The 57671-nt window shown below is 72.5% G+C and carries 55 protein-coding genes (1 of these 55 running past the window's edge); 46 read left to right on the top strand and 9 right to left on the bottom strand.

Translation table 11 applies throughout. The features are described 5' to 3' along the window. Positions 1-149, top strand: partial view of an aspartate aminotransferase family protein gene (locus tag DDP54_RS01365; protein WP_109130244.1) — the final stretch only. Its footprint begins 1174 nt before the window's first position; only the last 149 of its 1323 coding nucleotides appear in the window; the start codon falls outside the window, past its left edge; the stop codon is at positions 147-149. After that, on the top strand, positions 146-916 hold the full coding sequence (locus tag DDP54_RS01360) for an SDR family oxidoreductase (protein WP_109130243.1): 771 nt from the start codon (positions 146-148) through the stop codon (positions 914-916). The genes DDP54_RS01365 and DDP54_RS01360 overlap by 4 nt, the downstream gene beginning before the upstream one ends. A gap of 28 nt (positions 917-944) precedes the next feature. Here DDP54_RS01360 and DDP54_RS01355 read toward each other — a convergent pair whose 3' ends face one another. Then, entirely contained in the window at positions 945-2585 is a 1641-nt protein-coding gene (locus DDP54_RS01355) for a tetratricopeptide repeat-containing diguanylate cyclase (RefSeq protein ID WP_109130242.1), read from the bottom strand. Between the two features lie 147 nt (positions 2586-2732). On the opposite strand from DDP54_RS01355, the gene DDP54_RS01350 reads away from it, so the two are divergent. Further along, positions 2733-3524, top strand: a complete 792-nt coding sequence (locus tag DDP54_RS01350) for an SDR family oxidoreductase (protein WP_109130241.1) — start codon at positions 2733-2735, stop codon at positions 3522-3524. Between the two features lie 32 nt (positions 3525-3556). On the opposite strand, the gene DDP54_RS01345 is transcribed toward DDP54_RS01350, so the two are convergent. Both DDP54_RS01345 and DDP54_RS01340 read right to left on the bottom strand, forming a co-directional pair. After that, entirely contained in the window at positions 3557-4210 is a 654-nt protein-coding gene (locus DDP54_RS01345) for a hypothetical protein (RefSeq protein WP_109130240.1), read from the bottom strand. 34 nt (positions 4211-4244) lie between these two features. Next, entirely contained in the window at positions 4245-4928 is a 684-nt protein-coding gene (locus tag DDP54_RS01340; RefSeq protein WP_109130239.1) for an HAD hydrolase-like protein, read from the bottom strand. Between the two features lie 101 nt (positions 4929-5029). On the opposite strand from DDP54_RS01340, the gene DDP54_RS01335 reads away from it, so the two are divergent. From DDP54_RS01335 to whiG, 30 genes are all read left to right on the top strand, one after another. Next, entirely contained in the window at positions 5030-5632 is a 603-nt protein-coding gene (locus tag DDP54_RS01335; RefSeq protein WP_109130238.1) for a phosphoribosyltransferase, read from the top strand. Between the two features lie 181 nt (positions 5633-5813). Beyond that, positions 5814-9047: an isoleucine--tRNA ligase gene (ileS, locus tag DDP54_RS01330; RefSeq protein ID WP_109130237.1), complete on the top strand. Its 3234-nt coding sequence runs from the start codon at positions 5814-5816 to the stop codon at positions 9045-9047. Next, on the top strand, positions 9044-10435 hold the full coding sequence (locus tag DDP54_RS01325) for a folylpolyglutamate synthase/dihydrofolate synthase family protein (protein ID WP_109130236.1): 1392 nt from the start codon (positions 9044-9046) through the stop codon (positions 10433-10435). Before ileS ends, DDP54_RS01325 begins: the two co-directional genes overlap by 4 nt. A gap of 176 nt (positions 10436-10611) precedes the next feature. Beyond that, on the top strand, positions 10612-11607 hold the full coding sequence (gene dhaK, locus DDP54_RS01320) for a dihydroxyacetone kinase subunit DhaK (RefSeq protein WP_109130235.1): 996 nt from the start codon (positions 10612-10614) through the stop codon (positions 11605-11607). A gap of 37 nt (positions 11608-11644) precedes the next feature. Then, on the top strand, positions 11645-12289 hold the full coding sequence (gene dhaL / locus DDP54_RS01315; RefSeq protein ID WP_109132247.1) for a dihydroxyacetone kinase subunit DhaL: 645 nt from the start codon (positions 11645-11647) through the stop codon (positions 12287-12289). Further along, positions 12286-13017, top strand: coding sequence for a dihydroxyacetone kinase phosphoryl donor subunit DhaM (gene dhaM, locus DDP54_RS01310; protein WP_242448152.1), 732 nt, complete (start codon positions 12286-12288; stop codon positions 13015-13017). The genes dhaL and dhaM overlap by 4 nt, the downstream gene beginning before the upstream one ends. A gap of 57 nt (positions 13018-13074) precedes the next feature. Then, complete coding sequence (locus DDP54_RS01305; protein ID WP_109130234.1) at positions 13075-13704, top strand: TetR/AcrR family transcriptional regulator; 630 nt, start codon at positions 13075-13077, stop codon at positions 13702-13704. Positions 13705-13764: 60 nt separating this feature from the next. Beyond that, positions 13765-15468, top strand: a complete 1704-nt coding sequence (locus DDP54_RS01300; RefSeq protein ID WP_109130233.1) for an MDR family MFS transporter — start codon at positions 13765-13767, stop codon at positions 15466-15468. Next, positions 15465-15872, top strand: coding sequence for a DUF4233 domain-containing protein (locus tag DDP54_RS01295; RefSeq protein ID WP_109130232.1), 408 nt, complete (start codon positions 15465-15467; stop codon positions 15870-15872). The genes DDP54_RS01300 and DDP54_RS01295 overlap by 4 nt, the downstream gene beginning before the upstream one ends. Positions 15873-15905: 33 nt before the next feature. Then, positions 15906-16340, top strand: coding sequence for a nucleoside-diphosphate kinase (ndk, locus tag DDP54_RS01290; protein WP_109132245.1), 435 nt, complete (start codon positions 15906-15908; stop codon positions 16338-16340). Positions 16341-16465: 125 nt separating this feature from the next. After that, positions 16466-20041, top strand: a complete 3576-nt coding sequence (smc, locus tag DDP54_RS01285; protein ID WP_109130231.1) for a chromosome segregation protein SMC — start codon at positions 16466-16468, stop codon at positions 20039-20041. 125 nt (positions 20042-20166) lie between these two features. Further along, positions 20167-20505: a hypothetical protein gene (locus tag DDP54_RS01280; protein WP_109130230.1), complete on the top strand. Its 339-nt coding sequence runs from the start codon at positions 20167-20169 to the stop codon at positions 20503-20505. A gap of 80 nt (positions 20506-20585) precedes the next feature. After that, positions 20586-21824, top strand: coding sequence for a signal recognition particle-docking protein FtsY (ftsY, locus tag DDP54_RS01275; protein WP_109130229.1), 1239 nt, complete (start codon positions 20586-20588; stop codon positions 21822-21824). A gap of 185 nt (positions 21825-22009) precedes the next feature. Beyond that, the gene (locus tag DDP54_RS01270; RefSeq protein ID WP_109132244.1) at positions 22010-23314 is read left to right on the top strand and encodes an ammonium transporter; all 1305 of its coding nucleotides are present in this window, start codon (positions 22010-22012) and stop codon (positions 23312-23314) included. After that, positions 23314-23655 (top strand): P-II family nitrogen regulator, encoded by a 342-nt coding sequence (locus tag DDP54_RS01265; protein WP_109130228.1) that lies wholly within the window; start codon positions 23314-23316, stop codon positions 23653-23655. Before DDP54_RS01270 ends, DDP54_RS01265 begins: the two co-directional genes overlap by 1 nt. A gap of 22 nt (positions 23656-23677) precedes the next feature. Further along, positions 23678-25447, top strand: coding sequence for a [protein-PII] uridylyltransferase (locus tag DDP54_RS01260; protein ID WP_109132243.1), 1770 nt, complete (start codon positions 23678-23680; stop codon positions 25445-25447). 27 nt (positions 25448-25474) lie between these two features. Continuing rightward, the gene (gene ffh / locus DDP54_RS01255) at positions 25475-27082 is read left to right on the top strand and encodes a signal recognition particle protein (RefSeq protein ID WP_109130227.1); all 1608 of its coding nucleotides are present in this window, start codon (positions 25475-25477) and stop codon (positions 27080-27082) included. Between the two features lie 200 nt (positions 27083-27282). After that, on the top strand, positions 27283-27723 hold the full coding sequence (gene rpsP, locus DDP54_RS01250; RefSeq protein ID WP_109130226.1) for a 30S ribosomal protein S16: 441 nt from the start codon (positions 27283-27285) through the stop codon (positions 27721-27723). Then, positions 27723-27962, top strand: coding sequence for an RNA-binding protein (locus DDP54_RS01245; RefSeq protein WP_109130225.1), 240 nt, complete (start codon positions 27723-27725; stop codon positions 27960-27962). Before rpsP ends, DDP54_RS01245 begins: the two co-directional genes overlap by 1 nt. 165 nt (positions 27963-28127) lie before the next feature. Continuing rightward, positions 28128-28685, top strand: coding sequence for a ribosome maturation factor RimM (gene rimM / locus DDP54_RS01240; RefSeq protein WP_109130224.1), 558 nt, complete (start codon positions 28128-28130; stop codon positions 28683-28685). A gap of 1 nt (position 28686) precedes the next feature. Beyond that, on the top strand, positions 28687-29469 hold the full coding sequence (gene trmD / locus DDP54_RS01235; protein WP_109130223.1) for a tRNA (guanosine(37)-N1)-methyltransferase TrmD: 783 nt from the start codon (positions 28687-28689) through the stop codon (positions 29467-29469). A gap of 213 nt (positions 29470-29682) precedes the next feature. Beyond that, positions 29683-30042, top strand: a complete 360-nt coding sequence (gene rplS, locus DDP54_RS01230; RefSeq protein ID WP_109130222.1) for a 50S ribosomal protein L19 — start codon at positions 29683-29685, stop codon at positions 30040-30042. A gap of 159 nt (positions 30043-30201) precedes the next feature. After that, positions 30202-30951 (top strand): signal peptidase I, encoded by a 750-nt coding sequence (gene lepB / locus DDP54_RS01225; RefSeq protein ID WP_242448151.1) that lies wholly within the window; start codon positions 30202-30204, stop codon positions 30949-30951. Continuing rightward, positions 30948-31748, top strand: a complete 801-nt coding sequence (locus tag DDP54_RS01220) for a ribonuclease HII (protein WP_109130220.1) — start codon at positions 30948-30950, stop codon at positions 31746-31748. The genes lepB and DDP54_RS01220 overlap by 4 nt, the downstream gene beginning before the upstream one ends. Positions 31749-31832: 84 nt before the next feature. Further along, the gene (locus DDP54_RS01215; protein WP_109130219.1) at positions 31833-32156 is read left to right on the top strand and encodes a DUF2469 domain-containing protein; all 324 of its coding nucleotides are present in this window, start codon (positions 31833-31835) and stop codon (positions 32154-32156) included. A 124-nt stretch (positions 32157-32280) separates the two neighbouring features. Next, the gene (locus DDP54_RS01210; protein ID WP_109130218.1) at positions 32281-32637 is read left to right on the top strand and encodes a YraN family protein; all 357 of its coding nucleotides are present in this window, start codon (positions 32281-32283) and stop codon (positions 32635-32637) included. Next, positions 32638-34176, top strand: coding sequence for a YifB family Mg chelatase-like AAA ATPase (locus tag DDP54_RS01205; RefSeq protein WP_109130217.1), 1539 nt, complete (start codon positions 32638-32640; stop codon positions 34174-34176). Beyond that, complete coding sequence (gene dprA, locus DDP54_RS01200; RefSeq protein WP_109130216.1) at positions 34173-35387, top strand: DNA-processing protein DprA; 1215 nt, start codon at positions 34173-34175, stop codon at positions 35385-35387. Before DDP54_RS01205 ends, dprA begins: the two co-directional genes overlap by 4 nt. A gap of 158 nt (positions 35388-35545) precedes the next feature. Continuing rightward, a complete protein-coding gene (locus tag DDP54_RS01195; RefSeq protein WP_109130215.1) occupies positions 35546-36478 on the top strand; it encodes a tyrosine recombinase XerC in 933 nt (310 codons plus the stop codon). Positions 36479-36528: 50 nt separating this feature from the next. Next, positions 36529-37443: an RNA polymerase sigma factor WhiG gene (gene whiG / locus DDP54_RS01190; protein ID WP_242448150.1), complete on the top strand. Its 915-nt coding sequence runs from the start codon at positions 36529-36531 to the stop codon at positions 37441-37443. A 14-nt stretch (positions 37444-37457) separates the two neighbouring features. On the opposite strand, the gene DDP54_RS01185 is transcribed toward whiG, so the two are convergent. Next, on the bottom strand, positions 37458-38039 hold the full coding sequence (locus tag DDP54_RS01185; RefSeq protein ID WP_109130214.1) for a M23 family metallopeptidase: 582 nt from the start codon (positions 38037-38039) through the stop codon (positions 37458-37460). Positions 38040-38496: 457 nt separating this feature from the next. Between DDP54_RS01185 and rpsB the strand changes: the two genes are divergently transcribed. The 7 genes from rpsB to DDP54_RS01150 all read left to right on the top strand — a co-directional run bounded on the left by rpsB (position 38497) and on the right by DDP54_RS01150 (position 44441). Then, a complete protein-coding gene (gene rpsB / locus DDP54_RS01180) occupies positions 38497-39495 on the top strand; it encodes a 30S ribosomal protein S2 (protein ID WP_109130213.1) in 999 nt (332 codons plus the stop codon). Between the two features lie 49 nt (positions 39496-39544). Then, entirely contained in the window at positions 39545-40390 is an 846-nt protein-coding gene (gene tsf, locus DDP54_RS01175; protein ID WP_109130212.1) for a translation elongation factor Ts, read from the top strand. 92 nt (positions 40391-40482) lie between these two features. Beyond that, a complete protein-coding gene (gene pyrH, locus DDP54_RS01170) occupies positions 40483-41241 on the top strand; it encodes a UMP kinase (protein ID WP_109130211.1) in 759 nt (252 codons plus the stop codon). A 53-nt stretch (positions 41242-41294) separates the two neighbouring features. Beyond that, complete coding sequence (frr, locus tag DDP54_RS01165; RefSeq protein ID WP_109130210.1) at positions 41295-41852, top strand: ribosome recycling factor; 558 nt, start codon at positions 41295-41297, stop codon at positions 41850-41852. Beyond that, positions 41852-42712 carry a phosphatidate cytidylyltransferase gene (locus DDP54_RS01160; RefSeq protein ID WP_109130209.1) on the top strand — a complete coding sequence of 287 codons (861 nt, stop codon included), beginning with the start codon at positions 41852-41854 and terminating at the stop codon, positions 42710-42712. The genes frr and DDP54_RS01160 overlap by 1 nt, the downstream gene beginning before the upstream one ends. Positions 42713-42756: 44 nt before the next feature. Then, the gene (gene rlmN / locus DDP54_RS01155; RefSeq protein ID WP_109130208.1) at positions 42757-43890 is read left to right on the top strand and encodes a 23S rRNA (adenine(2503)-C(2))-methyltransferase RlmN; all 1134 of its coding nucleotides are present in this window, start codon (positions 42757-42759) and stop codon (positions 43888-43890) included. Beyond that, on the top strand, positions 43887-44441 hold the full coding sequence (locus DDP54_RS01150; RefSeq protein WP_109130207.1) for a DivIVA domain-containing protein: 555 nt from the start codon (positions 43887-43889) through the stop codon (positions 44439-44441). The genes rlmN and DDP54_RS01150 overlap by 4 nt, the downstream gene beginning before the upstream one ends. A gap of 26 nt (positions 44442-44467) precedes the next feature. Here the strand turns inward: DDP54_RS01150 and DDP54_RS01145 are convergent, their stop codons facing one another. Continuing rightward, positions 44468-45304 (bottom strand): ABC transporter permease, encoded by an 837-nt coding sequence (locus tag DDP54_RS01145; RefSeq protein ID WP_109130206.1) that lies wholly within the window; start codon positions 45302-45304, stop codon positions 44468-44470. After that, positions 45301-46287 carry an ATP-binding cassette domain-containing protein gene (locus tag DDP54_RS01140; protein WP_242448149.1) on the bottom strand — a complete coding sequence of 329 codons (987 nt, stop codon included), beginning with the start codon at positions 46285-46287 and terminating at the stop codon, positions 45301-45303. Before DDP54_RS01140 ends, DDP54_RS01145 begins: the two co-directional genes overlap by 4 nt. A gap of 125 nt (positions 46288-46412) precedes the next feature. Between DDP54_RS01140 and dxr the strand changes: the two genes are divergently transcribed. Continuing rightward, complete coding sequence (gene dxr, locus DDP54_RS01135) at positions 46413-47615, top strand: 1-deoxy-D-xylulose-5-phosphate reductoisomerase (protein ID WP_109130204.1); 1203 nt, start codon at positions 46413-46415, stop codon at positions 47613-47615. Between the two features lie 23 nt (positions 47616-47638). Here dxr and DDP54_RS01130 read toward each other — a convergent pair whose 3' ends face one another. Continuing rightward, entirely contained in the window at positions 47639-49024 is a 1386-nt protein-coding gene (locus DDP54_RS01130; protein ID WP_197711274.1) for an FAD-binding oxidoreductase, read from the bottom strand. Positions 49025-49193: 169 nt separating this feature from the next. On the opposite strand from DDP54_RS01130, the gene DDP54_RS01125 reads away from it, so the two are divergent. The 4 genes from DDP54_RS01125 to DDP54_RS01110 all read left to right on the top strand — a co-directional run bounded on the left by DDP54_RS01125 (position 49194) and on the right by DDP54_RS01110 (position 54044). Continuing rightward, on the top strand, positions 49194-50345 hold the full coding sequence (locus DDP54_RS01125) for a GGDEF domain-containing protein (RefSeq protein ID WP_146192330.1): 1152 nt from the start codon (positions 49194-49196) through the stop codon (positions 50343-50345). A gap of 98 nt (positions 50346-50443) precedes the next feature. Beyond that, positions 50444-51763, top strand: a complete 1320-nt coding sequence (locus DDP54_RS01120; protein WP_109132240.1) for a site-2 protease family protein — start codon at positions 50444-50446, stop codon at positions 51761-51763. A gap of 111 nt (positions 51764-51874) precedes the next feature. After that, positions 51875-53038, top strand: coding sequence for a flavodoxin-dependent (E)-4-hydroxy-3-methylbut-2-enyl-diphosphate synthase (ispG, locus tag DDP54_RS01115; protein ID WP_109130202.1), 1164 nt, complete (start codon positions 51875-51877; stop codon positions 53036-53038). A gap of 103 nt (positions 53039-53141) precedes the next feature. After that, positions 53142-54044, top strand: coding sequence for a DUF4081 domain-containing GNAT family N-acetyltransferase (locus tag DDP54_RS01110; RefSeq protein ID WP_109130201.1), 903 nt, complete (start codon positions 53142-53144; stop codon positions 54042-54044). A 35-nt stretch (positions 54045-54079) separates the two neighbouring features. Here the strand turns inward: DDP54_RS01110 and DDP54_RS01105 are convergent, their stop codons facing one another. Next, entirely contained in the window at positions 54080-54973 is an 894-nt protein-coding gene (locus tag DDP54_RS01105; RefSeq protein ID WP_109132239.1) for a DNA-formamidopyrimidine glycosylase family protein, read from the bottom strand. A gap of 121 nt (positions 54974-55094) precedes the next feature. Between DDP54_RS01105 and DDP54_RS01100 the strand changes: the two genes are divergently transcribed. Continuing rightward, complete coding sequence (locus DDP54_RS01100) at positions 55095-56906, top strand: proline--tRNA ligase (protein WP_109132238.1); 1812 nt, start codon at positions 55095-55097, stop codon at positions 56904-56906. A gap of 33 nt (positions 56907-56939) precedes the next feature. Here the strand turns inward: DDP54_RS01100 and DDP54_RS01095 are convergent. Beyond that, a partial coding sequence (locus DDP54_RS01095) for a DUF4439 domain-containing protein (RefSeq protein ID WP_146192329.1) occupies positions 56940-57671 on the bottom strand: 732 nt, incomplete at its 5' end.

Below are 57671 nucleotides of genomic sequence, written 5' to 3'. Positions count from 1 at the left end.
AGAGCGAGCTCATGGCGCGCGGCCTGCTGCCGTTCCTCGCGGACAACCGCATCCACGTCGTGCCGCCGTGCATCGTCACGGACGACCAGGTGAGCACGGCGCTCGCGATCTACGACGAGGCCCTCGCGGTCGTGGGCGGTGCCCTGTGACCGCCGGTCGGCTGCGCGCCGTCGTGACCGGGGCCTCGAGCGGCATCGGCGCGGCCACGGTGCGTCGGCTTCGCGCCGACGGGTGGGCCGTCGTGGCCGTCGCGCGGCGCGCGGACCGTCTCGAGGCGCTGGCCGCCGAGACCGGCGCTGAGGCGTTCGCGGCCGACCTGACGTCCGACGACGACGTCGCGCGGCTCGCGGCGTTCATCGACGACACCGGGGGGCTGACGTCGCTGGTCAACAACGCCGGCGGCGCGCTCGGGCTCGACCGGGTCGAGCAGGCCGACGTCGACGGCTGGCGCGCGATGTACGAGACGAACGTGCTCGGCACCCTGCGCGTCACGCAGGCGCTCCTGCCGGCGCTGCGCGCGAGCGGTCGCGGCGACGTCCTCGTGGTGACCTCGACCGCCGGCATCGCCCCGTACGAGGGCGGCGCCGGGTACACGGGTGTCAAGCACGCCGAGCGGATGCTGACGACGACGCTGCGCCTCGAGCTCATCGGGGAGCCGGTGCGCGTCATCGACATCGCGCCGGGGAACGTCGCGACGGAGGAGTTCGCGCTCGTCCGGTTCGCCGGCGACGCCGAGCGGGCCGCGAAGGTCTACGAGGGCTACGAGCCGCTCGTGGCCGACGACGTCGCGGACGTCATCGCTTTCGCGCTCACGCGTCCGCACCACGTGAACATCGACACGCTCGTCGTCCGGCCGCGCGCCCAGGTCTCGAACACCCAGATCGGCCGACGACCGGCGGCCGCCGGGCGAGCGTAGGCCGCACGCACGCAGGTGCGGCCCGGTCTCAGGGTGCGGAGCGGACCCGGTCCCGACCGGCGGCCTTGGCCCGGTAGAGGGCCGAGTCCGCCCGCCCGAGCAGGTCCGGCACGGTCTCGTGGGCGTGGTGCTGGGCGACCCCGATGCTCACCGTGATCCCGCCGCCCGGAACCAGGTCGTGCCACGAGTGGTCCCGGACGGTGTCGCGGAGGCGTTCGCAGACCTCGGCCGCGGACAGGGCGTCGACGCCGTCGAGCAGCAGGACGAACTCTTCGCCCCCGTAGCGGGCCGCACGGTCGCTCGCTCGAAGCGTGCCGGTCAGGAGGGCGCCGATCCGGGCCAGGACCTGGTTACCGACCTGGTGCGACCAGCGGTCGTTGACGCGCTTGAAGTGGTCGACGTCGATGAGCGCGCAGGCGAACCGCTCCGCGCGAGAGGCGACCCAGTCCGCGAGCGCGGTGTCCAGCGCGCGGCGGTTCGCGAGACCTGTGAGAGCGTCGTGGGTGGCGTCGTGCTCGAGCCGGGCGTTGTGCTCCTCGAGAGCCGCCGCGCGGCGACGTTCGGCCGCGGCGCTCTGCTCGATCCGCTCGAGCTCGAGGCGCGAGCTGAGCAGGTCGGCGCGACGGTCCGCGGCGCGCTCGTGCTGCTGGGTGGTCGCGAGGTGCAGCTCGCGGAGCGTGCGCAGCGCCGCCGCGAGGTCGCCGCGACCCTCGTGCGCGTCCACGAGCGCAGCCAGCATCTCGAGGCGCTCGGCGGGGCGACCGATCGCCTCGCAGCGGTCGAGGCCGTCGCACAGCTCGAGGACCGCCTCGTCGAGCCGTCCCGAGCGCACCAGCCAGCGCCCACGGAAGCCGGCAAGGGCGATCTGCTGGCGCGACGTGGGGAAGCGCGCCAGCATCACGCGCGTGGCCTCGAGCGCCTCGCCCGCGGCCTCGAGGTCTCCGCCGACCATGTGGGCGCCGACGACGGCGAGCCGGGCGTCGATCGCGACGCGACCCATGCCGGTCGCATCGGCCTCGTCGACGGCCTGCCGCGCGATCTTCAGGGCGTGCCGGACGGCGCTCAGCGCGCCGCGGGGGTTCTCCTGCTGGAGCCGGCGGCTGGTGACCACGAACGTCATGGCCAGGTTGGTCAGCGCCATGGCCGCGTGGTCGGGGTCACCGGCTGCGAGCCACAGCCGGCGGGCCTGCGTGAGGACCTGGGCCGCCTGGGGTGCGAGCTGGGCCATGCCGGTGTAGACGGTGCCGAGGCTGTTCAGGACCGAAGCCGTGCCGGCGTCGTCCCCGGCGGCACGGCGCAGTGCGAGCGCCTGCGTCAACAGGTCGATCGCCGTGTCGAGGTCGCCGATCTCGTGGTGGACGAGGGCCCGGCAGACGGCCGCCCGCGACTGCCACACGAGGTCGCCGCGCTCGCGGGCGAGGGTCTCGGTGCGGGCCGCAGCGGCCAGTGCTGCCGCGTCGTCGGCGAGCACGTGATGGGCGTAGGCCGTTAGGCACGACAGCCGCATCTCGGCGTCCTCGTCGTCGAGGGCGCGGGCCAGCTCGAGCGCGCCGACCGACCGGGCGACGCACGCGTGCGGGTCGGTCTCGCTCAGCAGCTCGAGCTCGTCCACGAGCAGGTCCCAGTCCGGCGTGCCGGGACGGTCGATCGCGGCAGGTCGCTCGTCCACCGCCGAAATGGTCCTGGCCTCTCTCGTCCTCGTGCGCGCGACGGCATCGTCGCTGCTGCGTGATTCCCCCATCGGCGCGCGGGCGCCGGACGTGAGCACATCGCACCGCCGTGCACCGCCGCGCCCAGTCCGCATAGGGTCGGGCCCATGAGCACACCAGCCAGCACACCCACAGTCATCGGCGACCCGGGCACGGGGCTGCGAGCCGTCGTGACCGGCGCGTCGTCGGGCATCGGCGCGGCGACGGTGCGACGGCTGCGCGCCGACGGCTGGGCGGTCGTGGCGGTGGCGCGGCGCGCGGACCGGCTGGCGGCGCTCGCGGCCGAGACGGGTGCGGAGGCGATCGTTGCCGACCTGACGTCCGACGACGACGTCGCACGGCTGGCGCGCGAGGTCGTCGCGGGCGGACCGGTGCATGCGCTCGTCAACAACGCGGGCGGCGCCTTCGGCCAGGACCCCGTCGCGACCGGCTCGCTCGACCAGTGGCGTCAGATGTACGAGATCAACGTGCTCGGCACCCTGCGGGTCACCCAGGCACTGCTCCCGGCCCTGCGCGCGAGCGGCCGTGGCGACGTTCTGGTGCTCAGCTCGACCGCGGCGCACGACACGTACCCGGGGGGCGGTGGCTACGTCGCGGCGAAGCATGCGGAGCGTCAGATCGCGACGACGCTTCGCCTCGAGCTCGTCGGCGAGCCGGTGCGCGTCCTCGAGATCGCTCCGGGGATGGTCCGCACCGACGAGTTCAGCGTGACGAGGTTCGGCGGCGACCAGGCGCGGGCCGACGCCGTCTACGAGGGGGTCGTCGGTGGACCGCTGGTGGCCGAGGACGTCGCCGACGCGATCGCCTGGGTGCTGTCGCGGCCGCACCACGTCAACGTCGACCTGCTCGTGATCCGGCCGCGTGCCCAGGTGTCGAACACGATGGTCGCTCGCGCCTGACGCGCCGCCGGAGACGGTGGCGGCAGGGGTTCTCAGGCCTGCAGCGCGCGGGCCCATCCGCGCTCGGCCGGGTCGAAGCCCGCGTGCCCGAGGTACGTGCGCACCGGGGCCAGCTCGGGGCCCGCGACCACGCGGCCCGCGCCGCGGGCGGCGAACGGTCCGGCGGGGGAGTAGATGAAGGATCCTGCGGTGTAGTCGCGATACCCCGGGATGACGTAGTCGATGAGAAGTCGCCACGTGCCGCCCGGTGCGCTGTCGTCCGCTGTCGCGACGACGAGGCCGACCGTGACGTCGCCGTGCAGCACGAGGGCGCACAGCGTGTCTGCGGCGCTCACCGTCGCGAGCGCGGCGGGCAGGTCGCGCGCCACCGGGAAGAACTCCGCGACGTCGTCGCCGTGCTGCGTCAGGAAGCGGCGGACGAACGGGTCGTCAGGCCCGGCGCCGACCCAGTCGAACGCGCTGCCGCGGTTCCGCTGCCGGACGAGCGAGACGGCGAACCACCCGTTGATCAGGCACAGAGCGGCGTTCATCGCGACCATGGGCCACACGCCGATGATGGCGTTGAACGCCACCAGCGCGAGGGACGCCGCGAGGTTGAGCACGCGGAGCCGCAGCATGCGCGACTGCAGCACCGAGTAGACGAGCAGGGCGGATCCGGCCCATCCGAGGGCGTCGACGAGATTCACGTCGTGAGCCTAGCGAGCCGCGCGCAGCCAGCCGTCACGCGGCGACGCCGACCCGCCCGAGCACCTCGGCGACGAGCGCGTCGAGGTCGTCCACCACCGCGACCGCGCCTGCCTGGTCGAGCTCACCGTCGGCCGCGTACCCCCACGTGACGCCGATGCAGTCGAGGTCGTTCTCGGCCGCGCCCCGCACGTCGTGCGCACGGTCGCCGACCATGACGGCGCGGGCGCCGGGCGTCCCCGGCGCGAACCCCAGCCCTGCGAGCGCCTCGGCGATGACCATCGCCTTGGTCGAGGTGTGCTCGTCGAGCGGCGCCCCGTAGACGGCGTCGACCAGGTCGCTCAGCCCGAAGTGGTCGCAGATCGGGCGCGCGTAGACGACGGGCTTCGACGTGGCGACGACGAGCGTGCAGCCCGCCGCGCGCAGCCGGGCCAGGGCGTCCGGGACGCCGTCGAACACCGAGTTGTCGAACATGCCGCCGGCCTCGAAGACGGTCCGGTAGGCCCGCACCATCTCGCGGAGCCGTTCCGGGGGCACGCCGTGGCGGGGGAAGGAGTCCGTGATCGGCGGGCCGACGAACGAGCGCAGCGTCGGCGCGTCGGGCACCGGCAGACCGAGAGTCCGGTACGCCTCGGCAGCGGAGGACACGATGCCGGGCGCGGAGTCCATGAGCGTCCCGTCGAGGTCGAGCAGGACGAGGGCGGTGGGGGCGGCATTCACCCCATGATTGTGCCGTGCGGGGCTCACTACCCCGGACCAGGGGACCGCGACCGGGACGTGCGGGCACGGACGCGCCGGCGCTCGGCGCATACGCTGCGGGCATGGCGATGACCGAGGCGGCACCCGGACAGCGGCTCCCCGACGACCGCGAGATCCTCGACTGGGAGCTGTTCGGGCAGGCGACACGTGCTCTCGCCCGGGCCGTCGTCGCGTCGGGGTTCGAGCCGGACATCGTCGTGGCCGTGGCCCGCGGCGGGCTGCTGCCTGGCGGAGCGCTGTCGTACGCGCTCGGAACGAAGGCGGTCGGCACTCTCAACGTCGAGTTCTACACGGGCATCGACACCCGGCTCCCGGGGCCCGTCGTCCTCCCGCCGCTGCTCGACACCGACGCGTTCCACGGCCTGCGGGCACTCATCGTCGACGACGTCGCGGACACGGGGGAGACCTTGGCCCTCGTCCGCGAGCTCATGGCGTCGCACTGCGCCGAGGCGCGGACCGCCGTGCTCTACGCGAAGCCGCACTCCATCGTCACGCCCGACTACGTGTGGCGACGCACCGACCGGTGGATCACGTTCCCGTGGTCCGCGCTGCCGCCGGTCGACCGACCCGCGAGCGCAGCGGCTAGCATGAACGGCACAGGCGTCGACCCGGCCATCACCGGAGAGCCTCCGGAAGAACAGCTCTCCGCAGGGGGAGCCCAGTAGAACCGGACGGGCAGGCCCGTCACAGCCGTCAAGGAGCGGCCGTGCGCGCGGTACCGGGTCACCGGGACGGCGTTCGGCAAGCGGGGTGGTACCGCGGTGGTGGTCCGGTTCGAGCCGGGCGCCGTCGTCCTCGTGCAGGTGATGACGAGTGAACGACCGACCGACCCCTGGAGCCCGACCGATGGCCTATCCGCTGCACCGTGACAACGACGGCGTCCCCGCCAGCCCCGACCTGCCCGCCCTCGAGAACGAGGTGCTCGCGTACTGGGACACCGACCGCACGTTCCAGGCGTCGATCGACCAGCGCCCTGCGGGCGACGAGGGTGCGAACGAGTTCGTCTTCTATGACGGCCCCCCGTTCGCCAATGGTCTGCCGCACTACGGCCACCTGCTCACGGGCTACGCGAAGGACCTCGTCGGGCGCTACCAGACGCAGCGCGGCCGCCGGGTCGAGCGCCGCTTCGGCTGGGACACCCACGGGCTGCCGGCCGAGCTCGAGGCCGAGCGGATCCTCGGCATCACCGACAAGTCGCAGATCGACGAGATGGGCATCGCGGAGTTCAACGACGCCTGCCGCACGTCGGTCCTGCGGTACACGAAGGAGTGGGAGGAGTACGTCACGCGCCAGGCGCGCTGGGTGGACTTCGACCACGACTACAAGACGCTCGACCTGACCTACATGGAGTCGGTCATCTGGGCGTTCAAGCAGCTCTACGACAAGGGCCTCGCCTACGAGGGCTACCGCGTGCTGCCGTACTGCTGGCGCGACGAGACGCCGTTGTCGAACCACGAGCTGCGCATGGACGACGACGTGTACCAGTCGCGCCAGGACCCGGCCCTGACGGTCGGCGTGCGCCTGGAGACCGGCGAGCTCGCGCTGCTGTGGACGACGACGCCCTGGACGCTCCCGAGCAACCTCGCGCTCGCGGTCGGCCCGGAGATCGACTACGTCGTCGTCGTGCCCACCGAGGGCCTGCTGGCCGGGGAGCGCGTCGTGCTCGCGCAGTCGCGACTGGCCTCCTACGCCAAGGAGCTCGGCGAGGACCCCGCCGTCGTCGATCGGCTCATTGGTCGCGACCTGGCCGGGCGCTCGTACACGCCACCGTTCGGGTACTTCGCCGGTCGCCCGAACGCCCACCAGGTGCTCGTCGCGGACTTCGTGACGACCGAGGACGGCACGGGCATCGTGCACCTCGCGCCCGCGTTCGGCGAGGACGACATGGTGGTGTGCGACGCCGCCGGCATCACCCCGGTCGTGCCCATCAGCTCCAAGGGCCGGTTCACCAGCGAGGTCCCCGACTACGAGGCACTCCTCGTCTTCGACGCCAACGCGCCGATCATCGCCGACCTGAAGGCCGGCACCGGGCCGCTCGCGGCCGTCGACGCGGCGCACCGGGCCGTCGTCCTGCGCCACGAGACCTACCAGCACTCCTACCCGCACTGCTGGCGCTGCCGGAACCCCCTGATCTACAAGGCCGTGTCCAGCTGGTTCGTGCGCGTGACGCAGTTCCGGGACCGGATGGTCGAGCTCAACCAGGAGATCGCCTGGGTGCCCGAGCACATCCAGGACGGGCAGTTCGGCAAGTGGCTCGCCGGCGCGCGCGACTGGTCGATCTCGCGGAACCGCTACTGGGGCACGCCGATCCCCGTGTGGACGAGCGACGACCCGGCCTACCCGCGCACCGACGTGTACGGCTCGCTCGCCGAGCTCGAGGCCGACTTCGGGGTGCCGGTCACGGACCTGCACCGCCCGTTCATCGACGACCTGACGCGGCCGAACCCCGACGACCCGACCGGCCGGTCGACGATGCGCCGCATCCCGGACATCCTCGACGTGTGGTTCGACTCGGGCTCGATGCCGTACGCCCAGGTCCACTACCCGTTCGAGAACGTCGACTGGTTCACGAACCACTACCCGGGCGACTTCATCACGGAGTACATCGGGCAGACGCGCGGCTGGTTCTACCTGCTCCACGTGCTCGCCACGGCCCTCTTCGACCGGCCCGCGTTCCGCACGTCGGTGTCCCACGGCATCGTGCTCGGCTCGGACGGCCGCAAGATGAGCAAGTCCCTGCGCAACTACCCGGACGTGTACGAGGTCTTCGACCGCGACGGCTCGGACGCGATGCGCTGGTTCCTCATGGCGAGCCCGATCCTGCGCGGCGGCAACCTCGTCGTCACGGAGGAGGGCATCCGTTCGGAGGTGCGTCAGGTACTGCTCCCGCTGTGGAGCACGTGGTACTTCTTCGCGCTCTACGCGGGCGCCGCGAACGACGGCGAGGGTCTCGAGGCGCGGCGCGTGACCGCTGAGGACCACGCGGGTCTCGCGACCATGGACCGCTACCTGCTCGCCCGCACCCGGGACCTCGTCACGCGGGTCACCGCGCAGCTCGACGCGTACGACGTGCCGGGCGCGTGCGAGTCCGTCCGCGAGCACCTCGACGTCCTGACCAACTGGTACGTCCGGACGTCGCGCGAGCGGTTCTGGGCGGAGGAGGCCGGTGCCTTCAACACCCTGTGGACCGCGCTCGAGACCCTCACACGCCTCATGGCCCCGCTCGCCCCGCTGCTGTCCGAGGAGATCTGGCGCGGCCTCACGGGCGGTCGCAGCGTGCACCTCACCGACTGGCCCGACCTGACCCCGGGATCGCCGGACGACGCCGCGCTCGTGGCCGACGACGACCTCGTGGCTGCGGTCGACCGCACGCGCGAGATCGTCTCGGCGACGCTCGGGCTGCGCAAGGCGCACTCCCTGCGCGTGCGCCAGCCGCTGCGTGAGCTGCGCGTCGCGGTGACCGACCCGGCGCAGATCACGCCGTTCGTCGGCCTCGTCGCTGCCGAGCTCAACGTCAAGCGGGTCACGCTCCTGTCGCTCGAGGACGCCGCCGCGGGGGATGTCGGGGTGACGACGCAGCTGAGCGTCAACGCGCGCGCCGCCGGCCCGCGCCTCGGCCGGGGGGTCCAGGACGCCATCCGGGCCGCCAAGGCGGGGGACTGGTCGCAGGACGCGGACGGGGTCGTCGTGGTGCACACGCCCGGCGGGGACGTCCCCCTGGTGGCGGGGGAGTACGAGCTCGCGACGGTTGCCGAGGCAGCGAGCGGAGCGCCCGGCACGGTCGAGCTCGCGGCCGCGGTCCTGCCGTCGGGCGGGTTCGTCGTCCTGGACCTCGTGCTCGACGACGCGCTGCGCGCCGAGGGCTACGCGCGCGACGCCGTGCGCGTCGTGCAGGACGCCCGCAAGGCCGCCGGCCTTCAGGTCAGCGACCGGATCCGCCTCACGCTCGAGGTGCCGAGTGCCGAGGTCGAGGCGGTCCGCACCCACCAGGAGTTCATCGCGACCGAGACGCTCGCGACCGACGTCGTCATCACGGCCTCGGACGCCCGCGAGCTCGCCGTTCGAGTGGAGAAGGCATGAACGCGTCAGTCCGGGACAGCGGTGCGGAGAACGTCCGCCGCGAGGCAGCACGCGCCGCGCGGTCGGCCGCCGACGAGGTGTACGCCGCGATCCTCGAGCGCGCGCCCGAGAACGACATCGACCCGACGCTGGACCGCGTGCTCGCCGTGTGCGAGCTGCTCGGCGACCCGCAGCGCGCCTTCCGGGTCGTGCACCTCACGGGCACGAACGGCAAGACGTCGACGTCCCGCATGGTCGAGCGCCTGCTGCGCGAGCACGGGCTCCGCACGGGACGGTTCACGAGCCCGCACCTGACGCGGGTGACCGAGCGGATCGCGATCGACGGCGAACCGATCAGCGACGAGCGGTTCGTCGAGGTGTGGCAGGACGTCGCGCCGTACGTGCACATGGTCGACGTCCGCTCGCTCGAGCAGGGTGGGTCCCGGCTGAGCTTCTTCGAGGTCTTCACCGTGATGGCCTTCGCGGCGTTCGCGGACGCGCCCGTCGAGGTCGCGGTGCTCGAGGTCGGCATGGGCGGTCGCTGGGACGCGACGAACGTGGCCGACGGCGACGTCGCGGTGATCCTGCCGATCGCGCTGGACCACGAGCGCTACCTCGGGCACACGCTCGTGGAGATCGCCGGCGAGAAGGCCGGGATCATCAAGGACGGTGCGACGGTGGTGCTCGCGCCGCAGCACGACGACGTCGAGGGCGTGCTGCTCCAGGTCGCCGCCGAGCACGGGGCCCGCGTCGTGCGTGACGGCGTGGACCTCGCGGTCGTCGACCGGCAGATCGCGGTCGGCGGTCAGCTGCTGACGCTGCGGGGCATGGGCGGGGTGTACACCGACGTGTTCCTGCCCCTGTACGGCGAGCACCAGGCGCACAACGCGCTCGCGGCGCTCGCTGCGGTCGAGGCGCTCGTGAACGGTGGCGCGGCGCTCGACGGCGACGTCATGGGGGCGGCCTTCGCGGACGTCGACTCCCCGGGTCGGCTCGAGGTCGTCCGGACGAGCCCGACCGTGCTGGTCGACGCGGCGCACAACCCGGCCGGCGTCGCGGCGCTCGTCGAGGCCGTCGAGGAGGCGTTCGAGTTCACGCGGCTCGTCGGCGTCGTCGGCGTCCTGAACGACAAGGACCCGGAGAACATCCTCGCGGGGCTCGAGCCGCTGCTGGCCGAGGTCGTCATCACCCACGTGTCGAGCCCGCGCTCGATGGACGTCCACGACCTCGCCGAGATCGCGATCGACGTCTTCGGCGAGGACCGCGTGCACGTCGAGGAGCGGCTCGATGCCGCGATCGACCTCGCGGTCGCGCGGGCCGAGAGCGAGGAGGACTACGGCTCTGGCGTGCTCGTGACGGGGTCGGTCGTGCTCGTGGCCGAGGCGCGGATCCTGCTCGGCAGGCCGTGAGCTCGAGGCGGCCTGCCTGCACGAACGTGCAGACCCGCCGCACGACTTCCCCTTGACGGCCACCAGACCCCCGCGAAGGTGAGGACAGCGCTGATGCCCCGCTGCGCCACCTCGACCCGGCAGGTTCCGGCCGGGGCACCGAAGGCCCCGGCCGCCGGTGCGGACGGGAGTCCGTCATGAAGAAGCTCATCAACGACCCGCAGACCGTGGTCTCCGAGTCGGTCGAGGGATTCGGCCTGGCGCACGCCGACGTCGTCGCCGTGCACCTCGACCCCACGTACGTCGCCCGTGCCGGCGGGGCGACGCCGGGCAAGGTCGGCCTGGTCAGCGGCGGAGGCAGCGGGCACGAGCCGCTGCACGCCGGGTTCGTCGGTGTCGGGATGCTGGACGCCGCGGTCCCGGGCGCGGTCTTCACCTCGCCCACCCCCGACCAGATCGCGCCCGCGTTCGCCGCGGCCGACGGCGGTGCGGGTGTGCTGGCGATCGTGAAGAACTACACCGGCGACGTGCTGAACTTCGAGACAGCGGCCGAGCTTGCGGAGGCCGATGGTGTGACCGTGCGATCCGTGATCGTCAACGACGACGTCGCGGTCGAGGACTCGCTCTACACGGCCGGTCGGCGCGGGGTGGCCGGGACGGTCGCGGTGGAGAAGATCGCGGGCGCGGCGGCCGAGCGCGGCGACGACCTCGATGCGGTCGCCGCGATCGCCGAACGGGTCATCGCAGGCGTCCGGACGATGGGCGTCGCCCTGACGGCCTGCACGGTCCCGCATGCCGGCAAGCCGAGCTTCGACCTCCCCGAGGACGAGATCGAGATCGGCATCGGCATCCACGGTGAGCCGGGACGCCGGCGGATCCCGCTCGCGAGCGCCGACGAGATCACCGAGCTCCTCCTGACCCCCGTCGCCGACGACCTCGCGCTGGCGGGCGGCGAGAAGGTGCTGCTGCTCGTCAACGGGATGGGCGGTACGCCCGCCTCGGAGCTCTACGTCGTCTATCGTCAGGCTCGCCGGTTGCTCGAGGCGCGCGGGGTCGAGGTAACCCGGTCGCTCGTCGGCAACTATGTGACATCACTGGAGATGCAGGGCGTCTCGGTGACCGTTCTCCGGCTGGACGACGAGCTGACCGCCCTGTGGGACGCGCCGGTGCACACGGCCGCGCTGCGCTGGTAGCGGCGGTCGGTGCGGCGGCGCAGGGCGGAGCGTGGTCATGATGGTCGACGTCACCTGGGCGACCGAGTGGGTCAGGGGTTCGGCTCGCACGGTGTTCGAGCACCGGGACGAGCTCATCGAGCTCGACCGGCAGATCGGTGACGGTGACCACGGCGAGAACCTCGCGCGCGGCTTCACCGCGGTGCTGGCCCGGCTCGACGCGCTCGAGGCGGCACCGGCGGACATCGGTGAGGTGCTGCGGCTCGTCGCGACGACCCTCATGTCGACGGTCGGCGGTGCCGCCGGTCCGCTCTACGGGACGGCCTACCTGCGGGCAGCCAAGGTGACGGGGCTGTCCGAGCTCGACAGCGCGGGGGTCGTCGCGATGCTCGAGGCAGGGCTCGAGGGCATCGTCGTGCGCGGCAAGGCGTCGCCGGGGGAGAAGACGATGGTCGACGCGTGGACCCCGGCGGTCGCCGCCGCCGTCGCGGCCGCGACGGCGGGGGTGGAGCCCGCCGGCGTGCTCGCGGCTGCCGCCGAGGCCGCCGAGGCCGGTGCCGTGGCGACCATCCCGCTGCTGGCGACGAAGGGCCGTGCCAGCTACCTCGGCGAGCGGTCGATCGGCCATCAGGACCCGGGCGCCACGTCGAGCGCGCTGATCCTGCGGGAGGCGGCGATCGCTGCGGCTGGTCGCGACGGGTGAGCACGTCGGCCCCGCCCCAGGTGAGCGTGGCGCTCGTGCTGGTGTCGCACTCCCGTGCGCTCGCCGAGGGCGCCGTCGAGCTCGCCGCCCAGATGGCACCCCGCGTGACGCTTCTGGCTGCGGGGGGCGACGGGTCGGGGGGTCTCGGCACGAGCTTCGAGGCTGTCGAGAGCGCCGTCACCGCCGCCACGGCGGACGGTCGCAGCGCGGTCGTGCTCACTGACCTCGGGTCGGCCGTCCTGACCACGGAGTCGGTGCTCGACCTGCTCGACGACGACGTCGCGGCGCGGGTCCGGATCGCCGACGCGCCGTTCGTCGAGGGTGCCGTCGCTGCGGCCGTGACCGCCGACGGCGGGGCCGACCTGGCCGGGGTGCTGGCGGCGGCCGAGAGCGCCGGGGCGACGTTCGCGAGGTCGGCCTCGGTCGCCGGGGCCGACGATGCTCGCGCCGTCGAGGCTCCCGCCGCGGGCGACGGGCTCGTCCGGAAGGTGACGCTACGCAACCGCCTCGGCCTGCATGCCCGGCCCGCGGCGATCCTCGCGCGGCTCATGGCGGGCTTCGACGCGGTCGTGGTGGTCGACGGGGTGAATGCGGCGAGCGTGCTCGAGCTGATGACACTGGGAGCGGCGGGCGGGCGCGAGCTGGACGTCCGGGTGAGCGGGCCGCAGCGCGCCGAGGCGCTCGCCGCACTCGTCGAGGCGGTCGAGGGCGGCTTCGGCGAGGTGTGACCCTCGTCTCACGATGTGCAGTGGGTGCAACTTTGCACCGCATGTAATATTGCGTTCATGCAAGCTGAGAGGGTGCTGACTGCCGCCGCCCCGCCCGCGGGGATTGGGCTGCGCGAACGCAAGAAGTTCGCCCGCCGCGAGGCGCTGATCGACGCGACCCATCGCCTCGTCGCCGAGCGCGGTCTCGACGCCGTCACCGTCGATGCCATCTGCGCCGAGGTCGGCGTCTCGTCGCGCACGTTCTTCAACTACTTCGAGACCAAGGACGACGCCGTGCTCGGCATCGGCCCGTGGACGCTCGACCCGGCGGTCGCCGACACGTTCGCGGCCGGTGGGCCGACCGGCAACCTGTCCGCGGACCTGCTCGTGGTCGTCACGGAGCTGCTCGACAAGCCCGCGTTCGGCAAGGAGCGCATCGCCGCCGCGTTCGAGCTCGCCCGCAAGGAACCGCGGCTCCTCGTGCGGCACCTGACCTGGATGGAGCAGCACCGTCACGACATCGACGCGCTCGTCACGCGCCGGCTGGCCGTGACGGGTGAGACCGGCGGCGACCTCGTCGGCATGCTGCTCATGGTCCTGACCCACATGACGTACGTGCGCTGGGAGGCCGCCGGCGGTTCGGGTGACGCTCGCACGCACCTGTCCGACGTCGTCGGCGACCTGCGGTCCCTTCTTGGCGCGCCCTGACGCGTGCCCTACCTCGGCCCTTCCCGTACCGACCCACCGACCTCCAAGAACGAGGACCTCATGGCTACCGCTGTCTCCGCACAGCCCGGCATCGCGAGCGACAAGCCACCTGTCGTGCTGACCAAGCGCACCGTCTGGCTCATCTTCGGCGCCCTCATGGCGAGCATGTTCATGTCGTCGCTCGACCAGTCGATCGTGGGCACCGCGCTGCCGACGATCGTCGGTGACCTCAACGGGGTCGCCCACCAGGGCTGGGTCGTGACCGCCTACATCATGGCGATCGCGATCGTCATGCCGCTCTACGGCAAGTTCGGCGACCTGTGGGGTCGGCGCTGGCCGTTCCTCGTCGCGATCGGGCTCTTCACTCTCGCGTCCGTCGGGGCCGGCTTCGCGAACACGCTCGGCGAGCTCGTGCTCTGGCGGGGCATCCAGGGCCTCGGCGGTGGCGGGCTCATGATCCTCAGCCAGGCGATCATCGCCGACATCGTGTCGGCGAAGGAGCGCGGCAAGTACATGGGTCCGATGGGTGCGCTGTTCGGCATCTCGTCGGTCATCGGGCCGCTGCTCGGCGGCGCGTTCACCGAGCACGCGAACTGGCGCTGGTGCTTCTGGATCAACATCCCGATCGGCATCGCGGCGTTCGCCGTCGCGTGGTTCACGCTCAAGCTCCCCAGCCACCGCTCGGGCAAGAAGATCGACGTCGCCGGCATCGTGCTCCTCGTCGTCGCGACGTCGGGCCTCATCCTGACGACCAGCTGGCAGTCCATCAGCGGCACCCGCGCGTACGACTGGACTGACGGACGCCTCGTCGGGCTCGTGGTGGGGACCGTCGTCGCCGCGGTGGCCTTCGTGCTCGTCGAGCAGCGCGCCGCCGAGCCGCTCCTGCCGCTGCACCTGTTCAAGAACCCGACCTTCGCCATCGCGACGTCGGTCGGCCTGATCATCGGCATGGGCATGTTCGCGGCGCTGGCGTTCCTGCCGACGTTCCTGCAGATGTCGACCGGCGCGAGCGTGACCGGGTCGGGCTTCCTCATGCTGCCGATGATGGCCGGCGTCATGCTCACCGCGATCGGCTCGGGCATCGCGATCACGAAGACGGGCCGCTACCGGATGTACCCGATCGTCGGCATGGCGCTCGCCACCGGAGGCCTCATGTGGCTCACGCAGCTGCGGGGCGGCATGTCGATGGTGCTGTTCAGCGCGATGATCTTCGTGCTGGGTCTCGGGCTCGGCCTCGTGATGCAGACGATCGTGCTCGCGGTGCAGAACTCGGTCGACCCGCACGAGATCGGCACGGCGACGAGCGCGAACAACTTCTTCCGCGAGATCGGCGCGGCCGTCGGGGTGGCACTGTTCTCGACGATCTTCACCGGGCGCCTCACCGACCGCCTCACCGACGTGTTCGCGAGCGTGCCCGGTGCCGCGAGCGGTGCGGGGTCGGGTGGCGCCTCGCTCACCCCGGCCATCGTCGCGGCGATGCCGGAGCCCCTGCACTCCGGGGTCATCGGCGCCTATGCGGACGCGCTCGCGCCGGCGTTCTGGTACCTCGTGCCGCTCGTCGCGATCGCCTTCGTGCTGACGCTGTTCCTGCGTGAGGTCAAGCTCTCCGACGTGGCCGGCATGGTCGCGCGCGGCGAGGCGGTCGCGGACCACGGACGGCTCGTCGAGGGTGTCGTGGCGGGCGTCGCCGTGCCGGCCGACGGGTCCGGCGGGTCCGCCTCGCGGCCGTCGGACGAGCAGGACGCCGGTAGCCTGACGCGATGACGACCCCCGCGCCGGCCGTGCGCCGCAAGCGACCCGCGCGGCCCCAGTTCGCCTCCTCGGTCCTCCTGCTCGAGGCGGTCCTGGTGCTGTTCGCGACGCTCACGGCGTACGGCCTGGCGACGGCGAAGCAGACGGAGTTCTCCGCCGGCACGGCCTGGCTGGTCGGTGGCGCGCTCATGGTCCTGCTCGCGGTGCTGTCCCGGACGGTGACGCGGCCCGGCGGCTACGTGGCCGGGTCGGTGGCGCAGGCTCTCGTGCTCGCGGCCGGCGTGGTCATGCCGATGATGGCCGTGGTGGGCGCCGTGTTCGTGATCATGTGGGTCGTCGCGCTGCGGCTCGGTGGGCGCATCGACCGCGAGCGCGCCGAGTGGGATGCCGCCCATCCCGGTCAGGTCAGCGCGTGAGGTCGTGGCCGCTCGGCCGCTAGGGTGACCGCCATGACCGATGCACCGAAGACCGAGCGCACCCTTGTCCTCGTCAAGCCGGACGCCGTCCGTCGCGGGCTCACCGGCGAGGTGCTGCGCCGCGTGGAGGCCAAGGGCTACACGCTCGTCGCGGCCGAGCTGCGCACCGCCGACGACGCGCTCCTCGCCGAGCACTACGCCGAGCACGCGGGCAAGGGCTTCTTCGCGCCGCTCGTCGAGTTCATGGGCTCGGGCCCGGTGCTCGCCGTGGTGGTCGAGGGTCACCGGGTGATCGAGGGCTTCCGGGTCCTGGCCGGCACGACCGAGCCGACGACTGCTGCCCCCGGCACGATCCGAGGCGACCTCGGCCGGGACTGGGGACTGTCCGTGACCCAGAACCTCGTCCACGGCTCGGACTCCGCGGAGTCGGCCGCCCGGGAGATCGCCCTCTGGTTCCCGTCCCTCTGAGAGCTCCGCGACTCCGGCGCGGCCGGGCGCCTGCACCGGGACGCTCCGGGCATTTCGCCCGCGGCGCCGATCGGCTCGGTCGCGCCCTCCGCGGACGGCACCCGCCGAGCACCTAGGGTTGGGGAGTGCACCTCAAGACCCTGACCCTGCGCGGGTTCAAGTCGTTCGCCTCGGCGACGACGCTGCACTTCGAACCCGGCGTCACGTGCGTGGTCGGCCCGAACGGCTCGGGCAAGTCCAACGTCGTCGACGCGCTCGCGTGGGTCATGGGCGAGCAGGGCGCCAAGTCGCTCCGCGGCGGCAAGATGGAAGACGTCATCTTCGCCGGCACCGCGGGCCGCGCACCCCTGGGTCGCGCCGAGGTCTCCCTCACGATCGACAACACCGACGGCGCCCTGCCGATCGAGTACACCGAGGTCACGATCTCGAGGACCCTGTTCCGCAGCGGCGGGTCCGAGTACGCGATCAACGGCCAGGGCTGCCGCCTCCTCGACATCCAGGACCTGCTGTCCGACTCGGGCCTCGGCCGCGAGATGCACGTCATCGTCGGCCAGGGTCAGCTCGACGCGGTGCTGCGTGCGACGCCCGAGGAGCGCCGCGGCTTCATCGAGGAGGCCGCGGGCGTCCTCAAGCACCGCAAGCGCAAGGACAAGGCGCTGCGCAAGCTCGAGGCGATGCAGGCGAACCTGCTGCGGCTCGGCGACCTCACCGCCGAGATCCGGCGTCAGCTCGGGCCGCTCGGCCGGCAGGCGCAGGTGGCGCGCAAGGCCCAGGTCGTCCAGACCGACCTCCGCGACGCGCGCGCCCGACTCCTCGCTGACGACCTGGCCCAGCTGTCGGCGACGCTCGAGCAGGAGATCGCCGACGAGTCGGCGGTACTCGTGCGGCGCGCCGAGGTCGAGGCGACGCTCACGGACTCGCGCGGACGACTCGCGGCCCTCGAGCGTGAGGCCGCCGAGGCGGCGCCGGCGCTCAGCGAGGCGAGCGAGATCTGGTACCGGCTGTCGTCGCTGCGCGAGCGGCTGCGTGGGACCGCGACGCTGGCCGGCGAGCGCGTCCGCCTGCTCGGCACCGCGGCTCCCGAACGCAGCGGTGGCTCGGACCCGGCCGACCTCGCCGCGCAGGCCGAGCGGGTGCGCGCGGCGGAGGCCGAGCTGGCCGCGGAGGTCGAGATCGCACGTGCGGCGCTCGAGGGCGCCGTGGTCCTGCGCCAGGAGTCGGAGCAGGCCGCCGCCGCCGCCGAGAAGCAGCTCGCGACCGCGCTGCGCTCCGCGGCCGACCGCCGGGAGGGCGTGGCCCGGCTCGCCGGCCAGGTCGGCGCGCGCCGGAGCCGGCTCGAGGCCACCGAGGCCGAGATCGGTCGGCTGCGCGAGTCGCTCGCGGCGGCCGAACGCCGCGGCCAGGACGCGACCACCGAGTTCGCGGCGCTCGAGACGCAGGTCGCGGGGGTCGAGGAGGGCGAGGAAGGTCTCGACGCGGAGCACGAGCAGGCAGCCGACGCGGTCGAGCAGGCGTCCGCGCAGCTCACCGCGATCAAGGCCGCACTCGCGACGGCCGAGCAGGACCGCGCAGCGCTCGCGTCCCGGATCGAGACCCTCGAGCTGAGCCTGACGCGCAAGGACGGCGCAGGCGCGCTGCTCGCCGCCGACGGGCTGCCCGGCACGATCGGCTCGCTCGCCGCCCTGCTCAGCGTCACACCGCGCGACGAGGACGCGATCGTCGCGGCGCTCGGGCTGCATGCTGACGCGGTCGCGGTCGACTCGGTCGATGCCGCCGTCGATGCGATCCGGCGGCTGCGCACGGACGACTCGGGGCGCGCGAGCCTGGTCATCGCCGGGGCCGGCACGGCTGACGAGGGCGTGGCAGGCGTGCTGGTCGTGCCCCCCGGGGCGGATCGTGCGATCGACCTCGTGCAGGCTCCACCGGCGGTACGGCCGGCCGTCGAGGCGCTGCTGCGCGACGTCGTCGTCGTCGATGACCTCGCGACGGCCCGTGCGCTCGTGGTGGACCGGCCCGAGCTCACCGTCGTCACGCGCACGGGTGACGTGCTCGCCCGGCGGCGGGCCTCGGGAGGTTCCGCGACCGCGCCGAGCGCGCTGCACCTGCAGTCCGCGCTCGACGCCGCGCGCGCCGACGCCGCCGACGCGGCGGCTCGCGCCGAGCGCGCGAGGTTCGAGCTCCCCGGTGCCCAGGCGGCCGAGGCTGCCGCCCGCGGGCGGTACGAGGACACGCTCGACCGGCTCAACCAGTCCGACGCCGCCCTGGCCGCCGTGGCCGAGCAGCTCGGGCACCTCGGCGCGACGGCGCGGGCAGCCCGGGCCGAGGCGGAGCGCGTGCAGGCCTCGCTCGACGCCGCGACGGCGACGCTCGCGGCCGGTGCGGACGAGCTCGCGGAGCTGACCGAACGGCTCGCCGCCGCCGAGTCGGAGCCGGCCGAGACCGAGGCAGCCATCGCGGGCGGTGGACTCGAGCGTGACCGCCTCGCCGAGCTGGCCGCTGCCGCGCGTGCCCGGGAGACAGAGGCCCGGCTGACCCTGCGCACGAGCGAGGAACGCGCCCGGGCTCTGGCAGGGCGCGCGGAGTCGCTCGAACGTGCCGCGCGGGCCGAGCAGGTGGCGCGCGAGCGCGCGGCGCAGCGGGAGCGAGCGCGGGTCCGCCAGGCCGTCCTCGCGGCAGCGGTGCGCGAGGGCGCGAACCGTTCGTTGGCGGCCCTCGAGGACTCGCTGCGACTGGCTGCGTCGGAGCGCGAGGCTGCCGAGGCAGCACGGACCGAGCGGGAGGGCACGCTCCAGCGCGTGCGCGCCGAGGTCGAGACCCGGGCGCGCGAGCTGGCCGAGCTGACGGACGTCGCGCACCGCGACGAGGTCGCGCGGGCGCAGCAGCTCCTGCGCATCGAGCAGCTCCAGACCCGGGCCATCGACGACCTCGGCCTCGACCTCACGGTGCTGCTGGAGGAGTTCGGTCCGCACCGCTCGGTGCCCGTCGTGCACCTGCCGGACGCCGACGTGGACCCCGACGCGCCGACCGAGGTCCCGTACGTGCGCGAGCAGCAGGAGAAGCGGCTGCGGTCCGCCGAGCGGGCGCTGTCACTGCTCGGCCGGGTCAACCCGCTCGCGCTCGAGGAGTTCGCGGCGCTCGAGGAGCGGCACAAGTTCCTCGTCGACCAGCTGGCCGACCTCAAGAAGACACGGACCGACCTGCTCGAGATCGTCCGGGAGATCGACGAGCGGGTCGAGCAGGTCTTCGCGGACGCCTACCGTGACACCGCCGCGGCCTTCGACGTCGTCTTCCCCCGGCTGTTCCCCGGCGGCGAGGGCAGGCTCGTCCTCACGGATCCTGACAACATGCTGACGACCGGCATCGAGGTCGAGGCGCGGCCGGCCGGCAAGAAGGTCAAGCGGCTCTCGCTGCTCTCGGGCGGTGAGCGCTCGCTCACGGCCGTCGCCCTGCTGGTCGCGATCTTCAAGGCGCGGCCGAGCCCGTTCTACGTCATGGACGAGGTCGAGGCGGCGCTCGACGACGCCAACCTGGGGCGGCTCCTCGAGCTGTTCAAGGAGCTTCAAGAGGACTCCCAGCTGATCGTCGTGACGCACCAGAAGCGCACGATGGAGATTGCCGACGCGCTCTACGGCGTCACGATGCGCGGCGACGGGGTCACGACGGTCATCAGCCAGCGGATGCGCGAGGACGTCTCCGCCTGACTCCTGGGGCATTGCGCCCGGTCTGGGCGCACCGCAGGACGGGGCGGTGTGGAGGTTGTGTGCGGTTCGGGCGGGACGCGCGGGTCGCGGCCGGTCGGCCCGGATCCGGCTCGCATACTGGAGTCATGCTCACTGTGCTCGTGTGGACCCTCGTCGCCCTCGTCGCCGCTGCCGCGGTGGTGCTGGTCGCGAGCGCCGCGAGCGGCGGGGGTCTTCGCGGAGCGGGGTTCCTCGCGGACCTGCGTGCCGGCGTGTCCGCCCGACGCCACCCCGATGCCGAGGACGCCGCCGCGGCGCGCGCCGCCGAGATCGAGCCCGTGGACGTGCGTCTCGACGAGTTCCTGCGGGCCACGGCCGTCGACGACGACGGCTACCTGCAGGTCGACGAGGTGCGCGACGTGCTGACGAAGGCGCGCGACCGGGCCGTCCACAGCGTGCAGCACCTGGGTGGCCGGTCCGCCTGACGCACGTCGGCGCGCCCCGGACTCTCCGGCGTCGCCTCCCGAGCGCGCCGCGGCGCGCACCGGCCTGAGAGACTGTCGCCGTGGACAACGACCTCCTGACCGCGCTCGTCGTCGGTGTGCCTGCTCTCGCGGCAGCCGCCGGGGCAACCCTCGTGCTCGTGCGTCGCCGCGGCGCGACCCCGCCGGACGCCCCGACAGTCGGGACGACCGTCGTCGACGAGCACGCGACGACAGCGGTGGCCGACGCGTCCGTCGTGGAGGCACCGACCGCCCCCGCTCCCGACCAGGACCTCCTCGAGGAGCTCCCCGGCCTCGAGGAGGCGCCGCCGCTCGAGGTCCCGGCACCCGTCGCCGGACGGCTGGCGCGGCTCCGGGACCGGCTGGCGCGGTCCGGGTCGCCGCTCGGCACGCGGCTGCTGGCGGTGCTGTCCCGCGATCACCTCACCGAGGACGACTGGGACGAGCTCGAGGAGACCCTGCTGCTCGCCGACGTCGGCGCAGGTCCGTCCGCCGAGCTCATCGCCGCGCTGCGCACGCAGGTGCGCGTCCATGGCCTGCGGGATGCCGGCGAGGTCCGGGCGCTGCTGCGCGAGCAGCTCATCGCGCTCGTCGACCCGAACCTCGACAGGTCGCTCGCCACAGGTCCCGTCGCGCAGGTGCCTGCGCCCGATGCCGAGGGGCCCGAGCCCGGCGTCCCGACAGCGCACGTGCCCGCGGTCGTGCTCGTGGTCGGTGTGAACGGCACGGGCAAGACCACGACCGTCGGCAAGCTGGCGCGAGTGCTCGTCGCCGAGGGCCGCACCGTCGTCCTCGGCGCGGCCGACACGTTCCGTGCCGCTGCCGCCGACCAGCTCGAGACCTGGGGTGCGCGCGTCGGCGTCCCGACGGTGCGTTCGGACCGCGACGGCGCGGACCCGGCAGCCGTCGCGTTCGACGCCGTGCGCACCGGCAAGCGGACCGGCGCCGACGTCGTGCTCGTCGACACCGCCGGGCGGCTCCAGAACAAGGCCGGGCTGATGGACGAGCTCGGCAAGATCACGCGCGTCATCACACGCGAGGCCCCGCTGGCGGAGGTGCTCCTCGTCCTGGACGCCACCACCGGGCAGAACGGCCTCAACCAGGCCCGGGTGTTCGCCGAGGTGGCAGGGGTGACCGGCATCGTGCTGACGAAGCTCGACGGCACGGCCAAGGGTGGGATCGTCATCGCCGTCCAGCGCGAGCTGGGTGTGCCGGTCAAGCTCATCGGACTGGGCGAGGGCCCGGACGACCTCGCACCGTTCGACCCGGAGGCGTTCGTGGACGGCCTCCTCCAGGCGTAGGCGAGCGACCCTGTCGCCGCAGACCCCCCGAAGCTGGACGTTCGGCCAGGACGAAACGCAACGTTTACCTGCGCGCGGCGCCTGTCACGTGGCCGTAACGTCCGCCGCGAGTCCGCGAAACGGCCCCCCTCGACTCTGGAGTCCGACCGGTCGCCCGACCGGTGTGCGAGGGAGAGGCGATCCACATGGATTTCGTGCTGGACACCGGTAACACGGCGTGGATGTTGACATCCGCGGCTCTGGTGCTGTTGATGACGCCGGGTCTGGCGTTCTTCTACGGCGGCATGGTGCGCGGCAAGTCCGTCCTCAACATGATGATGATGAGCTTCGGTGCCATGGGCGTCGTCGGCATCATCTACATCTTCTGGGGCTACTCGATGTCGTTCGGTTCCGACGTCCTCGGGTGGTTCGGCAACCCGTTCGAGGCGTTCGGCCTGGGCAACGTCACCGACACCGACGCGTCCAACCTGCTGGCCGCGAACGGTGTGCCGATCCTCGTGTGGATCGCCTTCCAGGCGACGTTCGCGATCATCACGGTCGCCCTGATCTCGGGCTCGATCGCTGACCGGACGAAGTTCGGCACGTGGCTCGTCTTCAGCGGGATCTGGGTGACGGTCTCGTACTTCCCGCTGGCCCACATGGTCTGGGGCGGTGGCTTCCTGAGCAACTCGGCCAACGGGCTCTCCGCGAAGATCTTCGGGACGACCGACGGCATCGCGTCCGTCGCCCCCATCGACTTCGCCGGTGGCACCGTCGTCCACATCAACGCCGGCATCGCGGCGTTCGTGCTCGCCGTGCTCCTCGGCAAGCGCAAGGGCTTCGGCACCGAGCCGCTGCGGCCGCACAACATCCCGTTCGTCATGCTCGGCGCCGCGCTCCTGTGGTTCGGCTGGTTCGGCTTCAACGCCGGCTCGGCCGGTGCCGCCAACGCGACGGCGGGTCTCGCCTGGATGAACACGACGGTCGCCACGTGCGCCGCCATGCTGGCCTGGCTCCTCACGGAGAAGATTCGCGACGGGCACGCCACGTCGCTCGGCGCCGCCTCGGGTGTCGTCGCAGGTCTGGTCGCGATCACCCCCGCGGCCGGTGCGCTCAGCCCGGTCGGGTCGGTCGTCATGGGCCTCGTCGCGGGTGTCCTGTGCGCCCTGGCCGTCGGCCTCAAGTACAAGTTCGGCTACGACGACTCGCTCGACGTCGTCGGCGTCCACCTCGTCGGTGGCCTCACGGGCACGGTGCTCATCGGGTTCCTCTCGACGACCACGGGCCTGTTCTACGGCGGCGGCATCAAGCAGCTCGTCGTGCAGATCATCATCGCGCTCGTCGCGGTGGTGTACTCCGGTCTGGTGACGCTCGTCATCGGTCTCATCCTCAAGGCCACCCTGGGCTGGCGCGTCTCGGAGGAGGCCGAGGTCGGCGGTGTCGACCTCGCGGTCCACGGCGAGACGGCGTACGAGTCCCTGGGTGCCCGAATCCTGACGGAGGTGAAGTGATGACCAAGCTCGTCACAGCAGTGATCCAGCCCCACCGGCTGGACGACGTGAAGTCGGCGCTCGAGGCGGCCGGTGTCCACGGTCTGACGGTCAGCGAGGTCAGCGGCTACGGCCGCCAGCGCGGCCACACCGAGGTCTACCGCGGTGCCGAGTACACCGTCGACCTCGTCCCGAAGGTCCGCATCGACGTCCTCGTGCACGACGAGGACGCCGGGACGGTCACGGAGGTCATCGTCACGGCCGCCCAGACCGGCAAGATCGGTGACGGCAAGGTCTGGGTCCAGCCGGTCGACGACGTCGTCCGGGTCCGCACCGGTGAGCACGGCGCGGGTGCGCTCTGACGCCGACGCTCCGCGACCGGCCGTGACGGACGACCGTCACCCTGAGGTCCCGCACCCCGTGATCGGGGTGCGGGACCTCAGGGTCGAGCGGCTCGAGCTCGCCTCGGGACTCATGGGTCCCGGGAGCGACGGGGTCGCGCGCCGCGCCGCGGGCGTGAAGCTCGTCCACGAGCGGCTCGGGGAGCTGTGGGCGCAGGCCGCCGAGGGGCTCGACGGCTCGGGCATCGCGCTGGGGGCGGTCGGGAGCGTGGGTCGCGGCGACGCGAGCCCCGTCAGCGATCTCGACCTGCTGCTGGTGCACGAGGGCCGGGGGAGGACCGCCGAGGAGATCAGCGCGCTCGCCGAGCGGCTCTGGTACCCCATCTGGGATGCCGGCCTCGACCTCGACCACTCGGTGCGCTCGCTCGCCCAGTGCCGCCAGGTCGCCTCGAAGGACCTGCCCGCGGCCGTCGGGCTGCTCGACCTCCAGCCGGTCGCCGGTGACGCCGTCGTGATCCACCGGGCCAAGTCGGCTCTGCTCGCCGACTGGCGATCGGCGGCGCGTCGGCGGTTGCCGGAGCTGCTCGCGTCGACGAAGCAGCGCGCGGAACGGCACGGTGAGCTGGCGTACCTGATCGAGCCCGACCTCAAGGAGGCGCGCGGCGGCATCCGCGACGCCGTCGTCCTGTCGGCTCTCGCCGCGACCTGGCTCACCGACCGTCCGCACGGCGCCGTCGACAAGGCCTACGAGCACCTGCTCGACGTGCGCGACGCCGTCCAGGTCGTCACGCGCCGGCACACGAACCGCCTGCTCCTCGCCGACCAGGACGAGGTCGCGGCGATGACGGGCTTCGACGACCGCGACGACCTGCTCGCGAGCCTCGCCGAGGCCGGCCGGATCATCTCCTACGCGCTCGACACGACGGTGCGCAACGCGCGACAGGCGCTCCAGCGACCCCTCGTGCGCCCGCCCGTGCTGATCCGTGGCCGACGCGGCGCGCCCCGCCTGCGGCCCATCGGGGAGGGTCTCGTCGAGCATGACGGGGAGATCGTGCTCGCCGTCGACGCGCATCCCGCGGACGACCCGCTGCTCTCGTTGCGGGCCGCGGCGACCGCCGCCCGCACCGGGCTCACCCTGTCGCCCGTGACGGTCGCGAGCCTGACCCGCACGCCGCCGCTGCCCACGCCGTGGCCGAAGGCGGCGCGGACGTCGTTGCTCCAGCTGCTCGCGTCGGGGAACGCCCAGGTGCCTGTGTGGGAGGCGCTGGACCTCGCGGGGGTGGTCACGACCTGGATCCCCGAGTGGGCAGGGGTGCGCAACCGCCCGCAGCGCTCGCCGATCCACCGGCACACGGTCGACCGGCACCTCGTCGAGACCGTGGCCATCGCCAGCCGCGCGAAGCGGGACGTCGAGCGCAGCGACCTCCTGCTGCTCGCCGCGCTCCTGCACGACATCGGCAAGCGGGCCGGCGCGGGCGACCACTCGGTCGAGGGTGGCCGCCTCGCGGGCCCGATCGTCGAGAGGATGGGCTTCAGCGCGCAGGACGCCGCCGACGTCGCGCGACTGGTCCGCGAGCACCTCACGCTCGCCGACCTGGCGACGACCGCGGACCCGGACGACCCGGCCACGGTCGACGCGCTGCTCGAGGCAGTCGACCACCGCGGCGACCTGCTCGAGGTCCTGCGCGTGCTCACGGAGTCCGATGCGACAGCGGCGGGGCCGACGGCGTGGAGCTCGTGGCGTGCCCGGCTGGTGGACGACCTGACCGCACGGGCGAGGCGCCGGGTGGCAGGTACCCTAGGTCGTCCGTGATCCCGAGGAGAGCGTGAGGATCGATCGGTGTTCGCCACCCTGTCCGACCGACTGACGTCGACCTTCAAGAACCTGCGCACCAAGGGCAGGCTCTCCGAGGCCGACATCGATGCGACCGTGCGCGAGATCCGCCGAGCGCTGCTCGACGCCGACGTCGCCGTGCCCGTCGTGCGCGCGTTCACCGGGGCGGTCCGGGAACGGTCGCTCTCGGCCGAGGTCTCGGGTGCGCTCAACCCGGCCCAGCAGGTCGTCAAGATCGTCAACGAGGAGCTCGTCGCGATCCTGGGCGGAGCGAATCGCCCCCTGCACCTCGCGAAGACCCCGCCGAGCGTGATCATGCTCGCGGGCCTCCAGGGCGCGGGCAAGACGACGCTCGCGGGCAAGCTCGCGCTGCACCTGCGCGAGCAGGGGCACACACCGCTCCTCGTCGCGGCCGACCTGCAGCGGCCGAACGCCGTCACCCAGCTCCAGATCGTCGGGGAGCGGGCGGGGGTCCCGGTGTTCGCGCCGCACCCCGGCAACCAGGGCTCCGACGACGCCCTCGTCGCGGGCGCCGACCCCGTCGCGGTGGCCCGCGAGGGCCTGGCCACGGCACGGGCGCGTCAGCACGACGTGCTCATCGTCGACACGGCCGGCCGGCTCGGCGTCGACGCCGACCTCATGACCCAGGCGTCGGACATCCGGGACGCGATCAGCCCGGACGAGATCCTGTTCGTCATCGACGCGATGATCGGCCAGGACGCGGTCACGACCGCGCAGGCGTTCGCGGACGGCGTCGGCTTCACCGGTGTCGTGCTGACCAAGCTCGACGGCGACGCACGCGGCGGCGCCGCGCTGTCGGTCGCGAGCGTCACCGGGCGCCCGATCCTGTTCGCCTCGACCGGCGAGAAGCTCACCGACTTCGAGGTGTTCCACCCGGACCGGATGGCCTCCCGCATCCTCGACATGGGCGACATCCTCACGCTCATCGAGCACGCCGAGAAGTCGTTCGACGCCGAGCAGGCCGAGGCCATGGCCGGCAAGCTCGCGGCCGGCGAGGACTTCACGCTCGAGGACTTCCTGCAGCAGATGCAGGCCATGAAGAACATGGGCTCGATGAAGAAGATGCTCGGCATGCTGCCCGGCATGGGGCAGATGCGCGAGGCGCTCGACAACTTCGACGAGCGCGAGGTCGACCGCATCGAGGCGATCATCCGGTCGATGACGCCCGCAGAGCGGCGCGCACCGAAGATCATCAACGGCTCCCGACGCTCACGGATCGCGAGCGGCTCGGGCACCAAGGCCTCGGACGTCAACCAGCTGCTCGACCGCTTCGACGGTGCTCAGAAGATGATGAAGCAGATGGCCCGCGGCGGCGGCATGGGCCTGCCGGGCATGGGCAACCTGCCGGGCATGGGCGGCAAGAAGTCGCGCGGTCGCGTGGCTCCGCCGCCCCGCAAGGTCAAGGGGAAGTCGGGCAACCCGGCCAAGCGCGCCGAGGAGGAACGCCTGGCCGGCGACCGCGCCGCGGGTGTCGCACCGAGCGCCCCGAAGGGATCGGCGTTCGGGCTCGGCCAGCAGTCCGCGGCGCCCGACGCGATCGACCCGGCGACCCTGCAGCTGCCTGCCGGCCTGGACAAGCTGTTCGGTCGCTGACCGTTCCGCGGCCTGGTCCGGGCGTCCTGAGCGGGGCCGTGGTGCCGCGAGTGTCAGCGGTCTGGCAGAATGTCTGCCTGTACTCGGTGCAGCCGGCCCCTCTATCCGACTGTCATCGCGTCCTTCCGGTCATGCCGGCCCACTCCCCCACGAGCAGGGCTCGCGAGACCACCACAGCAGAAACCAGGAGAGACCACCCTGTGGCCACCAAGATTCGTCTGAAGCGTCTGGGCAAGATCCGGGCGCCGTACTACCGCGTCGTCGTCGCGGACTCACGCACCAAGCGTGATGGCCGCGTGATCGAGGAGATCGGCAAGTACCACCCCACCGAGGAGCCCTCGTTCATCGAGATCGCCTCCGAGCGGGCGCAGTACTGGCTGGGCGTCGGCGCACAGCCGACCCCGCAGGTGCTCGTGCTCCTCAAGATCACGGGGGACTGGCAGAAGTTCAAGAACCTTCCGGGCCAGGAAGGCACCCTGCGCACCAAGGTGAAGATCGACGCCACCGAGGTCCAGGCCGCCGTCGAGGCTGCCGCCACCGACGCCGAGAAGGTCAAGGCGAAGGCGTCGGAGAAGAAGGCCGCTGCCGCCAAGGAGGCGCCCGCCGCCTCTGACGCGCCGGCCGAGGCCGAGCAGGCCTGATGCTGGACGACGCGCTCGAGCACCTGGTGCGGGGCATCGTCGACCACCCGGACGACGTGCAGGTCGCTGCCAAGACTCTTCGTCGTGGCGACCTGCTCGAGGTCCGGGTTCATCCCGAGGACCTCGGGCGTGTCATTGGTCGCGGCGGCCGCACGGCGCGAGCGCTGCGGACCGTCGTCGGCGCGCTCTCGACGGACGGTCCGGTCCGGATCGACGTCGTGGACGTCGACCGGCGCTGACCAGCTCCGCGGCATCGAGAGGTGCAGCAGAGACGTTGAGCACAGCGAGAGGCCCGGTCCCCGTGCGGGGGCCGGGCCTCTCGGCCATCCTGACCTACGAGCGTGACCCACGAGCGTGACCCACGAGCGTGACCCCCGAGCACGACCCGAGTGAGAGGTACCCCCATGCAGATGACCGTCGCACGCATCGGACGCGCGCACGGCCTGCGCGGCGAGGTCGCGCTCGACCTTCGCACCGACTCCCCGGCTGACCGGTTCGCCGTCGGCGCTGTCCTCACGACGGTCCCCGCGACAGCCGGCCCGCTGACCGTCGCCGCAACACGAGAGCAGCACGGGCGCTGGTTCGTCACCTTCGAGCAGGCAGCCGACCGCTCGGCTGCCGAGGCGCTGCGCGGGGTCGAGATCGTCGCCGAGCAGGACGAGACCGACGAGGACGACGCGTGGTACCCCCATGAGCTCGCCGGCCTGCGGGCCGAGCACGTGGACGGCACGATCCTCGGGGAGATCATCGGCCTGGAGCACCTGCCGGCGCACGACTCCCTGGTGCTGCGCGAGCCGTCCGGGGCGCGCACGCTCGTGCCGTTCGTCCGTGCGATCGTGCCCGTCGTCGACGTCCCGGGCGGACGCGTCGTGATCGACCCCCCGGGCGGCCTGCTCGCGTCCGACGCCGCGAACCTCGTCGTGAGCGACGAGACCCGCGGCGAGCCCGCCGACGAGGACTGACGTGCGCATCGACGTCGTCTCGATCTTCCCGGACTACCTGTCGCCCCTCGAGCTGTCGCTCGTCGGCAAGGCGAGGACCTCCGGCCTGGTCGACGTGCGCGTCCATGACCTGCGGGACTGGGCGACCGATCGCCACCGCACGGTCGACGACACACCGTTCGGCGGTGGCGCCGGCATGGTGATGCGGCCGGACGTGTGGGGGACCGCCCTCGACGACGTGCTCGCCGACGGGGGTCACCTGCTCGTGCCGACGCCGTCCGGCACCCCGCTCACCCAGCGCACGGCCGAGGCTCTCGCGCACGAGCCGCACCTCGTGATCGCGTGCGGGCGGTACGAGGGCATCGACGCGCGCGTCGCGGCCCACTACGCGACGCGTCCCGACGTCACGGTCACCGAGTACTCGATCGGCGACTACGTGCTGAACGGCGGCGAGGTCGCGGCGCTCGTGCTCGTCGAGGCCGTCGTCCGGCTTCTGCCGGGGTTCGTCGGGAACCCCGAGTCGCTCGTGGAGGAGTCGCACGGCGCGGCCGGGCTGCTCGAGTACCCCGTCTACACCAAACCTCCCGTGTGGGCCGATCTCGAGGTCCCCGAGGTGCTGCTCTCCGGCCACCACGGTCGGATCGCCCGGTGGCGGCGCGACGAGGCGCTCGCACGGACCGCGAGCCTTCGGTCCGACCTCGTCGCAGCCCTCGACGTCGCCGACCTCGACGCGCGCGACCTCGAGGTCCTCGCCGAGCACGGCTGGACGGTGCTGGACGGCGAGCTCTCGCTCCGGGGGACCTGAGCGGCATTCGTCGCCGGTCGTCCGGTGTGGCAGACTGGCTCGTTGGTGCGCGCCGGTCGCGTCTCTGCCACAGGGGAGACGACCACGACCACTCCAGGACCCGCCTCGTGCGTGGCCCCGGACGCACCGGACCATGAGCCCTCGGGACCTCCGCCCAGCGGAGCGCCCTCGACGACGTGTCTGACCTGTGGCAGTGCGAGAAAGCGAACCTCCATGCATACCCTCGACCAGGTCGATGCCGCATCGCTGCGAACCGACATCCCGCCCTTCCGTCCCGGCGACACCCTCAAGGTGAACGTCAAGGTCGTCGAAGGCACCCGCGCACGGATCCAGGTGTTCCAGGGCGTCGTCATCTCGCGCCGCGGCGGCGGGATCGGCGAGACCTTCACGGTCCGCAAGGTCAGCTTCGGCGTCGGTGTCGAGCGCACGTTCCCGGTGCACTCCCCGAGCCTCGAGTCGATCGAGGTCGTGACGCGCGGTGACGTGCGCCGCGCGAAGCTGTACTACCTGCGCGCCCTGCGCGGCAAGAAGGCCAAGATCAAGGAGAAGCGGGACGCCGTCCCGGCCAAGTAAGGTCGGCTCGACGTATCGCAGCACGTCCCGACGAGCGGTCACCGGAGTTCCGGTGGCCGCTCGTCGTCGTGCGGCGCACCCTCGACGTGCCGGGTCAGCGCAGCGGGGCGGCGCGCGGTCGGGCAGTCGTTCATCATCTGGGCATGGGAGAGTGTGCGCGTGACAGACCAGAACGCGCCCGAGCGCGACGACGTCGAGCTCGAGACGCCGAGGGCGCAGCGCCGGCGGGCCGGACGCAGCGTGGGCGTGGCCTGGTTGCGCGAGTCGGCGATCATCGTGGTGAGCGCCCTCGTCCTGTCGTTGCTGGTCAAGACCTTCCTCGTGCAGGCCTTCTTCATCCCGAGCCCGTCGATGCACGACACGCTGATCGAGGGCGACCGCGTCCTGGTCAGCAAGCTGACACCGGGACCGTTCGACGTGCACCGCGGTGACATCGTCGTGTTCAAGGACCCGGGCGGCTGGCTGACCGATGTCACGAAGCCGCAGGAGAGCCCGCTGCAGGCCGCAGTGGGCGATGCCCTCACGTTCGTGGGGCTGCTGCCGCAGGACGCCGGGGAGCACCTCATCAAGCGGGTCATCGGGCTTGCGGGCGACCATGTGGCGTCGACGGGTGCGGGTGCGCCCGTCACCGTCAACGGCGTCGCCCTCGACGAGCCGTACCTGGCGCCCGGAGCCATCCCGAGCGAGATCCCGTTCGACGTGACGGTTCCCGCCGGCGAGCTGTGGGTGATGGGGGACAACCGCCAGCACTCGGCGGACTCCCGCTGGAACATGGGCAAGCCGGGCGGCCCGTTCGTCCCGATGGGCAACGTCGTCGGCGTCGCGTTCGTGACGGTCTGGCCTTTCGACCGGCTCGGTGCGCTGACGAACCCGTCGAACACGTTCGCGGCGGTCCCGGACCCGTCATGACCGCTCGCGGCCTCCTGTCGCCGACGCCGGGGCAGACCGCGGCGCCGCTGTCGGCGCGCCGCGGCGTGGTTCCGTCGTCCGCCTCGTCGCGCCGCGCGCCGCACCTGCGCCACGAGCGGGCCCTGCTGCGCGACGGCGCGCTCCTGGTGGCGGGCATGGACGAGGTCGGGCGAGGGTCGCTCGCCGGTCCGGTCAGCGTGGGCGTCGTGGTGGTCGACGCGCGGACCCGGGCGTGTCCCGTCGGCGTGATGGACTCCAAGCTGCTGACCCCCGTCGCTCGGACGGCGCTGCTGCCGGCGCTCGGCCGGTGGGGGCTGGCACGTGCCGTCGGCCATGCCAGTGCCGCGGAGATCGACGCGGTCGGGATCATCGGGGCCCTGCGGCTCGCGGGGAACCGCGCGCTGGACGCCGTCGCGCTCGCCGTCGGACCGGTCGACACGGTGCTGCTCGACGGGTCGCACGACTGGCTCACTCGGCCCGCGCAGGGTGCGCTCTTCGACGACGTCGGACCCGGCGGGGAGCTCGATCCCCCTCTCGACCTGGCCGGCCCGGGCACGGACGTCCGTCGGGTCCGCATGCTCGTCAAGGCCGACCTGACCTGCGCGTCGGTCGCAGCCGCGAGCGTGCTGGCGAAGTGCGAGCGTGACGCGCTCATGGAACGACTGGCAGCGGACTTCCCGGTCTACGCCTGGGACGCCAACAAGGGGTACGGGTCGCCCGACCACATCGCGGCGCTGCGTGCCCACGGACCCAGCCCGCTGCACCGGTGCAGCTGGAACCTCCCGGTCGACGAGTAGACGCGGCCGGGTGAACCTCGCGCCGCACCGGGCGGTGGGTGCCCGCGTGACACGACCTGCGCAGCGATGGGGGATGATGGCCGGGTGAGCGCGGAGGACCTGGAAAACTACGAGACCGACATGGAGCTCGCGCTGTATCGCGAGTACCGCGATGCCGTGGGGCTCTTCTCGTACGTCGTCGAGACCGAACGCCGCTTCTACCTCGCGAACCACGTCGACCTGCAGGTGCGGTCGGCGGCGGGCGAGGTCTACTTCGAGGTGACCCTCGCCGACGCGTGGGTCTGGGACGTGTACCGCTCGGCGCGGTTCGTGAAGTCGGTGCGTGTCGTGACGTTCAAGGACGTCAACGTCGAAGAGCTCGCCAAGGCGGAGCTGGACCTCGGAGCCGGCGGCGGCTTCGTCCGCTGATTCGGGCGGCCTCGTCCGCTGACCTGCCCACAGCCCCGCTGGCGCCGAAGCCTTCCCCTGGGTGGAACGCCCGCGCCGTCCCCGCGGCGGCGAGCCGCGATGCTCGGTCGCGGAGGTGGTCGCCATGCGGGCGAAGGACGCGGTCGGCAGGTACGGGGAAGACGTGGCGGCGGCCTACGTGCGCGACGCCGGGTGGGTCGTGCTCGACCGGAACTGGCGCGGTGAGCGTGGCGAGCTCGACCTGGTCGCCCTCGACGGCACCGAGCTGGTGGCGGTCGAGGTCAAGACGCGCCGGACCGCGACGTTCGGCAGCCCGGCGGAGGCGGTGACGCCCCGCAAGCTCGCGCGGGTACGCCGGCTGACCGCCCAGTGGCTCGCCGCCCACGAGGTGCACCCCGCCTCGGTGCGCATCGACGTGGTGGCGGTGCTCGTCACCGGTCGCGGCGCCGCACAGGTCGATCACCTCGTGGGGGTGGTGTGAGTGGCGCTCGGTCGCACGCTCGCTGTCTCGCTGCTCGGTCTCGCCGGGCACGTCGTCGAGGTCGAGGCGCACCTCGCGGCATCGTTGCCGGCGTTCTCGCTGGTGGGCCTGCCCGACGCCTCGCTCGCTGAGGCGCGCGACCGCGTCCGGGCGGCCGTGACCTCGAGCGGGCTCCCGTGGCCCAACCGTCGGATCACCGTGAACCTCTCGCCGGCGAGCCTTCCGAAGTCGGGCTCAGGGTTCGACCTGGCGATCGCCGTCGCGACCCTGGCCGGCGCCGGACTCATCGACCCGGCGGCAGCGCGCGGCGTGGTCCATCTCGGTGAGCTCGGGCTCGACGGGCGGCTGCGACCCGTCCGTGGCGTGCTCCCCGCCGTGGCGGCGGCTGTCGCCGCGGGTCATCGCAGGGTTGTCGTCCCCGCCGCCAATGCCCCCGAGGCGAGCCTCGTCCCGGGTGCCGTGGTGGTCGGAGCGCACAGCCTGGCCCAGGTCGCGCACGCCTACGGGGCCGACATCGACGTCCCCGACGTCGTTCCGGTCCCGTCCGACCACCTCGAGGTCGCCCGAGCGGCGCCTGATGCCGACCTCGCCGACGTCCTCGGGCAGGACGAGGCGCGCACGGCGCTCGAGGTGGCGGCAGCGGGGGGACACCACCTGCTGATGGTCGGCCCGCCGGGCTCCGGCAAGACGATGCTCGCCGCGCGGCTGCCGGGGCTCTTGCCCGATCTCACCGAGGCCGAGGCGGTCGAGGTCACCGCCGTCCACTCGGTCGCGGGGACGTTCGACCCGGGCGGCGGGCTCCTGCGTCGACCGCCGTTCGAGGACCCTCATCACACCGCGACGCCCGCCAGCATCGTCGGCGGGGGCTCGGGCGTCCCGCGGCCCGGCGCGGCGTCCCGGGCCCACCGCGGCGTGCTGTTCATGGACGAGGCTCCTGAGTTCTCCACCGCAGTCCTGCAGACGCTTCGCCAGCCGCTCGAGCACGGCGAGCTGGTCATCCACCGGGCGTCGGGCGTGGCGCGCTTTCCCGCCCGGTTCGAGCTGGTGCTCGCGGCGAACCCCTGCCCGTGCGGTCGCGGCGTCGGCAAGGGTCTCGAGTGCACGTGCCGGTCCGAGCAGCGTCGCAGGTACTTCAGCAAGCTGTCCGGACCGCTGCTGGACCGGGTCGACCTCCAGGTCGACGTGCTCCCGGTGTCCCGGTCAGCGCTCGACCCTGGCAGCACCACGGAGGCGAGCGGCACCGTCGCCGCACGCGTCGCAGCGGCCCGCGCCGTGCAGGCGGAGCGACTCGCCCGAACGCCCTGGCGGACCAACGCCGAGGTTCCGGGTGCGTGGATGCGTGAGCGTCTCGGACCGGATCGCCGGCTCGTGAGCGACCTCGACCGTGCGCTCGACCGCGGTCTCCTCAGCCTGCGTGGCGTCGACCGGGTGCTCCGGGTCGCCTGGACGCTCGCGGACCTCGCCGGACGGCAGGGGCCACAGCGTGACGACATCGGACAGGCGCTGCTGCTGCGCACGCGTGGTCAGGGGCTCGCATGAACGCGCCACAGACCGACGTCGACGACGAGCTCTCGGCGCGTGTCGCATGGAGCCGCGTGATCGAGCCCGGTGACGGCGTCGCGGGGGAGCTCGTCCGGACGCTCGGGGCCGGTCGTGCACTGGCCTGGGCTCGGTCTGCCGCGACCTCGCGAGACGTCCCCATGCTCGTCAAGGAGCTCGTCGACAACGAGCCCGCGCTCGACGACGTGCGGCGCCGCCTCGGCACTGCGGTCGGACGCTGGGCGGGGCGACTCGCCGACCTCGACCCGGCCCGCGACCTCGAGCGCATGCAGCGCCTCGGCGGCGGGGTGCTGCACCCCGGATCGGTCGGGTGGCCGGTCGGTCTCGACGACCTCGGTCCCACCGCTCCGATGTGCCTCTGGGTCCGCGGACGACTGGAGGTGTCGACCGTGCTGGACCGCTCGATCGCGCTGGTCGGTGCGCGCGCCTCGACGTCCTACGGTGAGCGCGTCGCGGTCGAGCTCGCGGCCGGGCTCGCCGCGCACTCCACGTGCGTGGTCTCCGGCGGCGCCTACGGGATCGACGCGGCCGCACACCGCGGCTCGTTGGCTGCCGGTGGAACGACCGTGGCGCTGCTGGCGGGTGGCGTGGACCGTGCGTACCCGGTGGGCAACGCTCCGCTCCTCGAGCGCATCCTGGAGCAGGGCGGCAGCGTGCTGAGCGAGGTCCCGCCGGGCGGCGTGCCGAGCAAGGGCAGGTTCCTCATGCGCAACCGGCTCATCGCGGCCGTGAGCCGGGCCACGGTGGTCGTCGAGGCAGCCTGGCGCTCGGGTGCGCTGAGCACGGCCAACCATGCGGTCGCGCTGCTGCGCCCCGTCGGTGCGGTGCCGGGGCCCGTGACGTCGATGGCCTCAGCGGGGTGCCATCGCCTGTTGCGGGACGGTGCCGCAGTCTGCGTGACCGACGCGGCCGAGGTCCTCGAGCTCGCGGGACGCGCAGGCGAGGACCTGGCGCCCGAGCGGATGGCCGAGGCCCGCGAGGGCGACGACCTCGACTGGGTGTCGCGCCGGCTTCTCGACGCCCTACCGGGTCGCTCGGCCGTGGGGCACGAGGAGCTCGCACGCACGGCGGGGCTGTCCGTCGGGGAGGTGCGAGGAGCGCTGGGCGTCCTGGAGCTCGCCGGCCTCACGCGTCGCGTCGGTGCGGGGTGGGCGCGGTCGGTCGGCCGAACCACGATGGGCCGCTCGTGAGCCGTCACGAACGGCGACGAAGGGCGACCGCCGCACGCCCGTCGGGCCATGCAACGTTGTAGCCGGAATCGGACAAGGCGGCGCGTATCGCCCAGACAAGGGTGAAGTCTGGTTGACCTCGCTTGTAAGTCACATGTCCGGCACGGCACGGTAGGGGCATGCACTCGGCCGCCGGCACGAGCGCGGCAACGGTGCGAAGTGCCGCTGTCGCGGACTTCGCCATGCATCTGCGGGCGCAACGGGGTCTTTCGGAGCACACCGTGCGCGCGTACGTGGGTGACATCGAGCACCTCATGGCGTTCGCCGGTCGGTACGGTCGGACTGAGATCTCTGACGTCGACCTGGGGCTGCTGCGCGCATGGCTCGCCTCCATGGCGGCGGCCGAGCGGAGCCGAGCGACCCTCGCGCGGCGAGGAGCTGCAGCCCGGACCTTCTTCGACTGGGCGCGTCGGACCGCTCGCGTGGCGAGCGACCCCGCGCTCCGGCTCGCAAGTGCGCGCCCGGCGAGCCCGCTGCCGACCGTCCTCGGTGTCGACGCCACGGCCCGGCTGCTCGACGTCGCGCGTACGCGTGCGCAGGACTCCGATCCGGTCCACCTGCGGGACTGGGCGGCGCTCGAGCTGCTCTACGCCACGGGCGTACGGGTCGGCGAGCTCTGCAGCGCCGACCTGGACGACCTCGACCTGTCCGAGCGGACGCTGCGCGTCGTCGGCAAGGGCGACAAGGAGCGGGTCGTCCCGTTCGGGGTGCCCGCAGCGGAGGCGGTACAGGCGTGGCTCGACCGGGGGCGCCCGTCGCTCGCCGGTGAACTGGCCGGTCGCGCGCTGCTGCTGGGCCGTCGCGGCGGGCGGGCCGACCAGCGGCAGATCCGCGCGGTCGCGCACACGGTCGCCGCGCTCTCCGGTGTCGATGACGTCGCCCCGCACGCGTTGCGGCACACTGCTGCGACACACCTGCTGGAGGGCGGCTCCGACCTGCGCAGCGTCCAGGAAGTCTTGGGTCACGCGAGCCTCGCGACGACTCAGCGGTACACGCACGTCACGGCTGAGCGCCTGCGTACGTCGTTCGAGCAGGCGCATCCACGCGCATGATCAAGGAAATGGGGGACAACATGACTGCGCAGCCGGAAACGGTCGTGTCCATGGCCGCGCACACGCGGCGCTCGGCGGCCGCGCCCGACGGCGTCGTCCCGCGTCCGCGCGGCGCCGTGGGAACCCCGACCCACCAGCTTGACGCCGTCCCGCAGCAGCTCGGCCCGCACGGGCTGGTGGAGACCGTCGAGGCCCTCGAGGTCGACCCCATCACCGCCGCCTGGCAGGAGTTCAAGGCGGGTGCCGGGCGACTCGTCCGGGAGCGGCTGATCCTGCACTACGCACCTCTCGTGACTGCCGTGGCGTCGCGGGTCGGCATGCGTCTGCCGAGCTCCGTCGAGCAGGCCGACCTCGTGTCCTACGGGATGTTCGGTCTCATCGACGCGATCGAGAAGTACGAGCTCGACCGCGCCGTGAAGTTCGAGACCTACGCGAGCGCGCGGATCCGCGGCGCGATCATCGACGAGCTGCGCGCGATGGACTGGGTCCCGCGGTCGGTCCGCACCAAGGCACGCGCCGTGGACCGCGCGTACGCCGAGCTCGAGAGCGAGCTGCACCGGACGCCGAGCGAGGGCGAGGTCGCCGCGCGGCTCGAGCTCGGGGTCGGCGAGCTGCGCGCAGTCTTCACCCAGCTCTCGACCGTGAACGTGGTCGCCCTGGACGAGCTCATCGGCTCGGGCGCGGAGCGCTCGGACCAGGTGACGTTGATCGACATGCTCGGCGACTCACGCACCCCGGACCCGGCCGGCTCTTTCGAGGTGCAGGAGACCAAGTTCCTGCTCGCCCGCGCCATCGAGCAGCTCGGCGAGCGCGAGAAGATCGTCCTGGTCCTGTACTACTACGAGGGCATGACCCTCGCGGAGATCGGCCGCGTGCTCGGCGTGACCGAGTCCCGGATCTCCCAGATGCACACCGCGGCGATGCTGCGCCTGCGCGCGAAGCTGTCGGAGAGCGAGCGGAGCTGACGGGTGCCTGCCGCTCACTCGTCGAGCGGCAGGAGCACGACCGGCCCGTGGATCGGTAGCAGGCTCATCGGGTCCAGGTAGGTCTCGCCGTCGCGCACGCCCCAGTGCACGCACTGCCGGGGCGCGCAGTGCGTGACGACGTCCGCGAGCGTCCCGACGACCTGGCCACGGGTGACGGAGGTGCCGACAGGAACCGAGCCCACGACCGGCTCGAGGCTGCTGCGCAGCCCGTCCGGATGGCTGACCACCACGACCGGCCGACCGGCTACCGGTCCCGCGAAGGTCACGATCCCGTCGCCCGGTGCGAGCACGGGCGCTCCGTCGGACGCTGCCAGGTCGACACCTCGGTGTCCAGCGGCCCAGGGTGCGGGCGGCGGCTCGAAGGCGCGCACGACGGTGACGGGCACATCGACGGGGGGTGCGTAGGTCGGCGTCATAGGGTGTGCGGTCGCGGCCACCGCTGGCCGCGCGGTCACGGTTGCTCGGTCGACGCCCGCCGAGAGGCCGGTGGGCGGCGGGCCGCCGCACGTCACGGTGCTGGCGGCGAGCGCGAGAGCGGCAGCGGCGGCGCCGACAGCCGCGAAGGTCGGGGTCATCCGCCCACGGTGCCGAGGTCGGGCGTTCCACGTCGGACGGGGCCCTCGGCCTGTGGGGGGCGTGCGGAGCGCCCTGGCTGGGGGGCGGTCGCGGATCCGGTGGAGCGGCTGGTCGGGCGGTCGGTCGTGCGGCCGGTCGTGCGACGGGCGGACCTCGGGTGGCTGCGGACCGCAGGCGTCTCCGTGTCCGCTAGACTGACGCACGCGACCGGCACGTGCTGGTCGACATCGCGCGTCACCGTCTCCATCACCGTCATCGACCTGGTCCCGCCCGGTCGCCACGCGGGGGTCGAGGGTCTGCGCTGGCACCGGTCCGGGCTCCTGGAGCCCGGCGCCAGCAACGGCGTGACGCCAGGGGCATCGGCCGACCGGCCGCTGCCGACAACCGAGATGCGGGTCCGCACGCGGACCTGCTCAGTTGCGCGCACCTCACGGTGCGCGCGCGGAAGGACGTGCCATGGCCGTCGTGACCATGCGCCAGCTGCTCGAGAGCGGTGTCCACTTCGGACACCAGACCCGCCGCTGGAACCCCAAGATGAAGCGCTTCATCTTCACCGAGCGCAACGGCATCTACATCGTCGACCTGCAGCAGTCGCTGACCTACATCGACACCGCTTACGACTTCGTCAAGGAGACGGTCGCCCACGGCGGGACGATCCTGTTCATCGGCACGAAGAAGCAGGCGCAGGAGCCCGTCGCCGAGCAGGCCGTGCGTGTCGGCATGCCGTACGTGAACCAGCGCTGGCTCGGTGGGATGCTCACCAACTTCCAGACGGTCAACAAGCGCCTGCAGCGCCTCAAGGAGCTCGAGCTCATCGACTTCGCCGACGTCGCGGGGAGCTCCTTCACCAAGAAGGAGCTGCTCATCATGCGTCGCGAGCGCGACAAGCTTGCGAAGACCCTGGGCGGCATCCGGGACATGAACAAGGTTCCCTCGGTCGTGTGGATCGTCGACACGAACAAGGAGCACCTCGCCGTCGACGAGGCGCGCAAGCTCGGTATCCCGATCGTCGCGATCCTCGACACCAACTGCGACCCCGACGTCGTCGACTACCCGATCCCGGGCAACGACGACGCGATCCGCGCCGTCTCGCTCCTGACGCGGGTCATCGCGGACGCGGCCGCCGAGGGTCTCCTCAAGCGCCACGCCGCACGTACCGGCACGGACGCCCCGGCCGACGCCGACGCCGAGCCGCTGGCCGAGTGGGAGCGCGAGCTGCTCGCCGGCGCCGAGGCAGGGCTGGCCGCTGACGCTGCGCCCGTCGCCGAGGCCGCGCCGGTCGAGGCCGCTGCGGTCGTCGAGGCGCCGGTCGTCGAGGCTGCTGAGCCTGCTGCCGAGGTCGTCGAGCCCGTTGCCGAGGTTGCGGCTGAGCCCGCTGCCGAGGTTGCCGAGCCCGCCGCCGAGGTCGTCGAGCCCGCCACCGCCGAGACCGCGGACGACACCGCGTCCGAGTGACGTCGGTCCATCCGCACTGCCGCTACATCATGACAAGGACGGAACACTGATGGCTAACTACAGCCTCGCTGACATCAAGGCGCTCCGGGAGACCACCGGCGCCGGGATGATGGACGTCAAGAAGGCCCTCGAGGAGGCCGAAGGCGACTCGGCCAAGGCGCTCGAGATCATCCGGGTCAAGGGACTCAAGGGCGTCGGCAAGCGCGAGGGCCGCTCGGCCTCCGACGGTCTCGTCGCGGCCCACGTCGGCCCCACGCCGGACGGCGAGGGCCAGTCCGGCGTGCTCGTCGAGATCAACTCGGAGACCGACTTCGTCGCGAAGAACGTCACGTTCCTCGCGCTTGCGGAGAAGGTCATCGCCGTGGCGGTCGCGTCGGGTGCACGGGACGCCGACGCGCTGCTCGCAGCCGAGGTCGACGGCTCGACGCTCCAGAACGTCGTCGACGAGACCGCCGGCATGATCGGCGAGAAGCTCGTCGTGCGGCGCGTCGGTCGCGTTGCCGGTGAGCACGTCGAGGTCTACCTGCACAAGGTCAACAAGGACCTTCCCCCGCAGGTCGGCGTCCTGGTCGCGACCGACGCTGCAGCTGCGTCCGTCGCCCGGGACATCGCGACGCACATCGCGGCGTACTCGCCCCGGTACCTCTCGCGCGACGAGGTCCCCGCGGACCTGGTCGCCTCGGAGCGTCACATCGCCGAGGAGACCGCGCGCAACGAGGGCAAGCCCGACGCCGCGCTACCGAAGATCATCGAGGGCCGGCTCAACGGCTTCTTCAAGGAGAACGTGCTCGTCGAGCAGGCCTTCGCGAAGGACCCGAAGAAGACCGTGAGCCAGGTGCTCGCGGAGGTCGGCGGCAATGTGACCGCCTTCGTGCGGTTCCGCGTGGGAGCCTGATCCACGACGCGTGATCGGTGGCCCCGGCCCGTCTGGGCTGGGGCCGCCGTCACGAACAGCCCAAGTCAGCGCAGCGCAGAGGTGGAGGAACCGTGGCCCAGGACACGACACAGCCGACCGTTCCCGCGGGGGCGGCGTCGGGCGAGGCGCGGCGCGTCCTCCTGAAGCTGTCCGGTGAGACCTTCGGCGGCGGCGGGGTCGGGCTGGCACCTGACGTCGTCCAGCGCGTGGCCGCGGAGATCGCGGTCGCGGTGCGCTCCGGCGTCCAGGTCGCGATCGTCGTCGGCGGAGGCAACTTCTTCCGTGGCGCCGAGCTGTCGCGGCACGGGCTGGACCGGGCACGCGCGGACTACATGGGCATGCTGGGCACGGTGATGAACTGCCTGGCGCTCCAGGACTTCCTCGAGCAGGCCGGCGTGGTGACGCGGGTGCAGACCGCGATCACGATGGGCCAGGTCGCCGAGCCGTACATCCCGCTGCGCGCGATCCGCCACCTCGAGAAGGGTCGGGTCGTCATCTTCGGTGCCGGCGCCGGGATGCCCTACTTCTCGACGGACACCGTCTCGGTGCAGCGTGCCCTGGAGACGCACTGCCAGGAGGTCCTCATGGGCAAGAACGGGGTCGACGCGGTCTACAGCGCGGACCCGCGCACGGACCCGAGCGCCGTCCGGCTCGAGCACCTCACGTTCACCGACGCGCTGGTCAACGGGCTCGAGGTCATGGACGCGACGGCCCTGAGCCTGTGCCGGGACAACGACGTGCGGATGCGGGTGTTCGGGATGACCGAACCCGGCAACGTCACGCGCGCCCTGCAGGGTGAGAAGATCGGCACGCTGGTCACCGCGAGCTGAACGAGGTTCGCCCGGGAACAGCCCACGCACGAGACGCACATGAAGGAGCACCGGTGATCGACGACACCCTCCTCGAGGCCGAGGAGAAGATGGACAAGGCGGTCGAGGTCGCGAAGGAGGACTTCGCGACGATCCGGACGGGACGCGCGAACGCCGCGATGTTCTCGAGGATCTTCGTGGACTACTACGGCACCCCGACACCGCTGCAGCAGCTGGCGTCGTTCAACGTGACCGAGGCCCGCACGATCCTCATAGCTCCGTTCGACAAGTCCTCGATGACCGCTGTCGAGAAGGCGCTGCGCGACTCGGACCTCGGCGTGAACCCGTCTAACGACGGCAACGTCATCCGCGTCATGCTGCCCGCCCTCACGGAGGAGCGCCGCAAGGACTTCGTCAAGCTCGCCCGGACGAAGGCCGAGGACGCGAAGATCTCGGTGCGCAACATCCGGCGACGCGCCAAGGACGAGCTGGACCGCATGATCAAGGACGGCGTCACGGGTGAGGACGAGGTCGTGCGCGCCGAGAAGGAGCTCGAGATCCTCACGAAGAAGCACGTCGACGTGATCGACACCGTGCTCGCCACCAAGGAGAACGAGCTGCTCGAGGTCTGATGTCGATAGTCGCACCCGCCGTGAAGACGACCGCCACCCGCACCCCGAGCAGCGGGCGAGACCTGCCTGTCGCCATCGTCGTCGGGGTGACGCTGATCGCGGTCGTGGTCGCGTCGCTGTTCTTCCGCAAGGAGGCCTTCGTCCTCCTGGCGGTCCTTGCCGTCGGCGCCGGCCTCTGGGAGCTCGCGCAGGCGTTCGGTCGCCGCGGGATCCACCTCCCGCTGCTGCCGTTGCTCGTGGGAGACGTCGGGATCCTCGTCTCGGCCTACACGGCGGGCGCCGAGGCGCTGTTCGTCGCGTTCCTGCTGACCGTCGGCGGGGTGGTCGTGTGGCGTGTGCTCGACGGGAACGGCGAGCCGGCGCTGCGCGACTCGACCGCGGGCACCTTCGCGGCGGCGTACCTGCCGTTCCTGGCGGGCTTCGTCATGCTCCTGCTCGCGATGCCCGACGGCGCGTCGCGGGTGCTGCTGTTCATCCTCCTGTGCGTCGCGAGCGACACCGGCGGGTACGCCGTCGGAAGCCTCATCGGTCGCCACCCGCTCGCACCCTCGGTGAGCCCGCACAAGACGTGGGAGGGACTGCTCGGCTCGATCGTGCTGGCGTGCTTCGTCGGTGTCGTCGGCCTGCAGCTGCTGTTCCACGGTGAGCCGATGGTGGGTGTGTTCCTGGGCGCTGCCACGGTCTTCACGGCCTCGATCGGCGACCTTGCCGAGTCCCTGCTGAAGCGCGACCTCGAGCTCAAGGACATGGGTTCGCTGCTGCCGGGTCACGGCGGCGTGCTCGACCGCATCGACTCGATGCTCCTGACGGCGCCGGCCGTCTACCTCATTCTCAACGTGCTGCAGCCGGTCGTGAGCTGACCCGTGCGCGTCCCACAGCCATCGACCGAGAGGGGGTGCCCGGCATGAGCGGGACACCCACGCCCATCACCCTGAACCTTGCCGCACCGACCCGAGGTGCCCGAGGCAAGCCGCCGCGCCACTTCGTCGACCTGACCCCGGAGGAGAGGGTCGAGGCCGTGACGGCGCTCGGGGAGCAGCCGTTCCGCGCCAAGCAGCTCGCGACGCACTACTTCACGCACCTGACCGCGGATCCTGCGGCCATGACCGACCTGCCGATGGCGACCCGCGACAAGCTCGTCGAGGACCTGTTCCCGCGGCTGCTGACCCCCACGCGGACGCTGACGGCCGACGGCGGCACGACCGTCAAGACGTTGTGGCACCTCTTCGACGACGTCAAGGTCGAGTCGGTGCTCATGCGCTACCCCAACCGGGCGACCCTGTGCGTGTCGAGCCAGGCCGGCTGCGGCATGGCCTGCCCGTTCTGTGCGACCGGCCAGCTCGGCCTGACCCGCAACCTGTCGACGGCCGAGATCGTGGAGCAGGTGCGCTCGGCGGGCAGGTCCCTCGCGGACGGCGAGCTGCCCGGTGGCCCGACCCGCCTCACGAACCTCGTGTTCATGGGCATGGGGGAGCCGCTCGCGAACTACAAGGCGGTCATCGAGACGGTCCGCCGCCTCGTCGCCCCCACGCCCGACGGGTTCGGGATGTCGGCGCGCAACATCGTGGTGTCGACGGTCGGGCTCGTCCCGGCGATCGACAAGCTCATCAAGGAGGGCATCCCGGTGACCCTCGCGGTCTCGATGCACGCTCCCGACGACGAGCTGCGCGACGAGCTCGTGCCGATCAACACCCGGTGGAGCGTGGACGAGACGCTCGACGCCGCGCACCGCTACTTCGAGGCCACGGGGCGTCGCGTGTCGATCGAGTACGCGCTGATCCGCGACATCAACGACCACGCGTGGCGCGCCGACCTGCTCGGAGAGAAGCTCAACGCCCGTGGCCGCGGCTGGGTGCACTGCAACCCGATCCCACTGAACCCGACGCCGGGCTCGAAGTGGACGGCGAGCGATCCGGCCGTCGAGCGGGAGTTCGTGGAACGCTTGCGTGCGCACGGGATCCCGACCACGATCCGTGACACGCGCGGCAGTGACATCGACGGCGCATGCGGCCAGCTCGCCGCGGAGGAGGAAGGGTGAGCGAGACGATGTTCCGAACGGTCTCCGGCCTGCACAGCGGCTACGACCCGGACGAGGTCGACGACTTCTTCGAGCATGCGCGCGCGGTCTACGAGTCCGGCCCGGCGGGTGCGCTGTCCGGACGGGACGTCCGCTCGGTCGCGTTCGACCTGGTGCGACGCGGATACCAGACGTCGGCGGTCGACGCGGCACTGGACCGGCTCGAGGCCGCCTTCGTGGCGCGTGCGCGCGCCGACTTCCTCGCGGAGCAGGGCCAGGCAGCCTGGATGGCGCGGCTCGCCGAGCAGGCCCGCACGCTGTACACGCGCCTGACGCGACCGGACGGCGAGCGCTTCGCCCCGGCGCACGCGCGCAAGCCGGGCTACGAGCCGGCCGACGTGGACGCGCTGTGCCGCCGGCTGGTCGCGTACTTCGACCGGGGTGCCCCGCTCACGGCGCAGGAGGTCCGGTCGGCGACGTTCCGCAAGCGCAACGGTCGCGCCGGCTACGCCGAGGGATCGGTGGATGCGTTCTTCGATCGCGCGGTCGAGGTGCTGCTCGGCGCGGAGTGAGCGCTCGGGACTCCGCGCGGCAGCCCTCAGCCGTCCTCGTTGCGGAACGTGCGCGTCCCGAACCACAGGCCGAGGCCGACCAGGACGATGGTCAGGCCGTACCCCCAGAGCGCGGTCGAGCTGGTGATGTCGCCCGCGAACTCAGCCCGGATGCCGCTGACGATGTGCTTGAGCGGGTTCACGTCCGAGAGGCTGTTGAGCCACGAGGGTGCTGACGCGGCGGTGATGGGCAGCAGGATCCCGGACAGCAGCAGGAGCGGAAGCGCGATTCCGTTGAGCAACGGAGCCAGCGCGTCCTCGCTCTTGAGCGTCAGGGCGACCGCGTAGGACAGCGAGGCGAACGCGGCGCCGAGCAGGGCCGCGGAGACGATGCCCAGCGCGATGCCGCCGAGCGGTGCGTCCAGGCCGAACAGGAATGCCGTCGCCACGAGCACGACACCCTGGACGAGGATCACCAGGACGTCCCGCAGGACCCGTCCCAGCACGAGCGCCGAGCGGGGCGCGGGCGTGACCCGCTCGGACTCGATGACGCCGTCGCGCCACTCGGCGATGAGCCCGAACCCGACGAACAGGGCCCCGAACATGCCGAGCTGGACGAGGAGCCCGGGGACGAAGAGCTGGTAGGCGTTGGCCGCACCGAGCGCCGGCGCCAGCGGCTCGAGCAGCGGTCCGAACAGGCTGAGGTACAGGACGGGCTGGAGCAGCCCCATGATCGACCAGACCGGGTTGCGCAGCGATATGCGCATCGCTCGGCGGAACACGACGAGGGTGTCGTGGACGAACGTGCCGCGAGCGGGCTCGGTGTCGTGAATCGGTCGACGTCCGTCGGGCTCGACGACCGTGGGACCCGTCGTGGCGGTCATGCTGCCGCTCCGTCCGAGGTCGGCGTCCGATCGGCGGGACCGTCGGGTCGCTCGCCGTCCCGCAGCGACCGTCCGGTCAGGGTGAGGAAGACGTCGTCGAGCGTCGGCCGGCGCAGCTCGACCCCGGCCAGGTCGATCCCGTCGGCGTCGAGCGCCCGCAGGAGGCCCGCGAGCAGCGTGCGACCCGCCGGCACGCGCACCTCGACCACCGTGCCGTCGACGGTGGGGGCGCCTGCTCCGGGCAGCGCACCGGCGATCGCCACGAGGCGCCCGACGTCGTCCTGACGGGTGGCCGTCAGGACCACCGCGTCGCCGCTCACGCGCTGCTTGAGCTCTTCCGGGGTGCCCTCAGCGACGATCGAGCCGTGGTCGATGACGAGGATCCGGTCGCACAGCGCGTCGGCCTCCTCGAGGTAGTGCGTCGTCAGGAACACCGTGCTGCCGCGGTCGTCGCGCAGCGCCCGGACGTGCACCCACAGGTTGGCGCGCGCCTGGGGGTCGAGGCCGGTCGTCGGCTCGTCGAGGAACACGAGCTCGGGGATGTGGACGAGGCCCATCGCGATGTCGAGCCGTCGGCGCTGACCGCCCGACAGGGTGGAGCACTTGCGGTCCCACAGGCCGTCGAGCTCGAGCTGGCTGAAGAGCTCGCGGCCGCGGGCGGCGGCCTCGGAGCGGGCGACGCCGTAGAGCAGCGCGTGGTCGATGACCTCCTCGCCAGCGCGGGCCGCGCCCGACGTGGAACCGGACTGGGCGACGTAGCCGATCCGCCGGCGGACGCCACCGGGGTCGCGACGCAGGTCGATGCCCGCCACGGTCGCCTCGCCGCGGGTCGGGGCGAGGAGGGTCGTGAGCATGCGCAGCGTGGTGGTCTTGCCCGCGCCGTTCGGGCCGAGGAACCCGACGATCTCGCCTGCCGCGACGTCGAGGTCGACGCCGCGCACGGCGTCGACGTCGCCGCGTCGTGAGTGATAGGTGCGTGCCAAGCCACGAGCATGGATCATCGAAGGCCTCCCCACGGGACGGGCGATGTCGATGGGCCGGGCCGCCGACGACGTGCGGCGCACCCACCCCGGGAGTCTGGCACGGCGGTCCGGGGGATGATAGGTCGGTGAACCAACGCAGCGTCCTCCTGCTCGGGTCGACCGGGTCCATCGGCACCCAGGCGATCGACGTCATCGGTCGCAACCCTGACCGCTTCACCGTCACCGGGATCAGTGCGGGCGGCGCCGACCCCGTCGCACTCGCCCGGCAGGCGGTCGCGCTCGGGGTGCAGACCGTCGCCGTCGCGGATGCCGACGCCGCACCCGCCGTGTTCGCCGAGATCGCCCGCGCGAGCGCGGCGGCCGGGCTGCGCCAGGTCGGCGTCGAGCTGCTGGCCGGCCCGCAGGCCGCGACCGAGCTCGCTGGTCGCCAGGTCGACGTCGTCCTCAACGGGATCACAGGCTCGGTCGGGCTCGGTCCGACCCTTGCGGCGCTCGGGGCAGGCAGCACGCTCGCGCTCGCGAACAAGGAGTCGCTGGTCGTCGGTGGCCGGCTGGTCAAGGCCGCGCAGCAGCGACCGGACCAGATCGTCCCGGTGGACTCCGAGCACTCGGCGATCGCCCAGTCGCTGCGGTCCGGTCGGCGCAGCGAGGTGCGCCGCCTCATCCTGACCGCGTCGGGGGGCCCGTTCCGTGGCTGGTCGCGCGACGACGTCAAGGCCGTCCGTCCGGAGCAGGCGCTCGCGCACCCGACCTGGTCCATGGGACCGGTCGTCACCGTCAACTCCGCGACGCTCATGAACAAGGGCCTCGAGCTCATCGAGGCGCACCTGCTGTTCGACGTCCCGGTCGAGGACATCACCGTCGTGGTGCACCCGCAGTCCGTGGTGCACTCGATGGTCGAGTTCACCGACGGCGCGACGATCGCCCAGGCGTCACCGCCCGACATGCGCCTGCCGATCGCGCTCGGGCTGTCGTGGCCGGACCGGCTACCTGATGTCGCCCCGGGGTGCGACTGGTCGAGCGCGACCGCGTGGACGTTCGAGCCGCTCGACGAGGAGACGTTCCGGGCGGTCGGGCTCGCGCGCCACGCCGTGAGCACCTCGGCGACGCACCCGGCGGTCTACAACGCCGCGAACGAGGAGTGCGTGGCCGCGTTCCTGGCCGGACGCATCGGCTTCCTGGACATCGTCGACACCGTCGAGCGGGTGCTGCTGGAGCACGACGGGGCTCGTGCGTCGGGCGACGGCGGGGGTCTCTCGCTCGAGGACGTGCTCGCTGCCGAGAGCTGGGCGAGGGCACGCACGCACGAGGTGCTCGCGCGGCGCTGAGACGGTCCTGGGGCCGCCAGGTCTCAGTGCGCCAGCAGCGGGCTCAGTGCGCGAGCGACGCGGCTCGGGCGCCCGGTCAGACGCTCCTCGAGGTCGGCGAGCGCCACGCCGCGGAGTCCGGCGGTGATGCCCGCCCAGCGCAGCGGCTCCGGCTCCCACGACGGTGAGCGGTGACCGACCCATGGCAGGTGTACGAGCGGGCTGTTCGATCCCGTGACCAGGTCGGCGATCGTGCGCCCGGCGAGGTTCGACATCGCGACGCCGTCATCGACGTACCCGCCTGCCCATGCCGTCTGCGTGTCCTCGTCGTACCCGACCGCCGGGTACCGGTCGCGGGGGATCGCGAGCGGGCTGCCCCAGGCGTGCGTGATCCGTGCGTTGGCCGCGCCGGGGAAGAGGTCGGCGAGCGCGGCGCGCAGGTGCTCCGTGGTGCGCGGGTCGTCGTCGAGGCCGAGCCCGAGAGCCGACCCCCGCCGATACGTGAGCCGTCCGCCGAAGACGATCCGGTCGTCGCTGGTGCGGCGGCCGTGCCCGGCCTGGAGTCGGGCATCGGAGAACGTCTGCCCGTGGGCGAGGCCGACCTCGGTCCAGAACGACGGCGGCAGCGGCTCGGTCGCGATCATCCGGCGGTCGACGGCGGCGACCTGACGCCGGCTCCCGGGCAGCTGGGACGTCCACGCACCCGTGGCACGGACCACGGAACGGGCGCGCACCGTGCCCTGGTCGGTGACGACCGCTCGCGGCGACAGCCGCAGGGCCCGGGTGTGCTCGACGAGCCGCGCACCCCGCGCCGTCACCACGTCGACGAGCCCGCGGACGAGCCGGAGCGGCTGCAGCTGGGCGCAGTCCGGCGTCCAGGTGCCGCCGATGACGCCGTCGACGACCACGTGCTCGGCGACGGCAGACGCGTCGAGCAGGTGCACCTCGTCGCCCCACTGCGCGCTCCCGGCGGCGTCCGCGGTCAGTCGGGCGAGCTGCGGCGCGGTCCGGGCGACGCTGACCGTGCCGCCGTAGGCGAAGTCGCAGTCGATCTCCTCCGCCGCGGCGACGCCGCCGACCTCGACGACCGCGTCCCGCATCGCTGCGCGCATCGCCAGGGCCGCCTCGAGGCCGTGCTGACGCGCGAGGCCCTGCGCGGAGATGGGGAAGCGTGCCGAGCACCAGCCGCCGTCGCGACCGCTCGCGCCGAAGCCGGCGGTCGCTTGCTCGATGACGACCACCTCGAGGGACGGGTCGGCCTCGAGGAGGTAGTACGCGGTCCACAGGCCCGTCAGCCCGGCCCCGACCACGACCACGTCGGCCTGCGCGTCGCCGTCGATCGACGAACGGGGTGCGAGCCCTCCCGACGGGATGTCTGCCGGCTCGCCGAGCGCGTCGAACCAGAGCGAGAGGGAGCGCGGATCTGTCACCGTGCGATGGTCACGGGTGAGCTCCGAGCGCGCAAGTCGCGCCGCGTCCGTCGGAGCCGCGACACCCAGACGGACCAGCGGGTGATGTGCCGAGATCGTCGAGAGGTTAGCCTGCGCGGACGGGGTGGCGCGGCTGCCCGCGGACCAGGGGCGAACGTGGGGTGTGTCGATGCGCCGGTTGACGGGGATGCGGTGGCCTCAGGCCGCACATCCCTCCGACGCGGACGTCGAGGCGAGGGTGTTCAGCGAGCAGAACATGCGCCTCGTGCGACGCGTGCTGCTGGTCTGCCTGGCGGTCGGCGGCACCTCGATCATCGCGGAGATGATCGTGCTGGGCACGCGCGACACCTTCATCCGCTACACGTTCCCGTTCCTGCTCGTGGTGGTCGGCACCTTCGCCTGGGTGATCCTGCGTCGCCCGCGCGTCGTCATCTTCTTCTCCCGGGCCTTCCTCGCCGTGCTCGTGGTCACCTGGCTCGTCGTCATGGACGAGCGCCTGCTCGCGTCGCCAGATGCGGGGCAGGGCTGGGGTGCACTGTTCCCGCAGACGTTCATGGGCTTCGTGCTCTTCGCCGTCATCGGCTACCTCGTGTACCCCACGAGCGTCGCCCTCCTGCACGCCCTGGCTGTGACGGGGGCCTCGACGGTCGTCGGTCTGATCGCTCTGCACGCCGGCCCCGACCAGGACGCCCACGTCGCCGACCTGCTGCGGTACGGCGTCTACATGCTGGTGCTCACCGGGATGGTCTACGTGCTGTCGCGCGCGAAGGAGCGGGCAGCTCGGGCCTTCCGCGCGGCCGCGAACGCGACCATCGAGGCGGCGACCATGCGGGAGATGGCGTACCGCGACCCCCTGACCGGCGCGGCGAACCGGCGACGCCTGCTCGACGAGCTGACCTACCAGTCCGTCGCTGCTGCCGGAGGTGCGCAGGTCGCGGTCCTCTACCTGGACGTCGACCACTTCAAGCGGATCAACGACGAGCGGGGTCATCTCGTCGGCGACGAGGTCCTCTGCATGGTCGCGACGGTCCTCCAGCGTCACGTCCGCGAGACCGACCTCGTGGCCCGCGTCGGGGGGGAGGAGTTCGTGGTCGTGGTGCCTGGCATGGCGCTGGCCGAGGCGGCCGAGTTCGCCGACCGCATCCGCAGCGTGCTGCCCGACGCCGTCGCGGCCGTCGCGGGCTCGGCCGTGACAGCGAGCTTCGGGGTCACGGAGCTGCGACCGGGTGAAGAGCCGGAAGACGTCCTCGCCCGCGTCGACGCGCTCATGTACCGCGCCAAGCGCTCCGGCCGCGACCGCGTGGTCTCGGCCGTCGACTGACCGAGCGACGGCTCGGCACGCAGCGCACACCCAGGATCACAGGGGATGATGGAGGACTGGGACGGGTGTCGGGCCCGCACGACGTGATCGGAGCTGTGGTGGCGTACCTCGTCGGTGTACTCGTCATGCTGGTCGGCGTGCTCGTGTCGATCGCGCTGCACGAGGTCGGGCACATGGTGCCCGCCCGGCGGTTCGGCGTGCGCGTCAGCCACTACTTCGTCGGGTTCGGGCCCACCGTGTGGTCGCGCACCCGCGGTGAGACCGAGTACGGCATCAAGGCGATCCCGCTCGGCGGGTATGTGCGTCTGGTCGGGATGTACCCGACCGCCGCGGCGATGGGCAACCCGGAGCCGCGCACCGCCTTCGGGCGGATCGCTGCGCAGGCGCGCGAGGTCAGCGCCGAGGAGATCCGCCCGGGCGAGGACCACCGGGCCTTCTACCGGCTCTCGGCACCGAAGAAGCTCGTCGTCATGCTCGGCGGACCCGTCATGAACCTCGTGATCGCAGCCGTGCTGCTCGCTGTCGTCATGGTCGGCTTCGGATCGCCCGTGGCGTCGACGACGCTCGCCAGCGTGTCGCAGTGCGTGCTCCCAGCGAGCGCTGCCGCGTCCGCCACCTGCACGTCGACCGACCCGCTTGCGCCGGCTGCGGCCGCGGGCCTCCTGCCGGGGGACCGGATCACGAGCTACGACGGACACGAGATCACCTCGTGGGCGCAGCTCTCCGAGCTGATCCGCACGACGGGCGCCCGCGAGGTCCAGGTGGTGCTCGAGCGCGACGGCAAGCAGGTCACGTCGTCCGTGTCGCCGGTCGTCGCGGATCGTCCGGTGTACGCCGCGGACGGCTCGCAGCAGCTCGCGGCGGACGGCACGCCCGTCACGCAGTCCGTGGGCTTCCTCGGGATCTCTCCCGGGACCGTGCTGGAGCGCCAGTCGCTCGCCCAGGTCCCGGTCGTGACCGGCTCCGCGGTGTGGCAGACGATGAAGGTCGTGGCCACGCTCCCTGCACGCGTCGTCGACATCGCCAAGGCGGCCGCTGGGACGGAACCCCGCGACGGGACCGGGGTCATCGGCATCGTCGGGATCGGTCGGTTCGCCGGCGAGATCGCCTCCGAGCAGGCCACCGGCTACGGGATGGGCGAGCGGGTCGCGAGCCTGCTCAGCCTCATCGCCTCGCTCAACATCGCGCTGTTCGTGTTCAACCTCATCCCGCTGCTGCCGCTGGACGGCGGACACGTGTTCGGGGCGCTGTGGGAGGGCGGTCGCCGGCAGATCGCGCGCCTGCGCGGCCTGCCCCGGCCCGGACCGTTCGACACCGCGCGGCTCGTCCCGCTCGCCTACGGGGTGTTCGTCCTGCTCGCGGGCCTCGGGGTGCTGCTGATCTACGCGGACATCGTCCACCCGATCTCGCTCGGCTGAGGGGCTCGCCCGGCCGCGCGGCAGGCGGGCGACGCGGGAGAGATGTGCCGATGTCGTGCGAGACACACTGCCTGGGGCGTTGCGCGCGGCCGCAGTGACGATAATGGACGGGTGAGCATCCCGATCAGCCTTGGCATGCCGGAGGCGCCAGCCCCGGTGCTTGCCCCTCGACGTCCGACCCGCAAGATCAAGGTCGGCAAGGTCGACGTCGGTGGCGACGCACCCGTGAGCGTCCAGTCGATGTGCACCACACCGACCACCGACATCAACGCCACCCTCCAGCAGATCGCGGCGCTCACCGCCGCGGGCTGCGACATCGTGCGAGTCGCCGTCCCCACGCAGGACGATGCCGACGCCCTGCCCACGATCGCGCGCAAGTCGCAGATCCCCGTGATCGCCGACATCCACTTCCAGCCGAAGTACGTCTTCGCGGCGATCGAGGCCGGCTGTGCGGCCGTGCGCGTCAACCCGGGCAACATCCGCAAGTTCGACGACCAGATCAAGGAGATCGCCCGCACCGCCAAGGATGCCGGCGTCTCCCTCCGGATCGGCGTGAACGCCGGCTCGCTCGACCCGCGGCTGCTCGCCAAGTACGGCAAGGCGACTCCGGAGGCCCTCGTCGAGTCGGCCGTCTGGGAGGCGTCGCTGTTCGAGGAGCACGACTTCCACGACTTCAAGATCTCCGTCAAGCACAACGACCCGGTGATCATGGTGCGCGCCTACGAGATGCTCTCCGAGCGGGGCGACTGGCCGCTGCACCTCGGCGTGACCGAGGCCGGTCCCGCGTTCCAGGGCACCATCAAGTCCGCGACGGCGTTCGGCGCGCTGCTGAGCAAGGGGATCGGCGACACGATCCGTGTCTCGTTGTCCGCGCCCCCCGTCGAGGAGGTCAAGGTCGGGATCCAGATCCTGCAGTCGCTCAACCTGCGTCCCCGCAAGCTTGAGATCGTCTCCTGCCCGTCCTGCGGTCGCGCGCAGGTGGACGTGTACTCGCTCGCCGAGCGCGTCACCGCGGGACTCGAGGGGCTCGACGTGCCCTTGCGCGTCGCCGTCATGGGCTGCGTCGTGAACGGTCCCGGTGAGGCGCGCGAGGCCGACCTCGGCGTCGCGTCGGGCAATGGCAAGGGCCAGATCTTCGTGCGCGGCGAGGTCATCAAGACCGTGCCCGAGTCGCAGATCGTCGAGACGCTGATCGAGGAGGCCATGCGCCTCGCCGAGTCCATGCAGCCCGTCGGCGACGGCGCCCCGCGGACCCCGGTCGTCACCGTCGGCTGACGCCGCGCCCCGCATCCGTCGCCAGGCCCTGCCCGCACGACGTCGGGGCCCTGCGGCGCGTCACCTCGCGCCGACCCTCGGGTCGGTGGTGCACAATCCCTTCATGATCGGACGTGCGCGCGAGTCGACGATCGACGGTCGACCGGCGGGAGGCCGGGTCCTCGCCGACGTCGACCTCGCCTCGGCGCTGGCGGTCTGCGCCGTCGACCCCGTCGCCTCCGTGCTCGCGACGTCGAGGATCGAGGCCGCCGCGCGAGAGGGTCTGCGCCGCTCGGGAGGTCAGCTGTGGGGCTACGAGGCCGACGGTGAGCTCGTCGCGGTCTGCTGGGCCGGTGTCAACCTGGTGCCCGTCGTGCCCACGCGGGATCCCGCCGCGCTCGACGCCTTCGCCGCCCTCGGCCGCTCGCACGGGCGGCGCTCGTCGTCGATCGTGGGGACGGACTGGGCCGTTCTCGGCCTGTGGGGCCTTCTCTCGCCGATCTGGCCGCCGGCGCGCGAGGTGCGTGCCGATCAGCCCTCCTACGTCATCGACCACGACCCCCTCATCGAGCCGGACCCGCTCGTGCGGCTGTCGGTCCCGGACGAGTACCCCCTGATCCTGCCGGCGTGCGTGCGCATGTTCGTCGAGGAGGTCGGCTACTCGCCGGTCTCGGGGTTCGACGGCCCGTACGAGGTCCGCGTGCGCTCACTCATCGACTCCCGCCGGTCGTACGTGCGCATCGACGAGGGGGAGGGTGCGCGCTCGGGTTCGCCCGTCGTGGTCTTCAAGGCCGAGCTCGGGGCGATCGCCGGTGGGGTCGCGCAGGTTCAGGGCGTCTGGGTCGACCCCTCCTACCGGGGCCGCGGGCTGTCGGAGTCGGGCATGGCGGCGGTCGTCGCGGCCGCCCGGCGGGATGTCGCGCCGGTGGTGTCGCTCTACGCCAACCACTACAACGACCGCGCGCTCGCCGCGTATCGTGCGGTCGGCTTCCGCCAGGTGGGCACGTACGCGACGGTCCTGTTCTGAGCCGTCCGGCGCCGTCCAGCGCCGCCCGGCGCAGTTCAGCGGAGCAGCCGTGAGCGACGCCGGTCTGCGAGCGGGTGCCCGCCGGTCTGGCACGTCGGGCAGTACTGGAGCGAGGAGTCCGCGAACGCGACCTCGTGGACGGTGTCGCCGCACGGGGTGCCGTCCCAGCCGGGGCAGGGCAGACCGGTGCGACCGTGCACGCGCAGGTTCCGTCGCTTCGCATCCTTGAGCTCGTCGGCTGGTCGCCCGGCGGCGGCCTCGACCGCGTCGCGGAGCACCCCGACGATCGCGCGGTGCAGCTCCGCGGTCCGCGCCGGGTCGAAGCTGGTCGTCGGGGCGAACGGGCTCAGTCGCGCCGCGTGCAGGATCTCGTCGGAGTAGGCGTTGCCGATCCCGGCGATGGTGCCCTGGTTGCGCAGCAGGCCCTTGACCTGCTGGCGGTGGGCGGCCAGGAGCTCGCCCAGGCGTTGGACGGTGAACGCCTCCGACAGCGGCTCGACCCCCAGCGTCGCGATCGCGGGCACCTGCTGCGGGTCGGTCACCACATGGACCGCCAGCCGTCGACGGGTGCCGGCCTCGGTGAGCGAGAAGCCCGATCCGTCGTCGAAGCGGACACGCAGGGCGAGCGGCGACCTGGTCAGTCGCACGGGGGTCTCGGGGACGTGCTCGTGCCAGCGGAGCCATCCGGCCCGCGCCAGGTGGAAGACGAGGTGCAGCGGCTCGCCGGCGGCCTCCGCGGCGGTCGCCAGGTCGATCCACTTGCCGTGCCGGGTGACGCCGGCGACATGTCGCCCGACGAGCTCTGCCGGCGACGGCGAGAAGGTCTTGAGAGCGCTGATGTCCGCCACGTCGACGCGCGTCACGACGCGCCCGACGGTGCGCTCGCGCAGGAACAACGCGAGCGCCGCGACCTCGGGCAGCTCAGGCACGGTCCCCATCGTGGCGCACGAGACCGGACCTGCGCACGTGCTGCGGTCGGGTGCCGGGCACCGGGTCGGGCCCAGCGACGCCCGCGCAGAGCCCTCCGGCACCGGCACTAGGCTCGTGCCCATGCTTCTTCGTCTGTCCACGCTCTTCGTCCGCACCCTGCGAGAGGACCCGGTCGACGCCGAGGTCGCGAGCCACCGGCTCCTCGTCCGCGCCGGCTACATCCGTCGTGCCGCGCCGGGCATCTACACCTGGCTCCCGCTCGGCCTGCGGGTCCTCGCCAAGGTCGAGCAGGTCGTCCGCGAGGAGATGGCCGAGGCCGGTGCGCAGGAGGTGCACTTCCCGGCGCTCCTGCCGCGTGAGCCGTACGAGGCGACCGGGCGGTGGACCGAGTACGGCCCCAACATCTTCCGGCTCAAGGACCGCAAGGGCGGTGACTACCTGCTCGCGCCGACGCACGAGGAGGTGTTCACGCTGCTGGTCAAGGACCTGTACTCGTCGTACAAGGACCTGCCCCTGGCGCTGTACCAGATCCAGACGAAGTACCGCGACGAGGCCCGTCCGCGGGCGGGTCTCATCCGCGGGCGCGAGTTCATCATGAAGGACGCCTACTCGTTCGACGTGGACGACGACGGGCTCGCGGCGTCCTACCAGCGCCAGCGCGACGCCTACGAGCGGATCTTCACCCGGCTCGGCCTCGACTACGTCATCGTGGCGGCGACGTCGGGAGCGATGGGCGGATCGCGCAGCGAGGAGTTCCTCACCCCGACGCCGATCGGCGAGGACACGTTCGTGCGGTCCCCGGGCGGGTACGCCGCGAACGTCGAGGCCGTGACCACCGTCGTCCCGGACGCGATCGCGTTCGACGACGCGCCCGCCGCGCACGTCGAGGACACCCCGGACACCCCGACCATCGACACGCTCGTCGCGGTGGCCAACGAACGCTTCCCGCGCGCCGATCGGCCCTGGGTTGCCGCCGACACGCTGAAGAACGTCGTCCTGGCGCTCGTGCAGCCGACGGGGGAGCGCACGCTGCTCGTCGTCGGGCTGCCCGGCGACCGCGACGTCGACCTCAAGCGCCTCGAGGCCTCGGTCGCCCCGGCCGAGGTCGAGGCTGCGGGGGAGGCGGACTTCGCCGCTCGTCCCGAGCTGGTCAAGGGGTACCTGGGGCCGTCGGTGCTGGGTCCGAACGCGGACGGGACTGCGCTGGACGACGAGGGCCGCCGCGCCGTGCGGTACCTGCTCGATCCGCGCGTCGTGGCCGGAACCCGCTGGATCACCGGGGCGAACGAGCCCGGCCGGCACGTCTTCGACCTGGTCGCCGGGCGTGACTTCACCGCCGACGGGACCGTGGAGGCCGCCGACGTGCGCGCCGGAGACCCCGCACCGGACGGCTCGGGCCCGCTCGAGCTTGCCCGCGGCATCGAGATCGGCCACATCTTCGCGCTCGGTCGCAAGTACGCCCAGGCGCTGGGCCTGTCGGTCCTCAACCAGAACGGCAAGTCGGTCGTCGTGACGATGGGCTCCTACGGCATCGGCGTCACGCGGGTGCTCGCCGCTCTCGCCGAGGCCAACCATGACGAGCGCGGGCTCGCCTGGCCGGCCGGGGTGGCCCCGGCACATGTCCACGTCGTGGCCACGGGCCGTGACGCCGCGGTGTTCGAGGTGGCCGAGGCGCTCGCGACGACGCTGTCCGCGCGCGGCATCGAGGTCCTGTACGACGACCGTCCCAAGGTGTCGCCCGGGGTGAAGTTCGCCGACGCCGAGCTGTTCGGGGTCCCTCTGGTGGTCGTCGTCGGGCGCGGGCTGGCCGAGGGCGTCGTCGAGGTTCGTCCCCGCGTCGCGGCCCAGGACGGCACCGGTGTGGAGCAGGTTCCCGTCGCCGTCGCGGCCGACCGGGTCGCCGAGCTCGTCGACGGGCTCCTCGCGCGCTGAGGTCCGGTCGGCGGCGTCGTTCGCCGCGAGCTGTCAGTCGACCCGTTCGGGTAGGCCGGGGAACGCCGTCGTCGGCGCTCCCCAGGCTGCCGCGTCCGCACTGGCCGCCAGGAGCGCAGCGACAAGCTCGGGCCTGCTGGCGCGTGCGCTGTCCGCGACGGCGCTCGCGTACGTCGTGGTGAGCCCCACCTCGAGGCTCTGCGCCAGCGCGAGAGCGGTCGCGGGATCGTCGAGGCCCGCCGGGAGCGCGTACGTCGCGCGCCGGGGGTCGGACGTCGTGCCGTCGAGGGCCCACGCCTGCGCCCAGGTCTCGGCTCGTGCGCGGTGGACGGCCGCGGCCGCCCGCGCGGCTGAGCGGCTGGGGTCGTCGAGCTTGGCAGCGAGGACCTCGTAGCCGTAGCCCGCCTGGTCCTCGGCTGCGACGATGCCGATGCGGTCGGTGGACGGCACGTCGGCGGGTTGCGGTGCGGCCGGGCTCGGTGCACCTGCGGTGGAGGTGGGGCTGCCCGGCGTCGCTGCGTCGGCGGGAGTCGCGACTGCCGGCGACCCTGCGTCCGGGGCGGGCACGCCGAGGGCGGCGGCGAGCTGGGCCTCGAGGCCGGCACGTGAGGCGGCGATCGAGGCCAGGAGGCGCGCGAGCGAACCGCCGGGTACGTCGGCGGCATCGGCTGCCGCGGTCCGGTCCGCCGTCGCGAGCAGGGCGAGGACCTGCCCGGCATCGGGGACGGAGGTCGGCTCGGCCGGGGGTGGTGTCGACGCGCTCGG

This window comes from Cellulomonas sp. WB94 (assembly GCF_003115775.1).
Lineage (GTDB): Bacteria > Actinomycetota > Actinomycetes > Actinomycetales > Cellulomonadaceae > Cellulomonas_A.
This window is presented reverse-complemented; position numbering and strand designations above follow the sequence as displayed.

Coding starts and splice junctions, on each gene's coding strand:
- DDP54_RS01160 (WP_109130209.1), top strand. CDS start 41,852: ATGTCGATAGTCGCACCCGCCGTGAAGACGACCGCCACCCGCACCCCG.
- DDP54_RS01265 (WP_109130228.1), top strand. CDS start 23,314: ATGACCAAGCTCGTCACAGCAGTGATCCAGCCCCACCGGCTGGACGAC.
- dhaL (WP_109132247.1), top strand. CDS start 11,645: ATGATGGTCGACGTCACCTGGGCGACCGAGTGGGTCAGGGGTTCGGCT.
- dhaK (WP_109130235.1), top strand. CDS start 10,612: ATGAAGAAGCTCATCAACGACCCGCAGACCGTGGTCTCCGAGTCGGTC.
- ileS (WP_109130237.1), top strand. CDS start 5,814: ATGGCCTATCCGCTGCACCGTGACAACGACGGCGTCCCCGCCAGCCCC.
- DDP54_RS01110 (WP_109130201.1), top strand. CDS start 53,142: ATGATCGGACGTGCGCGCGAGTCGACGATCGACGGTCGACCGGCGGGA.
- rimM (WP_109130224.1), top strand. CDS start 28,128: ATGCAGATGACCGTCGCACGCATCGGACGCGCGCACGGCCTGCGCGGC.
- DDP54_RS01145 (WP_109130206.1), bottom strand. CDS start 45,304: ATGACCGCCACGACGGGTCCCACGGTCGTCGAGCCCGACGGACGTCGA.
- DDP54_RS01245 (WP_109130225.1), top strand. CDS start 27,723: ATGCTGGACGACGCGCTCGAGCACCTGGTGCGGGGCATCGTCGACCAC.
- whiG (WP_242448150.1), top strand. CDS start 36,529: ATGGCCGCGCACACGCGGCGCTCGGCGGCCGCGCCCGACGGCGTCGTC.
- ndk (WP_109132245.1), top strand. CDS start 15,906: ATGACCGATGCACCGAAGACCGAGCGCACCCTTGTCCTCGTCAAGCCG.
- dprA (WP_109130216.1), top strand. CDS start 34,173: ATGAACGCGCCACAGACCGACGTCGACGACGAGCTCTCGGCGCGTGTC.
- DDP54_RS01280 (WP_109130230.1), top strand. CDS start 20,167: ATGCTCACTGTGCTCGTGTGGACCCTCGTCGCCCTCGTCGCCGCTGCC.
- DDP54_RS01300 (WP_109130233.1), top strand. CDS start 13,765: ATGGCTACCGCTGTCTCCGCACAGCCCGGCATCGCGAGCGACAAGCCA.
- rpsB (WP_109130213.1), top strand. CDS start 38,497: ATGGCCGTCGTGACCATGCGCCAGCTGCTCGAGAGCGGTGTCCACTTC.
- tsf (WP_109130212.1), top strand. CDS start 39,545: ATGGCTAACTACAGCCTCGCTGACATCAAGGCGCTCCGGGAGACCACC.
- DDP54_RS01270 (WP_109132244.1), top strand. CDS start 22,010: ATGGATTTCGTGCTGGACACCGGTAACACGGCGTGGATGTTGACATCC.
- DDP54_RS01220 (WP_109130220.1), top strand. CDS start 30,948: ATGACCGCTCGCGGCCTCCTGTCGCCGACGCCGGGGCAGACCGCGGCG.
- rplS (WP_109130222.1), top strand. CDS start 29,683: ATGCATACCCTCGACCAGGTCGATGCCGCATCGCTGCGAACCGACATC.
- DDP54_RS01325 (WP_109130236.1), top strand. CDS start 9,044: ATGAACGCGTCAGTCCGGGACAGCGGTGCGGAGAACGTCCGCCGCGAG.
- rlmN (WP_109130208.1), top strand. CDS start 42,757: ATGAGCGGGACACCCACGCCCATCACCCTGAACCTTGCCGCACCGACC.
- DDP54_RS01100 (WP_109132238.1), top strand. CDS start 55,095: ATGCTTCTTCGTCTGTCCACGCTCTTCGTCCGCACCCTGCGAGAGGAC.
- DDP54_RS01210 (WP_109130218.1), top strand. CDS start 32,281: ATGCGGGCGAAGGACGCGGTCGGCAGGTACGGGGAAGACGTGGCGGCG.
- DDP54_RS01305 (WP_109130234.1), top strand. CDS start 13,075: ATGCAAGCTGAGAGGGTGCTGACTGCCGCCGCCCCGCCCGCGGGGATT.
- DDP54_RS01185 (WP_109130214.1), bottom strand. CDS start 38,039: ATGACCCCGACCTTCGCGGCTGTCGGCGCCGCCGCTGCCGCTCTCGCG.
- DDP54_RS01195 (WP_109130215.1), top strand. CDS start 35,546: ATGCACTCGGCCGCCGGCACGAGCGCGGCAACGGTGCGAAGTGCCGCT.
- DDP54_RS01350 (WP_109130241.1), top strand. CDS start 2,733: ATGAGCACACCAGCCAGCACACCCACAGTCATCGGCGACCCGGGCACG.
- DDP54_RS01125 (WP_146192330.1), top strand. CDS start 49,194: ATGCGCCGGTTGACGGGGATGCGGTGGCCTCAGGCCGCACATCCCTCC.
- DDP54_RS01295 (WP_109130232.1), top strand. CDS start 15,465: ATGACGACCCCCGCGCCGGCCGTGCGCCGCAAGCGACCCGCGCGGCCC.
- DDP54_RS01335 (WP_109130238.1), top strand. CDS start 5,030: ATGGCGATGACCGAGGCGGCACCCGGACAGCGGCTCCCCGACGACCGC.